The 44644-nt window shown below is 32.2% G+C and carries 27 protein-coding genes; 12 read left to right on the forward strand and 15 right to left on the reverse strand.

The features are described 5' to 3' along the window. Positions 1-634: 634 nt before the first annotated feature. The 12 genes from ELQ16_RS08190 to rpmH all read right to left on the reverse strand — a co-directional run bounded on the left by ELQ16_RS08190 (position 635) and on the right by rpmH (position 32462). The gene (locus ELQ16_RS08190; protein ID WP_134239066.1) at positions 635-21109 is read right to left on the reverse strand and encodes a hypothetical protein; all 20475 of its coding nucleotides are present in this window, start codon (positions 21107-21109) and stop codon (positions 635-637) included. Positions 21110-21892: 783 nt separating this feature from the next. After that, complete coding sequence (locus tag ELQ16_RS08195; RefSeq protein ID WP_134239067.1) at positions 21893-22303, reverse strand: META domain-containing protein; 411 nt, start codon at positions 22301-22303, stop codon at positions 21893-21895. 533 nt (positions 22304-22836) lie between these two features. After that, positions 22837-24369, reverse strand: a complete 1533-nt coding sequence (gene purH, locus ELQ16_RS08200; protein WP_134239068.1) for a bifunctional phosphoribosylaminoimidazolecarboxamide formyltransferase/IMP cyclohydrolase — start codon at positions 24367-24369, stop codon at positions 22837-22839. Positions 24370-24482: 113 nt separating this feature from the next. Continuing rightward, complete coding sequence (locus tag ELQ16_RS08205) at positions 24483-24803, reverse strand: tetratricopeptide repeat protein (RefSeq protein ID WP_134239069.1); 321 nt, start codon at positions 24801-24803, stop codon at positions 24483-24485. Positions 24804-24912: 109 nt separating this feature from the next. After that, positions 24913-25683 carry a DnaJ family molecular chaperone gene (locus ELQ16_RS08210; protein WP_134239070.1) on the reverse strand — a complete coding sequence of 257 codons (771 nt, stop codon included), beginning with the start codon at positions 25681-25683 and terminating at the stop codon, positions 24913-24915. Continuing rightward, positions 25683-27863: a phosphoribosylformylglycinamidine synthase subunit PurL gene (gene purL / locus ELQ16_RS08215; RefSeq protein ID WP_134239071.1), complete on the reverse strand. Its 2181-nt coding sequence runs from the start codon at positions 27861-27863 to the stop codon at positions 25683-25685. Before purL ends, ELQ16_RS08210 begins: the two co-directional genes overlap by 1 nt. Before the next feature lie 11 nt (positions 27864-27874). Further along, entirely contained in the window at positions 27875-29200 is a 1326-nt protein-coding gene (gene mnmE, locus ELQ16_RS08220; RefSeq protein WP_134239072.1) for a tRNA uridine-5-carboxymethylaminomethyl(34) synthesis GTPase MnmE, read from the reverse strand. A gap of 1 nt (position 29201) precedes the next feature. Further along, positions 29202-30071, reverse strand: coding sequence for a Jag N-terminal domain-containing protein (locus ELQ16_RS08225; RefSeq protein ID WP_134239073.1), 870 nt, complete (start codon positions 30069-30071; stop codon positions 29202-29204). Beyond that, positions 30068-31669: a membrane protein insertase YidC gene (gene yidC / locus ELQ16_RS08230; protein ID WP_134239074.1), complete on the reverse strand. Its 1602-nt coding sequence runs from the start codon at positions 31667-31669 to the stop codon at positions 30068-30070. The genes ELQ16_RS08225 and yidC overlap by 4 nt, the downstream gene beginning before the upstream one ends. 12 nt (positions 31670-31681) lie before the next feature. After that, positions 31682-32017, reverse strand: coding sequence for a membrane protein insertion efficiency factor YidD (yidD, locus tag ELQ16_RS08235; RefSeq protein WP_134239075.1), 336 nt, complete (start codon positions 32015-32017; stop codon positions 31682-31684). Beyond that, complete coding sequence (gene rnpA, locus ELQ16_RS08240; protein WP_134239076.1) at positions 31996-32331, reverse strand: ribonuclease P protein component; 336 nt, start codon at positions 32329-32331, stop codon at positions 31996-31998. The genes yidD and rnpA overlap by 22 nt, the downstream gene beginning before the upstream one ends. Further along, positions 32328-32462: a 50S ribosomal protein L34 gene (gene rpmH, locus ELQ16_RS08245; RefSeq protein ID WP_134239091.1), complete on the reverse strand. Its 135-nt coding sequence runs from the start codon at positions 32460-32462 to the stop codon at positions 32328-32330. The genes rnpA and rpmH overlap by 4 nt, the downstream gene beginning before the upstream one ends. 133 nt (positions 32463-32595) lie before the next feature. Here rpmH and ELQ16_RS08250 point away from each other — a divergent pair, with 133 nt between their 5' ends. From ELQ16_RS08250 to ELQ16_RS08265, 4 genes are all read left to right on the forward strand, one after another. Continuing rightward, the gene (locus tag ELQ16_RS08250; protein ID WP_134239077.1) at positions 32596-33072 is read left to right on the forward strand and encodes a GNAT family N-acetyltransferase; all 477 of its coding nucleotides are present in this window, start codon (positions 32596-32598) and stop codon (positions 33070-33072) included. Continuing rightward, entirely contained in the window at positions 33072-33683 is a 612-nt protein-coding gene (locus ELQ16_RS10200) for a uracil-DNA glycosylase family protein (protein WP_134239078.1), read from the forward strand. The genes ELQ16_RS08250 and ELQ16_RS10200 overlap by 1 nt, the downstream gene beginning before the upstream one ends. Next, positions 33680-34882, forward strand: a complete 1203-nt coding sequence (locus tag ELQ16_RS08260) for a hypothetical protein (RefSeq protein WP_134239079.1) — start codon at positions 33680-33682, stop codon at positions 34880-34882. The genes ELQ16_RS10200 and ELQ16_RS08260 overlap by 4 nt, the downstream gene beginning before the upstream one ends. 527 nt (positions 34883-35409) lie before the next feature. Beyond that, entirely contained in the window at positions 35410-36414 is a 1005-nt protein-coding gene (locus ELQ16_RS08265; protein WP_134239080.1) for a DUF5309 family protein, read from the forward strand. 16 nt (positions 36415-36430) lie between these two features. On the opposite strand, the gene ELQ16_RS08270 is transcribed toward ELQ16_RS08265, so the two are convergent. Further along, positions 36431-36808 (reverse strand): YbgC/FadM family acyl-CoA thioesterase, encoded by a 378-nt coding sequence (locus ELQ16_RS08270; protein ID WP_134239081.1) that lies wholly within the window; start codon positions 36806-36808, stop codon positions 36431-36433. A 123-nt stretch (positions 36809-36931) separates the two neighbouring features. Between ELQ16_RS08270 and ELQ16_RS08275 the strand changes: the two genes are divergently transcribed. Genes ELQ16_RS08275 through purU form a run of 8 tightly spaced genes read left to right on the forward strand, consistent with a single transcriptional unit; the run spans position 36932 to position 41265 of the window. Next, complete coding sequence (locus ELQ16_RS08275) at positions 36932-37120, forward strand: hypothetical protein (RefSeq protein WP_134239082.1); 189 nt, start codon at positions 36932-36934, stop codon at positions 37118-37120. Then, a complete protein-coding gene (locus ELQ16_RS08280; protein WP_134239083.1) occupies positions 37107-37784 on the forward strand; it encodes an AzlC family ABC transporter permease in 678 nt (225 codons plus the stop codon). Before ELQ16_RS08275 ends, ELQ16_RS08280 begins: the two co-directional genes overlap by 14 nt. Then, positions 37777-38094 carry a branched-chain amino acid transporter permease gene (locus ELQ16_RS08285; RefSeq protein ID WP_134239084.1) on the forward strand — a complete coding sequence of 106 codons (318 nt, stop codon included), beginning with the start codon at positions 37777-37779 and terminating at the stop codon, positions 38092-38094. Before ELQ16_RS08280 ends, ELQ16_RS08285 begins: the two co-directional genes overlap by 8 nt. A gap of 1 nt (position 38095) precedes the next feature. Next, positions 38096-38677, forward strand: coding sequence for a LysE family translocator (locus tag ELQ16_RS08290; RefSeq protein WP_134239085.1), 582 nt, complete (start codon positions 38096-38098; stop codon positions 38675-38677). 57 nt (positions 38678-38734) lie between these two features. Then, on the forward strand, positions 38735-38980 hold the full coding sequence (locus ELQ16_RS08295; RefSeq protein WP_134239086.1) for a tol-pal system YbgF family protein: 246 nt from the start codon (positions 38735-38737) through the stop codon (positions 38978-38980). Next, the gene (locus ELQ16_RS08300) at positions 38977-39360 is read left to right on the forward strand and encodes a CiaD-like domain-containing protein (protein WP_134239087.1); all 384 of its coding nucleotides are present in this window, start codon (positions 38977-38979) and stop codon (positions 39358-39360) included. Before ELQ16_RS08295 ends, ELQ16_RS08300 begins: the two co-directional genes overlap by 4 nt. After that, positions 39329-40441 carry a CCA tRNA nucleotidyltransferase gene (locus ELQ16_RS08305; RefSeq protein WP_134239088.1) on the forward strand — a complete coding sequence of 371 codons (1113 nt, stop codon included), beginning with the start codon at positions 39329-39331 and terminating at the stop codon, positions 40439-40441. Before ELQ16_RS08300 ends, ELQ16_RS08305 begins: the two co-directional genes overlap by 32 nt. Next, positions 40438-41265 (forward strand): formyltetrahydrofolate deformylase, encoded by an 828-nt coding sequence (purU, locus tag ELQ16_RS08310; protein ID WP_134239089.1) that lies wholly within the window; start codon positions 40438-40440, stop codon positions 41263-41265. The genes ELQ16_RS08305 and purU overlap by 4 nt, the downstream gene beginning before the upstream one ends. 950 nt (positions 41266-42215) lie before the next feature. On the opposite strand, the gene ELQ16_RS08315 is transcribed toward purU, so the two are convergent. Continuing rightward, on the reverse strand, positions 42216-42647 hold the full coding sequence (locus ELQ16_RS08315) for a hypothetical protein (RefSeq protein WP_134239090.1): 432 nt from the start codon (positions 42645-42647) through the stop codon (positions 42216-42218). A gap of 103 nt (positions 42648-42750) precedes the next feature. Further along, positions 42751-42915: a hypothetical protein gene (locus ELQ16_RS10330; RefSeq protein ID WP_243832619.1), complete on the reverse strand. Its 165-nt coding sequence runs from the start codon at positions 42913-42915 to the stop codon at positions 42751-42753. Between the last annotated feature and the right edge of the window lie 1729 nt (positions 42916-44644).

Genomic DNA, 44644 nt, shown 5'->3' on the forward strand with positions numbered 1-44644 from the left:
TTTAGCAAAGCCAAGAGCCTTGCTCTCTTGGCGTGGATTTTGTTTAAGTATAGGTTAAGCAAGGCTTTCTTATAATTCTTTAGGGTTTTTTAGAGTTGGTTAATGAATTTAATCAACTCGTTTGCTATTTCTAACAACTTCAAAATTACATTTAAAATCTTTTCTATCATTAGTAGCACCTTTCCCACCAAAAGAAATTAACCACTTAAACAAAGCAATTCTATCAAAATTTTCTTAAAATTTATTGTGTGAGCAGTTCTAAGACTTGCAACGGCAGGGTTTTACTATCCCAAGTAGAGTGAAGCAAAATGAAGGATCTTTGTGTATTACAGTTATTTTTTAAATAAAGATTCTTCACCTAAAAACTCAAAATGACGCACCACACTAAGGCTTTAGAACGACGGTTTAGATGTTTTTTTGAGAAAAAAAGTGTGTTTTGGGAGGGATTTTTCACTCATTTAGACAGTTTAAGTATTTTTTTGGGAGGGGGAGGTTTTTTCGCATTCGTTTAGATAATTTAAGGTATTTTTTGAAAAAAGGGCGAGATAGAATTCTAAAATAGATAGTTTAAATAGAGATGTTTCGCTACGCTTGGCATGACGGGCGCAACGAAACAAAAAAAGGATGGGGAGGATCAATCTCCCATCGCCAAGCAAGGATTCATCGCTTTAGCATTATCGCTAACGATGCAAAGTCTTGCTTTTTGTTTGCCTGCAGTTTCATCGATATTACCACCATTAGTATCAATAACTTCTTGATTTTCATCTGTTTTATCTTCAGCAAAAAGTCTAGAATTTGGAGAGTCAGGCTCTTCTCTACCTTGCTCTTTTTCATAGCTTGGCACATCTAAACCACTTGTATCTAACACATTGTTTTTATCGATGATTTTAAAATGACTATTTGAGTCTACAAAAACCTTAGCTATTGCATCACTAATGCCTTTTGATGTACTTTCTAATTGTGCTTTAAGACTAAGAGTTTGTGTTCTTAAGCTCTCATATTTCTTATACGCATTTTCGTATCCAGCACTTCCAGCCTCGCCATATTTGCCACTTTGTAAATCTTTGATAAGCGCGTTAAGCTGATTTGAAAGATTTTTAAATTGTTCTAAATTTTTCAAAAACTCATTAAAATCACCCAAAATTCCGCCACTATACTTACCATCATCTCCCTTATTGCCGAAGCTATCATTTTTGATGTTTTGTGCGACATCTTTAAGATTTTTCACATCGCCATCGAATTTTTTCAAATTCTCATCTGCGAAGCCAGCAAGCAAGCTTCCAGCACCATTTTCGCCATAGAAAGCCTTCAAGAAGTCTATACCTTGTGCAAATTCATTTGTTTGCACTTCATTTAGCCCCAAAAGCTTTCCAAGCTCTGCATACGAGCCTGAGTCGATGAGTTTTAAGGCAGTGTCAAGATCTTCAATGCCAAGTTCTAAAAATTTATTTTTCACTTCATCTAAAATTCCATTTAAAACCCAAGAGTCAAAGTCGCCTTCACCTAAGATCACATCGCCTTTTTCATCGACACTATTTGCTTTGAAGGTATACTCACTATCTTCTATCTCGCCTTTATCAGTCCATTCGCCACCGCTATTTACTGTATCATCACCACTGATTGCGATATCGCTATCGTTGTTTCCATTATTGATCTCGTTATAGTCTTTATTGGTATTTTCAGCACCGCCTACATTACCGCCATCTGCAAAACTACCTTCAATATCATTACTTTCATTGCTTCCTGCACCAGTACTTCCACTCATATCGCCTTTATCGCCACCGGTGATTGGTTTATTTCCTATATCCCAGATAGGATCGCTTCCACCTGGAGGTGTAATAGGATCAATAGGTAGTTTATCTTCAGGGATGATAGGATCAACTTTGGTATTTTCGCCATCATCTATAGGCTTATACTCAGGCACATCTACATTGATATTTCCACCGCCATTGTCTCCATGATCAGGATTATTTATGATAGGATCTGTTCCACCTGTGTTTACATCACCACCAGTTCCTATATCTGGAATTTGTATATTGTTATTATCATCCCAGCTTGGTTTGCCACTTTCATCTTTACCTGTACTTGTGTCGCCACCACCTTCTGGTTTATACTCAGGTCTGCTTGTATCTATATCACCAGTAGTTACATCATCGCCTGTGCTTGTGCTAAAGTCACCATCGCCTTTAATCTTATCCACATTATCATCAGTGATTTTATCAATGGTTGTATCTCCAGCATCTGCTACATTGCCTATATCATCTTTTGGAGTAGTGCTTGTATCACCCTTGATGGTATCTTTGATTTCATCATTTAGATCACCAATTGTTTCACCATTATTATCGCCTACCTCGGTATTATTATCTGTGATACTATCGATTACGGTATCTTTTACACTATTATCAAGATCATTAATTGGTCCAACATTAATACTTCCTAAGCCAGAATTTCCTGTACTTGTGCTATCTTCAATATTGCCAGCATTATAGTCGTGGTTGATATCATCTATAGGATTTGCTCCAGTGTATTTGCCACCATCAGTGATAATAATATCGCCTGTATTACCAGCAGTATTATCATTTGTGATTTTATCCGCTTCATTATAGGTAGTATCGTCTAGTTCATTACCAATTGGTGCGTCATTTACATCGTCTTTTGCATTACCAGCTGTGTAGCTATCATTCCAGTTGATACCACTGTTTTCATCACCAATAACCACCATATCACTTGGAGTATCAGGACCTTTGATATCTGGATTGTAAAAACCATTATTCCATGATGGATACTGAGATTTTACCTTATTTAAAAACTGATCTTTGTTAGTATTTCTATATACACTACCTTCAAATTTACTTGCAAGTCCATTATAGTCTAACAACAAATTATCCACACCATTGTTATTATTCATTTGACCGCCATAATTAACATATATGTGAGTATTGTTTAGTTTAATTCTAGGATTATTATAATCCCAATTTCCTCCCATACCTCTAATATCTCCTGCAATAAAAAATGACACACTGCTATCTTTTCCACCTGAGACTGAAAGCATATCATTGCCTCTTATGTTAATGAATACATTATTAAAATTAATGCTATAATCTTTCCATCTAGAATATGTGGAAGGGAAATTTGCAAACATAGAAGCATAATTTGGATTTCCTCCAGTTGAGCCATACCATGGACTCTTTGCACTAACATAACTATCATTGCCAGAATCAATCACAATATCTGAAATTGTTCCTGTGAAAAATTGGCTCTCATCATCAAAACTTCCAATAAGTCCAATAAATCCTGCAGCAAAAGCACGACTATTCTGATCTGTAGATTCTGCAGAAACTTTAAAATTAGAAATATATATATGATTTATATTAGCATTGCCATAAGTTTGCCCTACAATCCCGCCTACATAAGTATATTTATTATTTTTACCTTTTACGGTTATATTATTAGCATCAATATATTCGAAATTTGATCCGCCTAAAGCAGCTCCTACAATGCTTCCTATATAAGCACTGCTGTTATTATTAAGAGTAGCATCTACTATGGAATTGTCCAACTTAATATTTCTAAACATTGAATTAGAATCTGCTTTACCTACCAAAAGCCCCGCATGAGTGATAGTTGAACCACTCAAATACATTTGAGCATTAGTAATTTGAACATTTTCAAAAGTAGAATTTTTAGCTTCTCTAATAAGTCCAACATAAGTACCATATTGATATCTATTATTTGTATCACCTATACGGAAATTATTAAGCGTATGTCCTTGACCGTTAAAGGTTTGATTTTCAAATTTATTAATGATACCAAAAGAATTACTGCTAGTTAAATTAGCTCCACCAAAATCAATATCATTAAGCAAGTTATATTGATCATAAGAGTTAATTCCGCTTGTTCCATCATTAAACCATTTTACAAATTGATACCATTCACTAGCATTACTTGAAGCGTTAGAATTGGTTGCAATGTTAAGATAAGATTTAGCTCCACCTGTCATTTTCGGACCCTGTTTACCACTCCATGCACCACTCATTAATTCTGAGATATTCATAGAAGTCCAACCGGATTTATTGTAAATTTCATTAGCAAATACAGTGCTAGCATTAACATAGCCCGTTGTATCAATAGTAACTTTACTTACATTATTTTTACCATCTTTTGCATGTATGGTTGTGCCTTTGCCTTGCTTATCTTCGGCTAAAATTTGAACTTCTTTACCACCTAAAGTAATAGTATTTGCATTTAAATTTCCACCGCGTAAAAATACCATACCAGTTCCTGCACCCGAAGAAGTTTTAAAGGTATTTGCTGTAATGGTTCCGCCTGTCATTACAATTTTACCTGGGGTAGATAGATCTACAGTTCCTGCTTTAATATCTGCACCATTTGCAATATCAATCCAATTCGCATTAACTTTAAAATTATCTAACTCATTTGTCATTTTAAGTCCTGCAAGATTGACTTTACCGCCTTTGTTATCTTTTGTTTTAGCCATAATATCAAGAAGAGTTGTCGCACCATTTTTTTCTTCAAAAACAGTGTTTACGAAGTTGATATTTAGCGTAGCGTTATTTCTACTTCCGATATAGAAATTTGTTGTGCCACCGTTAGCGTAAAAGTTTGCGTTATTAAAGTTTATATCACCAGTTGAATTAAAGTTGATATTTTGAGTGTTATTATTTGTAGTAAGCTGCGAATTTATAAAATCAATTTTTTGACCTTCAAAAGTTAAAGTGCCACCATTAGTGCCATTTACCCAAAGACCTTTGCCACTATCTTTATTGTTTTCAAATTTTACATATTTAGTTGAAGCATTACCAAAAGCAAATCTGCCACTGTTTAGAGTGAAAATAGAGTTTTTGAAAAGGATTTGCTCTGTGAAAATTCCACCCACATCAGTATCTTTAGTTGCACCACTTACTTTAAGATTTGCATTATCAAATGTTGCTTGTTTACCACTTACTTTGAGATAATTTGCAATGATTTCTGTAGTATTTTTAAATTCAATCAAATTACTTAAAGCTAAATCAATATTGGTAATATTAAGATTTGAATTATCTACTATCATATCTCTTGCATTGGCAACAACTAACTTACCGCCAGCGATATTAGAATCGCCCTTAATATCAATGCGGTTAGCAAGTTTAAAAATCATATCTTTAGCATTAATGGTTGAACCATCAATGACCAAATCATTTGCGCCAGCATTGTCACCAGATGCGTTATAGATATGGAGCTTATCAAGTGCATTACTATCAGATCCAAAACTTGAACCTACAATCTTAATCTTGCCGTTATTTCCACTACCTGCTGCATTTGTGGTTCTTAGCCACATATTAGCCGTATCGCCTGATTTTTCAATATTCGCTTTGTTAAATTCTATCTCTCTACCGCCATCAATGGTTAAGTCACCACTTAGTTTAATAGAGGTTTTAGCGGTGTCATTGCTTGCTAAGAATTTGCTTAGAGCTTTAATATATGAACTTCCACTTAGTACAAGCTGTGAATTTTTAAGATTAATTGCATCAGCATAAATATTTGCAGATTTATTTGAAGTAATACTTGAATTATTCAAGATATCAATAACCGAACCTGCTTTATTATCTGTGCCAAGTGTTAAACTATCACTAGCTGTAATGGTAGCATTATCAATTTTTAGATAAGCACTTGCATAGCCGTCAGAATTTAGTTTAACTGTATTGCCTACAAGTTTAGAACTAGCATTGATAAGAAGATACTTCGCATCAAAATTTATCGTATTTGCATTGATATTTGAGCCTTCAATTTTAAGCTCATTTGAAGCATCTATATCAATGGTGCCAATACCACTTATAAAGCCTTGATTTTCACTGGTACCAGTTTTTATTAAAATACCTTTTGCATCTACATTAATAGCATTTAAATCTTTAAAATTCGTGCCTGTTAAAAACTCGATTTTGCTTTCTGTATTTCCGCCAGTTAAATTTGCGAAGTTAATATTTGCTTTTGAATTTGCATCTTGGCTTGTAAAGCTTGAATTAGTATAGCGTTGGAAATTAGCTTTAAAATTATTTGTTCCACTTAGTTTGAAAGTCGCTGCATTTGCTGTGAGTTCTTTATAGGAATTTAGGCTTAAATCTTTTGCTGTGAGTGTGCCTGCAATGCTTAGAAGATTTTGTGCTGTTAAACTTGCTGCTTTCGCAAAGCTGTTATTACCTTTTAAATCAATATTTTGTGCGTTAGCGGTAAAGTTGCTATTTGCATCAACATTAATATTTTCAAGATTAATCACATCATTTGCATTCTTTCCTTCCTCACTCACGCCAGTAAATCTTACATCAGCAACCGAAGCACCATCACCATTTTTTGCAAAGCTTACTGTGTTTGCATTGATTTTATTAGCTTTGAAGTTGAATTGATTATTTCCTGCACCTGTTGAATTTTGATGTTTAAAAGTAGCATTTTTAAGATCCATTACATTATTTGCTACAAGATTTAAAGTTGATCCACCACCTAAAAGGGCTGAAAGACCATCTTTTGCACCTTCGATAATAATATCTTTAGCATTTGCATTTAAAGTCGAAGTGCCCAAAACGCTAAGCTGTGAATTTAAGGCTTTAAAGGTGGTTTTAGCTACAATGCTTGCTTTTGAGCCGTTGTTTAAAGCGAGTTTTGAGTTATCAAATAAAATGCTAGCACCTGCTTTGATACTGTTGTCATTCTCACCGATTCCACCGTTTATGTTGATAGCTGAATCTTTTACTGCTAAGTCTTGACCTGCATCGATTTTAAGACTACTATCTGTTGTAAGTGTGCTTGAAGCAATACTCATATCATCTTTTGAAGTAAGTTTCAAGTTTTTAGTGTTGATAGTTGTTTCTTTAAGCTCTAAGCCTTTGCTTGAATTTAGACTTACATTTTCAAAACCGTTAATACTTGAACCTTTTGTCTCACTTTTTACAAAGCCTATATATCCATTTTCACCTGTGGTTTGGAAAGTGATAGTGCCTTTGCCAGCTTCTGCGTTAAAGCTTGCACCACTTGCTAAAATACTGTTTGTTGCGTTAAATGCAAGGGCTGTAGTACCTGTAGTGTTTATAGTCGCATCAAGGAATTTTAGATAATTGCTCGCATTAAAGCTTGCACTTGTATTTTCAAAGCTCACTGTGCCACCTGCGAAGTTGATATTTTTCGCATAAGCGTGAATCTGATCTTTAAATGCTCCACCTGTAATGATGAGCTCAGTAAGGCTTGATTTGTTATCCGCTGTTGTGCCTGTGCCTGTGATACCATTAATTTCAGTTTTTATTTCAAATTCACCACCTGAAATTTCGATTAGATTATCAGAGAGAAGTTTTAAAGTGCCATTAACTGGGTTGTCTGCACGGAATATAGCATTGCCACTTATGCCAACTTTTTCGCTTCCTTTTAGAATGATATTATCACCACTGATGACACCACCACTGATGGCTATTTGTTTCGCATCAAAAGTCGTGCCATTTTTTGAGTAAATTCGAGTTTTAGCATCACCTGATACACTGATTTTATCCGCATCGATATTAAGCGTAGCGGTTTTGTCATATTTACCAAGATTTCCACCACTGATTTCTACCACTGTACCTGTTGTACTTGCGTTGGTTTGAGCGCCATCATTGTCTTTAATGTTAATAATATTTGAGTAAATATTACCCGCTGACATTGTAAAGAGTTTAGTTGCAATTAAATCTACTTTTGCACCATCAATTGTACCACCACTCATTGCGATTTTTTGAGCTTTTAGTTTTACATTGTCACTATCAGCACCTATAGTACCGCCTGTGATATCAATAAGATTTTGTGCTAAAAGCTCTAACATGTTTGCACTTAAACTTGCAGTATCTTTAACTTCGATTTGTTTTGCATTTACACTAAGAGTTTCTACATTAATATTTGCATTGCCTTTAAATACCACTTTGCCTTTTTCGCTTGTAGCATTGAAAGTAAAAGTTTTACCTGTGATAGTTCCACCACTTAGGGTGATTTGATTTGCCGCATCAAAAGCAGCTGTGCCGCTTGCAGTGATTTTACCACCACTCATTTCAATCACATTAGCCGCATCAAAGTCTAGATTTTTAGTATTTATAGTACCACCGCTGATTATAATATCATCTGAATTAACTTTAAATAGTTCACTTGCCTTTATAGTACCACCGCTGATTTCTACATCTGGTTTTACATTTTTATCGCTATTTTGCATAAAATTGATGGTTGTTGCGTCTAAAGTTCCACCTGTCATTTTGATGAGATTACTTGCTTGGAGTGCTATTTGCACTGATGCGGTAATATTTGCATTACCTTCGATTAAAATATCTTTAACATATCCTGCATTTTGTATTGTGTTTGAACCATTTGAGCTTTTATGATTCACAAAAAGTCTATTTACATTGATTTGTAAATTTCCACCAAATTGAACTAAACCGTCATAAGTTTTATTAATATTATTTAAATAAAAATCTATAGCATCGATCTTAGTGATTACACCTTCGCCATCTTGTTTTGCTGTAAATTTAGTCCATTCATTTTCACTTTCGCCTTTTTCTTTATCTAAAGTATAGCCAAGTAAAATACTTTGAGCTTTAAAGTCTATATTAGACTTTTCATTTTCGCCCTTGCCTTTTATTACAGAACCACCGCCCACAACTATAGCTTTTCCAGCATCAAAGTCTATATTTGTAGCATTAATTTTTGCATTTGTAAGTTCAATTAAATTATCACTATCAAACATCACGCTATTTGCATTGATAGTTGATCCACCATCTACATAAACCCAGTTTTTACCCCAAACCTTAAAATTGCCCGCGTTAATAACGGCTCCATTTGTGATTTTAACTACACCTTGATTACCATCAATAGTTTGCGTACCTTTTAGATCCTCACTCGGCGCATCAGTCCAATCATACTTATCACCTGCATCAAGGAAGAAATTGTTTGTGATATTAAAAGTTCCACCATTTAATCTGATTTGTTGTGCTCTTAAAGTAAGATTTGCAACGCTAATATCAATACCTAATTCAATGTATTTTTTAGACAAGAAAACAAGGTCGTTAATTTCTGTTCCAAGTTTTGCATCACCTGTAACGCTGACTTTTTCAGTACCTTCAAGTATAAGTTGCCCACTGATATCAAGGCTTCCGCCATTCATCATTACTTGATTGTTTCCTTTTGCATGGAAATTCTCTGCTGTTACACTTCCGCCTGTGATGTTTACTTGCTCTGCGTTAGCTTTGATATCACCTTTGCCTTCGCCTGTGCCTGTTGCTTTGATAACCGCACCACCAAATTTAATAGTTCCTCTTGCAGCTTCGCCAGTCTCGCCGTTGCTTGCTGTGAAAGTGATATCGCCATTATTAGCTGTGATATTTCCGCTTTGCAAATCAATCAAATTCTTGCTTAAGAAAGTTAAAGCGTGTCCTAAAATATTTGAAGTACCTTTTACTAGAATTTGATTATTTCCATTTAAAGCAATATCAGCTGTTCCAGCATTTAAAGTTGTGCCGTCAATGATGAGTTGATTTTGTGCGTTTAGATCAATTTTACCCGTGCTTTCTATATTTGTACTTACAAGCTCGATATCTTTTGCATCAAAATCAATACCCCTATTTTCTTTAATGAAACCGCCGTTTATATTGATACCTTCATTTGCTTGTAGGCTAACAGTTTGATTTTTCGCCCAAAGCTCTACATTATTAAGATCAATTCTACCTATACTGCCTTGTGCTTTAAAGTCAATTCCAGTTCCACCTACCGTAACGCCTGAAATACTAATTTGCTCACCACCATTAAGAGTGATTTTACCAGAGTTTCCTTTTAAATAATCTTCTTTAGTATTTTCACCAGTAATTTTAATCTTATTGCTTGCGTTGATGGTGATGCCATTATTTGCATAAATATCTGAATTTGTGATATTAACTTGCTGTGCTGATGTATCTTTATTATCTTCACCTTTAATGCCACCGATATAAAGTGCGTCATTTCCGCTTACATTTACACTAGTGTTGCTTAGATCAATTAAATTTTTAGCTTGCATTACAAGGCTTTTTGACTTAATGCTACCACCTGTTATAGAGATATTATTATTTTGTGCTAAAAGTTTTACAGCTGCATTCTGTGCAATTATATTTGAGTTACTAAATTTAATGTCATTTCTTGCTTGTATATCTAATAAAGTAGAGATATTGAGTGTCGCATTTGAAAGCTCGACTATACCACCTTTATTTGCTTCACCTGATTGCTTTAAGGCTTTTAGATATAAATTATCTGCGTTAATGGTATTTTCAGTAAGCGTGATTTGCTCGCCTTCCAAAGTTAGATTATCAGTTGTAATATCAATGCCAAGTTTAATGTGTCTTTCGGTTAGGAAAACAAGATCATTAATATCTGTGCCAAGCTCTCCGCCTGTAACTTCGACTCTATTTTTACCATCGAGTGTGAGTTGTCTTGTCACATTTACAATTCCACCTGTCATTTTTGCGATATTTTCAGCATCAACTAGGAAATCTACATTTGCTGTGATAGTTCCGCCTGTGATATTGATTTGCTCGCCATTTGCATAAATGCTTCCTGTATCTTGCTCTTTAGTGCTACCAGCTTTGCCATTTGCAGTGACATTTGCACCGCTAAAATCTATAGTTCCAGTTTTTTGACCATTTTCTTCACCGCTTGCTGTTAGGGTGATATTACCTGCTGTTGCTGTGATATCGCCGCCTTTAAGCTCTATCCAATTTTTACTTGCAAAGCTTAGAGAAATGCCTTTAATCACACTTGTGCCATCTACCTGTAAATGCTTATCCCCACTTAGCGCGATATTGCTTGCGGTGCTTTCTAGCTTGGTATCTTTAATGATAAGTGTTCCGCCTGTGGCTGTGGCTTTGATAGCGCCACTTGCTTTAAGGTCTGAGCCTTGTAAATTAATACTTTGAGCGGCTAAATCTATGCTTTGCATGTTTTCGCTGTTGATTTTTGTATTTTTAAGCTCTGCTAAATTTAAATCATTACCTTCTAAACCAGCGATTTTAAAGCTTGTTCCGCTGATAGTCACTCCATCAAGACTGATCCAATTTCCTGCTAGCATTTGCACGCTTGATTTGCTTGTAATGGTGCTGTTGCCGCTTATGTTGATATCATTTCTTGCACTGAAATTCACAGTGCTACCACTAAAGGTTGTGCCGCCATTAACTGTGATTTTACCGCCTGTATTGCCACTGCCAGCTGTTGCATCGATATTTAGCGCGCCGTTTGCTGTGATGCTACCACCATTAATATCAATTTGATTTGATTTAAGATCAATTGTATTAGCATTTAAGCTCATATTAGCAAGGCTTAATTTGCCTACACTGATTAAATCAAGATCTTTTGCATTTTCAAATTTAAAGCCATTCTCACCACCATTTAATTCAAGTGCATTTTTACCATCAAGGCTGATAGTACCAGCATTAAATTTACCACCCTTTGCGATGATTTTATTTTCCATATCAGCACTTATGCTTTTTGCGCTTACGCTTCCTGCGTTGATATTAAGTTGCTCGCCTTCAAATTTTACTTTTGAATTTTCACCATTTGCACTTATCGTTGTACCATCAAGATTAATTGTCCCTGTTTTTGTATTTGGATCGTCTTTTGAAGTTCCACTTGCTGTGAAAGTAATATCGCCATTAGTTGCTGTGATAGTGCCAGCATTTAAATCGATTAAATTTTGGCTGATGAAAGCTAGAGAGCTAGCATTTAGTGCACCTGAGTACATTACAACCTGACCTTTGCCATCGATTGTCATTGAGCCTTCGGCGCTTAGGCTTGGTTGATTTTCTGCTTTGGTTGCTTCTTCGCCGATTAGAATTTGATTTTCGGCATCAAGTGTTAAATTTGTTTTTGCTTTTAAAACCGCACTATTTTTGATGAATATATCTGCACCAGCTATATTTAAATCACCGCTTGTGCTTTCTAATTTACCGCTGATATCAATAGTCCCGGTTGTTCCGCCATTTACGCTAATGTTTGCGCCAGTGATTTGTCCAGCTAAAACTGCCATATTTGCCGCTGTGAGTGTTATTGCACCGCTAGCACTTAAAGTGGTGCCATTTGCGATATTTAGGTAATTGCTCGCGTTAAGATTTAAAATTTCAGCTGTGATGGCAGCTGAATTTAAGAGTTCAAATCTTGCAGTAAATTTAGTGTCAATTTGTTTTGCATCAATGCTTCCACCTGTAATTTTGGTGCTATCATTTGCAAATTCTATGCTTGGTTTTTTACCTTCACTTTTGCCTGATATAGTTACGCCATCAAGGACTAAAGCACTAGTTTGTCCTGTTGTGTCATAGAATTTAATCATTGCATCTGATTTTAATTTTGTGCCACCTTTAAGCTCGGTATAGCCATTGCTTGCAAACTCCATATCTCCAGTGCTTGAAAGGGTAGAATTATTCACACTTATGCCACCGCTTAAACCTTTAAAAATCATATTTAAGCCGGCATTTGCTGTGATAGTGTCTAAAACAAGTTTTGTGTTGGCTACGAGTTGGACTTTGTTATCTGCATTAAGGGTTGAGTTTTTAACATTGATTTGATCAGCACCGATTTCTATGTGACCATAAGCACCGTTATTTACTTTTTTGATATCAATATCAGAATTTTCTATAGAAATTTTAGTTCCAAGATTATCACCGTTATTGGTATCTGTTGCGGTGATTCTCAAAGTGCCTTTTGTCATATCAATATCAGCATTTGAAATTTCAATCACATTATTTGAGTTAATATCGGCTAAATTTCCATTGAAATTCAAATCCATTTTAGTACTACCACCTTTGATTTGCACCACATTGCTTCCACTAAGTTTAACATCACCACCACTTGTTATGGACTTAATGCCATCAAGGATTAAAGAAGTTGCGATGAAACTTAAAGTTGCACCACTTGTAAATTCGGTTTTATCACCGCTTGCATAAATTTTATTTGCTTTGAAATTTAAAGCCTTAGACGCGTTAATGATAGAATTTGAGATATCAAGAGCTTTCAAACTATCATCACTGGCAATACCTTTTATTGTAATATCGCCATTTGTGGCTTTAAGATTTGAGCCACTTATACTGATGTAATTGTTACTTAAAAGCGTCAAAGAAGTAAGCTCTAATACACTATCAGTAATTTTAAGACTATCAGCTGCTTTTAGAGTGATATTGCCTTTTAGAGCATCTTTGGTTAAATTGCTTAAGGCAAGATTGAAATTCGCATCAATAGAAACACTATTTGCTCCATCAAGTTTAGTTTTATCACCACTAATATTAATAGTATCTGCGCCTATATTTATTTTACCGTTTTCGCCAGAACCTGAGGCTGTTAATGTGCTGTCTTTAATATCTACTTTTGTGCTTGTTTGTTGTCCTTCGCCCTTAGTGGCACTAATGTTGATATTACCTTCATTAGTAGTTAAACTTGCATTAGCTATGGAAATAACATTATTTGAGATGAAATCGATATTTTTAGCACTAAAAATTCCACCTGTGATATCGATATAATTACTTCCCGTAAATTTAAGCGCTTCGCTGATAGTGAAAGTGCCACTTTTTACATTTAATACATAAGCGTTAGCATCAAGGTTTTTAGCTTTTAAGGTTGCGTTTGCAAAGTCGATAAATTTAGCATCTAAGTCTAGGTTGGCATTCTCTGCGTTGATAGTTCCACCGCTTATGTTAATATAAACATTATCCGCACCGTTTGCATTTTTCATTGTTAAGGTATTGCCCACATTGATAGTGCCGCCGCTGATTTCGATGATATTTGAGCCGATTAGATTTGCTGTGCCAGTAGTGATGGTTCCACCGCTGATTTTCAAAAGCTCGCTCGCGCTAAGATCAAGTAAATTTGCGCTGATTTCTGCGCCATTTGCAATAGCAATTTGTCTTGCATATGCATCAAGATCGGCTGTGCTGATAGTACCACCGTTGATTTCGATTTTATCAATTTGATTTGCACCATCGCCAAATTTAATGCTTCCTGCACTGCCATCATTAGCCGCGCCAGTTTTTAGCTCGCCATTGTCTATTTTTACATAAACATTACTTGCGCCATCTGCTTTGCCAAAATTAATGCTATTATCCGCATAAATTTTGCCATTTTCTAAAACAATAGCGCCGCCTTTTAAATTTACATTTTCAGCGTCAAGTAAAGTTTCTGCATCTTTTATGCTAATGCCAGCTTCTTTTGCACTTAAAGTTAAGTCTTTTAGGGCTTTAAGCTGTGAGCCACCGCTTATTACGATTTTTTTGCTTGCGTTTAATAAGACATTGTAAGCTGCGTCTAATACGGATTTATTTTCGACATTGATTTGATCAAAGCCTTGTATGTTGATATTGCCTGTTTTGCCATCGTTTGCATTATTTGAATTTGCGTCTAATTTCGCGTCATTTAAAACGATTTTTGTGCCGAATTGATCTTGTGAATTTTTATCTTCGCCTGTGATGTTGATATTTCCAGCACTAGCTGTTAAATCTACCTTTGTGATTTCAACCAAGTTATTGGCCATGATATTGATATTTAAGCCCTCGATGAGAGTTCTAACTGTGTTGCCTGTGATTTTTAGGTGATTGCTAGCGTTTAGGTTTATATCGCCAGCTGTGGATTTGATTTGCTTGATATTTTCTGCGATGATTTGTTGTGCTGTTAAATCTATAGCATTTTGCGCGTTAAGCTCGGTTGTTGCACCGCTTAAATTGATCGCATCAGCTTTTAAATTTAGTGTGTCACTTGAGCTAAGAATAGAATCTGTGATTTTAATGCTTGCACCAAATTCATCACTTGGATTTGCATCCGTAGCTGTGATTTTAAAGGCTCCGCCTGTTGTTTTTAAATTTGAGCTTGCAATTTCGATTAAATTATTTGAAGCAAGAGTTAGGCTTGTAAAGCTTAGCGTGCTGCCTGTGATGCCAAGGTATTTTTTACCTGTGAGTGAAACTGCGCCGCTGATATTAAAATTCGCATTCGCATCGCCGTTTGTAAGGTTTGCAAGAGTTAAATTATCCGCTGTGGCATCTAGGCTTGTGCCTTTGATTTTAGCGTTGTCTATGCTGATGACTTTTGAGTCAAGATCGATATTATCATGAGAACTTAAAGTCGCATTTTTAATATTTAGATTATTTGTCGCATTTAAAACGATAGCACCAGTATTTGAAGTCAGTGTGCCACCGCTGATATCGATAAGATTGCCAGATAATAAATTTAAATTTCCACCGATTAGTGAGCCTGCTTTGATTTGGATATTATCGCTTGCGTTGATTTTTAGCTCGCCTGTAGCAGTTAAAGTCGCGCTACCATTTAAAAGCATAGCTGCCACTGCAAAATCAATACTTGCACCACTTAAATTTGCATTTGTGATATTAACTGTATTTGCGTCAAGATCGATTACTCCATCACTTGTGATAGAACCACCGATTAAGTTGATAGCTAATTTACTTATGTCACCATTTGTCGCGCCAAATTGCACACTACCTGCATCGATAGCGCCACCTTCGATATTGATCAAATTATCACTTAAGAATTTCAAAGCTCCGCTTGCTGTGATACTTGTAGTGTCACCTTTGATTTCTACACCTTTAATGCCTTTTAGAATTATATTGTTGGCATTAAATTTTCCGCCACTTATACGGATAAGATTAGTCGCGTTAAGGTTAATGTCACCCCCAGCTTTAATAACAGGATCTTTACTTTCTGCCTTAGCACCTTCGTCTGTATTTACTTCATCTTTTGAGATATTGATTTGCTCGGCGTTAAAAGTAATATTGGTTTTTGCATCAAGCTCTGCACCATTTGTGATATCGATAACTTTTGCATTGCCACTCTCTCCATTGCCAAGTAAAATGTCACCGGTTTTAGCTGTGAATTTTCCACCTGCAATATCGATCCAATTTGCTGAACTTAAAACCAAAGAATTTGCATTTAAGATAGAATCAGTGATTCTTAAAAGCATAGAGCCATCAAGCCCTATTTTGCCACCGGCGCTTAAATTTGCATTTTCGATGAAAATTTCTTTTATGCCATCTGTTGTGATATTTCCACCTGCTGTGATGGTTGTATCTTTGCCATTTGCTTCATCTGGACTACCTTCTAAGCCTGTTTGCTTACCTTTGATGATTAAGTAAGTTGCTGCAAAGCTTATATCGCCAGTTGCGTTGATAGTTGAATTTACTATGCTGATTTTTGTATCATGCTGATCATTTGTGGCGCTAAAACTGATATTTCCATTACCTGTGATGGTTGAGTTTTGCATTTCAATGAAATTATTCGAGATGAAATTAACATTTAAACCTTGAATCGTTGAGTTAAAAATACCCAAATAATTTGTTCCGATTAGATTAATATCTTTATTTCCTATATGATTAGATCCATCAAGCTTATTATAAACAAGACTTTCGCTTCCGCCAATATTCAATTGTCCATCGCCATCTATGTCGGTGTGTGGATCATCAATTTTTAAATCTGGCGCTATGATATCAATATCTGTATTCGCCCCTTCATCTCCACCTTTTTTAGTTGTAAAATAATTATTATCTCCACTAATATTAACTTTATTTAAACCCGTGATATTAATGCCACCACCTGTAGCTGTTAATTTCATATTGCTAATATCAATAACATTACTACCCAAAAAGTCTAATGTTTTACCTGTGATGGAACCGCCTGTTAAATTAATATGATTATTCGCACTTATATCCACTGCACCGCTAGCAAGAATTTCACCACCGCTCATATAAAACTGCACGCCATTTGATATAAATGCTCCGCTTGCTGTGAGTGTTCCGTTTTGAATATCGACTTTATCGACTGCAAAACTGATATTGCCATTATCGCCGTTTGTAGTGATATTAGTATTGCCTCTTATGGTTGCCACGACGCCAAGTTTTTGATTTTCTTCTTTGCCATTAATCAAACCTGAATCTGGATCAATCTTTGCAAAAGATACATTGCCAGTTGCACTTAAATTCGCATTATTTAAATCAATCAAATTTGCACTAAGTAGGCTTAAATTTCCTTGCATACTAAGGGTTGCGCCTTCGATATAAAGTTTAGCAATGGCTTTTAAAGTGGCATTTTTAGCACTAATGTTTTTACTGTCTTTGAGTTCAAGAATATTATTTGCACTAAGGCTTAATTGCGTTGCTGTTAGTTTGGTATTTGTGCCTTGTATTTTTACATTATAACCTTGTATGTCAATGTTGTTACCGCTTAGCTCACTAGCATCTGAAATTTCGATGATACCGCCTTCTTTGTATTTTTCACCCTCTTTAAGCTCTGTTGCCTTGAGTTTTAAATCGCCAGTGCCGGCATTAAGAGTTGCTGTTTGAATTTGTATGTTTTTGGATTCAAAACTGATACCATTAGCCGTAAGTGTTGTTCTAGAAGAATCTTTTTGTCCTACAATAATGCCTTTATCAGCCTTAAATGTGATACCGCCTTGTGTGGTTAGAGTTGCGTTTTTAAAAGTGATATTGGTTTTTGCAGTGAATTTCACATTACCTTTTGCATCGATAGTTCCACCTTGGATATCAATTTCGCCACTTGTGATAGTAAAATCATTTATTTTTAGCGTGCCATTTGTTTGATTATAAGTAACTTTGCCACTGCTTTTTACTTCTAAAGTGGTATTATCTTTTGAAGTGGTAAAAGTTGCACCGCTGATTTTAACCTCTTTATCGCCGTTTAAAATAAGCTTTCCATTTTCTACTTTTAGCGTACCGCCTGTGATATTAAGTAAATTTTTGGCTTCAAGATTTAAATCTTTTGCCGCATCTAGGGTACTATTACTTAGGGCAATGTCATTACCTTTGATGCTGAAAATATCATCTTTACCATTGCCAGTTGCTTTAATTGTTCCACCTTTAAGCTCTACAAGGCCGCCTTTTAGGATATCATTTTCTACATTGCCATTTGCTGCGATATCAACGCTTTTTCCACTTAGGATTCCACCCTCTATGGTAATGCGGTTATTTGCTAAGAGTTTAAGCATAGCTGTAGCTGTGATGGTACCTGCGTCGATTTTTATGCCACCATTTGCACCAAGTCCTTCAAGAGTGATATTTGCTGCATCAATAGTCGTGCTGCCACTGATAGAAATATCATTACTTGCTTTAAAACTAATGTTTGCCCCATCAATATCACCCCCACTAATGTGAATACCATCGGCATTTGCACTTAAATCGCCAGTTGCGTTTATCGTGCCACCACTGATTTTAATCTCTTGGATTGTGTCTTTGTCAAAATTATCATTGAATTTAATCGTGCCAGAACTGATTAAACTACCGCCTGAAATGTCAATCAAATTTGCACTATTTAAGATAAGGCTTGAGCCTTCAATTTTTGTGCTATCTCCTGAAATTAAAATTTTATTTTGAGCTTCAAATTTAATGCTTCCAGCCTTTAAATTCGCGTTTTTAAAATCAATAGCCCCAGCATTCACACCAAAATCTTTAGCTTTAAGCGTTCCGCCTATGACATTGAATTGTCCTTGTGTATTTAGAGTAATATTTGAGTTTTCATCGCCTAGATTGCCATTAATTTTGATTTCTTTTTCTGCATTTAAATCAATATTACCTGTGATGCTTCCACTACCACTTACGCTGATTAAATTACTCGCATCTGCGTCGATTTTACCGCTTGCACTTATATTTGCACCGCCAAAATTAATATCTCTACCTATTAAAATTATATCGCTAGTCTTAGCAGTGATAGTGCCACCAAGCAAATCAATAGTTCCGCGGTTTTTACCATCGTTTGGATCGTTATCAACCGCCTTCATAGAAATTTTACTGGCTGTAAGTGCGCCTTTTTTAACTTCTATTAAATTTCCACTTTCTAAATTTAAGTCCGTTGTACTATCAGTTCCAATTTTTACAGTATCACCATCAATGCTGATTAGCTCATCGCCTTTTAAAGTGATAGTCGTGCCTTTTAATTCTCCGCCAGTAATAGCGATTTTCTTACCTTCTAAATTTAAATCTTTCGCACTAAGTGTGCCGCCTTTAACATTGATACGGTCAAGTAAGATTTTAAGTGTACCTTGATCGGCTGTGATAGTTGCGCCATTTTCGATATTGACTTGGGTATTTTTTGTTGTGTTTTCGCTATTTTTAAATTCAATATTTGTTGCGTTTAAATTTGCACCTGATTTTAACTCAATTAAATTTTGAGTCAATAAAGTTAAGGTTTTAGCGTTGATGGTTGAGTTTGTAACGCCTAGATAATTTTTTCCTTCAAGTTTTAGGGTGTCATTTGATTTTAATTTTCCGCCTGTAATGTCTAGATAATCACTGATGAGCTCTAAATTTGAAGCGGCGTTAATATTACCATTTTTGATATTAATGCGATTTGCGTTAAATTTAACACTGTTTATATTTTCATTTATATTTGTATTACCGCCATCCACTTCGATGATGGAATTTGTGTTTGATCCTTTAAATTCAAGTGTTGTTGCATCATTTCCATTAAAAGTGGTATTTTCGATCTTAGTTTGATTTGAAGCAAAAATTGCATTTGTGCCAAGATCAAATTTTGAACCGTTTAAATGAATGTAATTGCCTGCATTCCAATCTAAATTTGAGACATTGAAATTGTAATTTTGTGCAATGATTTTATCTTTAAGATCAAAATCAAGAGTGTTGGCTTTGATAGTGTTTTGAGTTTGATTGCTGTTTTTAAACTCTGCTTGATTAGCATTAAGAGTAAAGCTGTCAAGAGTGAAGTCGCTATCTTGAATGCTTACCGTGCCGTTTTCGCTCTTAAGGCTTAATTCGCCTTTATTTTGAGCTTCGTTTTTATTAATACTTGAGTTTTTGAATAAAATATGATTTGTCGCTTCGATATCTAGCTTTGTAATGTCAAGCTCGCTATCTTCAAAGGCGATTTGATCATTTGCTTTGATGTTTGCTTCGCCTTTGCTTGTCAGTGTCGAACCTTGGCTGAATTTAATCTGATCACCATCTATATCTAAATTTGAATTTGCTGTGAGCTTAGAATTTGTGATATCGATAAGAGATTTATCGCCATTTGCTTGTAGTTTTAAATTTGAAGCTGTGAAGCTGGTGTCATCAAGGTTGATATAATTGCTTTGTAAAAGGGCAAGATTTGTGGCATTGAAATTTGAGTTTGAAAATTCTAGGGCATTAGTGCCTTGTAAAGTCATATCGGTGGCACTTAGGGTTGATCCTAGTGATTTGATTTTATTTGTGGCATTGAAATTTATAGTTTTTGCATTAAGTGTGGCTTCATCAAGATTAATTTGCTCAGCATTTGCATTTAATTCAGCATTTTGTAAATCTAAATTTGCATTATTAAAATAAAGGATTTTAGTGCTTAGATCCATTTTTGTAAGATCGTTGATTTGGATGTTGCCAATTTTAATCTCGCCGGTAACTGCTTGATCCTTTGGTGTGGTGTTAAGATTTATAGTATTTGCACTGATAGTTCCGCCTAAAAGTTCGATGGATTGAGCTTGTGCGTCAAAACTACCTAACTGACCGTTATTATCCTTAAGATTGATGTTAATACCGTCTTTAAGTACGATTTTATTGCCCACAAGTTGAAGGTTACTAACATTTAAAATCGCATCACCTTGTATAGTGATAGTGCCTTTTTGAGCCGGAGAAAAAACCGGAGAGAATTTACCACTTGTTGCAAATTCTTTGATTTGTGCTTCATTCATCGCTCCAGTTGAAATACCAAATTTCCCCGTATTAATCACTGCACCATTGCCAATAATTGTTCCATTTGGATTAACTAAGAAAATATCATGACCATTTCCGTTTAATTGACCATAAATCTGAGATGCGTTTTTGCTATAGTCAAGATTTAAGAATTTGTGGTGTCCTTGTCCACTAAAATTAACGCTTTCATCTTTGCCAATGTTAAAACCACCACCCCAGTTGATGACATGGTTACCATTGTTACCATTGCCGTGGATATTCATATTTCCACCACCACTAGTGATGCTTCCACCACCTTGAACGAAATTTCCCCCTTGAGGTAAAGCAATCGCTTGATTATAAAGCATAGAGCTTGCCACAAAGCTCAAAACCAAGTGCTTTCTTAAACTCATTTTCTTTGCCATATTTCAACCTTTGATAATTTTTATTTACTTTTTAAAATTTGCAGATTTTTATAATTGATTTTAATAAATTTAATATTAAATTATATTTAAACAATAAGTATTAGAGTTTGAACTCTAAAAATCACTATATTATAGTAATTTGATAGTGTTTTTGTATTTTATATTTACTTATTATTCTAATTAATTTTAAAAAATAAATATTATTATTTACTATATTTTATCTTAATTTTTTTGATAAATATTATATAAATTTGATAAAAAAAATTGTAAAAATTTATACTTTATTTATGGAAAAATAGTTGTTTTTGATATAAAATATTTACAATTATAGATAATAATAAATATCATTTTATTTAGAAATTTTTTATTTAAAATACATTCAAATTATATAATTTATATTTATTATAATTTTAATTATTTCGTTACTAAAATACTCACTTTAGTAAAAATTCTTGACAATAAATGAAAAGTGAATTAAGACAAAATTCTAGAAAGTGAATACTAAATAAAGCAAAACCCTATTTGAAAACTTGTCATTCTGAGTAACATGAAAAATCTCTATATCGTAACTATTTTCTTAAATAAAAATCCTTTATTTCACTCAAGATGACAGTATATAGGCAAGTTAAATATGAGAAATTTAAGATAAAAGAATACACCGAAAGTGCTTTAAAGTATAAGTTGCGAGGAGAGAATGATTTGATATATTGAAAAATAATTTAAAAACAAATAAAATAATTATAAATAAAACGCAAAAAACACTCCAAAATGGAGTGTTTAAAATCATTTTAAGCGAATGACGATGTCATCTTTTGTGAGCGTGTAACCATTATCGCCATTTTTACTGATTTTAAAGATGCCTGTAAGGCTTGTTAATATTTTATCTTCAAATTTCATTGATTCAGGCTCACACATCATTTTAGTCGCAGCAGCACCTTTAAATTCAATACCTTCATCACCTAAATTACCCAAACCACCAAAAAAGCGATTGCAACCCGCAAAACCGAAGAATCTATCTCTTTCAAAGGTAATGCTCGGTATTTCACCACCCTCTTTTGGAGTATAAAGTTTACCATTGGTTTCTATGGAAACAAAACTTAAGGTTTTATTTTCAATTTCAATAATACTAAGACTGGCATTTTTAACACAAGCACTCATCAAAAGTCCTAAAGCTAAAATGGAAATTTTTTTCATTCATTCTCCTTGAATTTAAAATATTTAAGATTATGCCACAGTATTTTTAACCTTTTTAGTAAATTAAATAAATATTTATATTTTTTTAGAAATTTTTTATAGAAATGTTTTAAAGATAGTATTTTTTAGGGAAGGATAGAGATATTTCGCTATGCTCAACATGACGAAAAGATTGCTTAGAATGATGAGTGCTTGTCATCCAGAATTTACCTTTCGTTATCTTTAAACCAACATTTTGTTATCCCAAGTGAAACAAAGGTTCTTTATCTGCTCATCCTGAATCCTTGCGATGAAGGATCTCTATTTAAGAAAATAGTTACAATATAGAGATTCCTCATCTAAGGTTCGGAAAACAGGCTTATAGTTTTAGTTGGGTTGTAAGATTCTTCACATTCGTTCAGAATAACAAGATATTTCGCTGTATTCAACATTACAGAGTTGAAGTTAAAATGCACAAAGATGGGATTAAAATGATGAAAAAGGGCTTAGATGGTAATAAATTAGCCCTTTAGATTGTTTAAAAATTTGTAAATTTAATGCAAAAAGTGTCTTACACCTGTAAAATAAAGTGCCACTCCGTATTCATCGGCAGCTTTTATCACTTCATCATCCCTTATGCTTCCACCTGGCTCTACTATGGCTTTAACACCCACTTTACTTGCTTCGTCTATGCTATCTCTAAATGGAAAAAAGGCTTCACTTGCCAAAACACAACCCTCTAAATCAAGTCCCATTTCTTTAGCTTTGGCAATAGCTGCTTTTGCGGCATCAATTCTGCTTGTCATACCCATTCCAATGGCCACCATTGCGCCATTTTTTACATAAACTACATTGTTTGATTTGGTAAATGCAGCAATTTTCATCGCAATTTCAAGATCTTTTAGTTCACCTTCACTTGCCTTTCTTTGACTCATAAGTTTTGCATTTTTAAGCTCATTTTCACTTACTTCATCGCTATTTTGATAAACAAAGCCTCCATCAATGTGCTTAAAATCATATTTGTCAAAACTTCTGATTAAATAAGGGCTAAATTGTGTAAAAATTTTAATGCGTTTTTTGTTTTCAAATACTGCTAAAGCCTCATCTGTAACATTTGCAGCAATGATAACTTCTACATAAATTTCATTGATTTTCTCAGCCAAGGTCTTATCCAGCGTGCCATTGATCGCCACCACACCCCCATAAGCACTCACACTATCACATTTTAACGCGTGTATATAGCTTTGTACCAAATTTTCTTTTATAGCAAAACCGCAAGGATTTCCATGCTTTACTATAGCTACCGCGGGAGCTTTTTCAAAACTACTGGCTAAATTCAGCGCGGAGTTAATATCAGTTAGATTATTAAAGCTTGCTTCGCCTTTTAGGGCTTTAAAATTCACGCTAAAAAAGGCATCAAATTCATACAAAGCTCCTTTTTGATGAGGATTTTCGCCGTATTTTGTATCAAAAACTTTTTGCCCTACGATGAATTTACTTGCTCCAAATCCCCCATTAAACCTTTCATTCATATAATTTGCGATATAGCTATCATAATTTGCTGTATGCTCGTAAGCTTTTATCATCAAATTTAGGCGAAATTTTTCATCATTTTGATTGTTTTTTAAAGCATTGATAGTTTTTTCATAATCAAGCGGATCGCAAAGCACCATAACATCTTTGTAATTTTTCGCCGCACTTCTTATCATCGCAGGTCCACCAATGTCGATGTTTTCGATAATCTCATCAAAATCATTGCTCATTATAGTGGTTTTTTTAAATGGATATAAATTTACACAAACCAAATCAATGCCTAAAATTTCATTCTCTTTTGCTTGTTTAATATGATTTTCATCACTTCTTTTATGTAAAATTCCGCCGTGAATTTTTGGGTGCAAGGTTTTTACACGCCCTTCAAAAAGCTCAGGACTTTTTGTAAATTCGCTAACTTCTACAACCTTTACTCCATTTTCTTTTAAAAGCTTAAAAGTTCCACCCGTTGAAAGTAGCTCAAAGCCTAAATTTTCAAGCTCTTTGCCAAATTCTACTATGCCTTCTTTATCACTCACACTTAATAATGCTCTCATTTTTTTCCTTTCTCTTAAAATTTACCTTCATTTAAATCATAATAATTATCACAAGCTATTTGTTCTCCCAAATCACAAGCTTTAGAAAAATAATTTTTAGCTGTGAGTAAATCTTATTTTACTTCTTGTGCATTGTAATAAAAACAAGCAGTGTTATGACCACCATCGCAAGCTTTTTTGTAAAATTCATTGGTTTTTTGATAATCTTGTTTTATACCTTGTCCATATTTATAAATAATACCTAAATTAAAACAAGCAACATAATCATTGCCTTTACAAGCTTTTTCGTAAAGTTCTTTTGCTTTAAAATAATCTTGCTTTACGCCAAATCCATTTTCATAAGAAATACTTACATTACGACAAGCTTTATAAACATTAGCTTTGCAAAGCTTAGACATTATTTCATTGCCCTTTCGAAATTTATTTTTTTTCATAATACCAAAGCCCTAAATCAAAACATTCTTTATCGCTTTCCATTCTTGCTCTGCTCTTAAAATTCCTAAAAAACAAACAAAAATAAAATTATCTTTTTCATTTTTACTCTTATTTTTCTAAATGCTTTTTGATTTTTTCATAAGCTTCGTTAATTTTTTGAAATTTTTCTACACCTTTTTTTAATTCTTCTTCGCTCACATTATTTGCGTTTAAAATATCAGGATGGTATTTTTTAGCTAAGGCTCTGTATTGTTTTTTTACCGCGTTTAAATCTGCATTACTTGAAAGCTCTAAAACGCTATAGGCTTCATCAAGACTTAACTCTTTTTGTCCGCTTTTTAAATTTGAAAGACTGGCGATAAAATTATCAAGCTCGCTTTTTGCTATATCAAAAGCCTTTGCGATTTGTTCTAAAATCTCTCTTTTTTTGTTATTAAAATCTGCATCGATTAATGCCATAAACACAAGCACACGCAAAACATTAAAACGCTCGTTTTTTGGCAAAGGAACTTCTTTTAAAAAATCCTTTGCCACATAAAAAGCATCGCTTAAATTATCTTTATGCTCATTAAAACTTGCTTTTAAAAATGCCCTTTCTCTTTCATCTTTGGCATTTGCATCTAAAATTTGACTGATCATTTCAGCTTCATCTTCGCTTACTCTACCATCGCTTTTTGCGATTTTTGCTAAAAGTGCGATGACATAGTAATTCATACGCCTTTTAAACTCATCTATTCTTTCTTCCATAACGCCCTTTGCAAAACCCCTTGCAAAGCCTTTAGCTCCACGCGTAGCTGAGTTTAAAAAATCTTGTTTTCCCCAAGTTTTGTAATACCAATAAAACGCTAAAATAGCGATGATTAATAAAATATAAATCATTATTCCATCATTTCTTTAAAAGAATTAAAATACTTAGCTTTTAGCTCTTTGCTTCCTAGTCCAATTTCATCTAAAACAAACTTAGCTTCACTCACACTTTGACCGATTTTTTGTACTTTGACATCAAAATTTTGCGCAAGTTCTAAAAATTTTTCTTCATCTAAAACCCCAACTATGGCACGACTTGGACTTTCATCAAAAATGATATCATTATGTTTTGAACTCATCTTTGCTTCAATTCCCACGCTTGATCTAGCCGCCATTTTAGCCAAAGTTAAAGCAATACCACCTATACCAACACTATTGGCACAATGAAGTAAATTTTGTTTATTAGCTTCTATGAGTAAATTCCATAGCTTAATTTCTGCTTCATAGTCTAACTCACAAAGCATTCCTTCTACTTTGCCATCTTGAATTTTTGCCGCCAAAGAGGCTCCAAATTCCCCTTTGCTTTCACCCAAAACAAAAATACTGATATTTTCTTGACTAAAAGCACTTGGCAAAGTTTTACTTGCATCTTCGTTCAAACCCACGCAAACTATGGTTGGACTTGGATAAATACTTACTCCATCGCTTTCATTATAAAGTGAAACATTTCCGCTTACAACTGGAGTGTTTAACTCTTTGCAAGCTTCTTTTATACCTTCGCAACCCTGTGCAAACTGCCACATGACTTCAGGATTTTGCGGATTGCCATAATTCAAACAATCACTTATTGCTAAAGGTTTTGCACCTGTGCAAGCTACTTTTCTACCTGCACTTGCTACTGCCATGCTAGCACCAATTTTTGGATTGATATAATTTAAACGCGAATTGCATTCTATCGCCATTGCTACGCTTGCACCATTTTCTTTAACGCGTATCACGCTTGCACCCAAAGCTCCATCGGCTTTTATGGTATTAGTTTGCACGCTAGAATCAAACTGATCATAAATAAAATTTTTATCGCTAGCATTTTCATTTTGCAAGATTTTTTCAAAAAGCTCTTGTTGAGACATTTTAAGTTCAAATTTATAATTTTTAATTTCATCTAGGTATTTTGGTTTAGAAGTTGGACGATCTAAAATCGGCGCTTTTTCGCTTAAAGGTTCTATTGGGATAAGCCCTACAAGCTCATCATTCCAAAAAAGCTCCATTTTACCCGTATTGGTAACTTCGCCCATTACCACAGCGTCTAAATCCCATTTTTTAAAGATTTCTATAACTTTATCTTCGCAGCCTTTTTTAGCACAAATTAGCATTCTTTCTTGAGACTCGCTAAGCATTAATTCATAAGGAGTCATTCCTTCTTCTCTCATCGGTGTTTTATCCAAGAAAAGCTTCATTCCACTACCACTTCTTCCTGCCATTTCAAAAGAACTTGAAGTAAGACCAGCTGCACCCATATCTTGAATTCCAACGATATAATCTGTTTTAAAAAGCTCCAAACAAGCTTCCATTAAAAGCTTTTCACTGAAAGGATCGCCAATTTGCACGGTTGGACGCAAAGACTTACTTTCTTCTGTAAAGCTATCGCTCGCCATCACAGCTCCACCAAGTCCATCTCTACCGGTTTTTGAACCCACATAAATCACAGGATTTCCTATACCTTCAGCCTTAGCATAAAAAATATCTTCACTTTTGCAAATTCCTAAAGCAAAGGCATTGACTAGAATATTTCCATTAAAGCATTCATCAAAGGCACATTCTCCTCCAATCGTAGGCACTCCCATACAATTTCCATAATGAGAAATTCCACTCACAACGCCTTTGACAAGGTATTTTTGATGTTTGCCGCATTTTTCATCGTGGATATTACCAAATTTTAAAGAATTCATTCCTGCAACCACTCTTGCACCCATGGTAAAAACATCACGCAAAATTCCACCCACACCTGTAGCAGCACCCGCAAAAGGCTCGATAAAGCTAGGGTGATTGTGACTTTCTACTTTAAAAACTGCTGCCATTCCTTTACCAATATCAATCACACCTGCATTTTCTCCTGGACCTTGTATCACCCAAGAAGCTTTGGTTGGAAAGCCATTAAGGTATTTTTTACTTGATTTATAAGAACAATGCTCGCTCCACATCGCAGAAATCACACCAAGCTCGAGTAAATTTGGCTCTCTACCTAAAATATTTAAAATTTCAGCATATTCATCATCGCTGATTTTATGTGCTTTAATCGTTTCTTTATCCATTTTTCTACCTTTCATTTTCCTAAGCAAAAATTACCAAACATTTCATCTAAAATTTCACTTCGATTGAAATCTTTGGTAAATTTTGCAAGCTCATCAATAGCTAAATTAAATTCAAACGCAAAAAGTTCTAAGGAATTTTCATTTAATAAATCTTTTGCTCTTAAAATTGCCTTGCTAGCATTTTCGCAAGATTGAATAAGGGTAAGATTAGTCGCAATCAAATCGTATGTTTGTTGATGATCTAAATAATTTATCAGGGCATTTTCAAGCAAAGTAATATCATTTTTAGCACTTAAATTTAAAAAATTCAAATTTTCTTCGTTGAATTGACACGGCAAATCCATTTTATTTAAAATCCAAAAGATTTTTTTGTCACAATTTTGCAAAAGCTTTAAAATCTCTTCATCTTCCAAATCTTTAGGTCTTGAAGCATCAAAAATCGCTAAAATAATATCAGCATCTTCAATGGCCTTAAAGCTTAATTGCACGCCTATTTGTTCTATGCTATCTTCACTTTGTCTTATGCCCGCAGTATCAATGATTTTAACTAAATGCGTACCGATTTTTAAATTTTCTTCGATACGATCTCTTGTTGTGCCCGCAATATCTGAAACAATAGCCCTATCATAATTTAATAAGGCATTTAAAATAGAACTTTTTCCGGCATTTGGCTTGCCTAAAATTACTATTTTAAAACCATCTATCAATCCTTTTTTGGATCTTGAAATGGCAACTATATCCTCTAAAAGTTTAGAATTTTTTAAGCACATATTTTGAATTTGTTCTAATAAATTTGGCGGCAAATCATCATCAGCATAATCAATACTCGTTTCAACATAAGCTAAAGTTTTAACCAAATCCATACGAATTTGATCTAAAAATACTCCTAATTTTCCTTCTAAATTTCTAGCAATGATTTTTGCGCCTTGACTTGATTTTGCAAGAATTAAATCTTGAATATTTAAAGCTTTTAAAACATTCATTTTGCCATTTAAGCAAGCCCTTTTACTAAATTCTCCACCTTTTGCGAGCCTTAAACCTAAGTTTAAAAATTCTTCAAGCACCACCTGAGCTAATGCAGTACCTCCGTGAATTTGAAATTCCACAACATCTTCGCCTGTAAAACTAAAAGGAGCTTTAAAATAAATCACAATTGCTTCATCAATAAATTCATCATTTCTATCATAAAGCTTGCAAAAATGTGCATATCGTGGTTTTAATATGGGTTGTTTAAGGAATTTTAAAGCACTCTCATAAGCTTGTGTTCCACTGATTCTAATAATAGAAATCGCACCAAGCCCATGAGCTGTTGCTAACGCGACGATGGTATCATTCATTTTATTTTATAAAATCATTTACTATGATAATTTTTTGATCGCCTTCACACTGTCTGATTCCAACATACTTGTGCGGAAAGCGCTCCCTTAAAAGCTCTAAAGCAATTTTCACTAAAACGCCATCTAAAGGCTTTGTTTGTGCCCTACCCGTGCTTTCGATTTTTTCTATCACGCCTTGTAAATATTGCTGTACTACTTGAGTTTGATTTTCTAAAAAATGAGAAATTTCAAGTCTAATAAATAAATTATATTTTGAATTAATCCAACTATGCAAAAGATAAGATAAAGCCTTATATCTACACGCTCCCTTGCCGATTAACAACGCAGAATCCTTGCCATCAAGCTTAATTAAAATATTATTATCATCATACATACGGAATTCAACAAGTTCAATATCAAAACCTAAAGAATCAATTAAAGTTTTTACTTGTATTTTTATTTCATCCAAACGATCAGTGTTTTTTTCTTCGCTCTCTTTATGAAAGGAATCAAAAATTGCATCGCTTTTGACTACATATTTTTCCTTTTTGATTTTTAATGACTCTTGCTCTTTGTGTTCTTCTTGAGCTAGAAAATCTTTTTTTACCTCTTCATGGCTGTTTTTTTCCTGTGTAAAATTTCTTAACTTTTCTACACTATCTTTTTTCTTACTTATTTTTTCCTCGGTTTTAATTTTATAATCTTTTTTTTCTACTTTTGGTTTTACCTTTTTAACACTGCGTGCTTCTATAATGGCATTTTTTCGAAAAAAACCTAAAAAACCTTGCTTTGGATATTGAATAACAGTGTATTCTATATCCATTACTGAGCATTGAAGTTGAATGGATGCCTGAGTTATCGCACTTTGTAAATCTTTAGCCTCTATAGTCATTTTGCTTGCTCCGTATGTTTTTTATGATGCTCTTTGGCAAACATTTTATTGATCACCCATTGTTGAATAAGAGAACAAATATTATTAACACACCAATAAAGCGTGAGACCTGCTGGGAAAGTGATAAAGAAGAAAGTAAAAATTACCGGTAAAAATTTCATAATCTTAGCCTGCATAGGATCTTGAATAGTCATTGGCGTGATAAGCTGTTGCATAAACATTGTTGCACCCATAAAAATAGGTAAGATAAAATAAGGATCCATTACCGATAAATCATGTATCCAAAACGCCCAAGGCGCAGCTTTAAGCTCAATAGCATTAAGTAAAACGCGATAAATTGCAAAGAAAATTGGAATTTGTAAAAGTATAGGCAGACATCCGCTCATAGGATTTGCACCATGCTTTTTATAAAGCTCCATCATATGCATATTCATTTTTTGAGGATCGCCTTTGTAACGCTCTCTAATTTCTTTCATTTTCGGTGCTAAATCTTTAAGCTTATTCATAGAAATCATTGATTTATAAGTAAGTGGGAATAAAATCAAACGCACAATCAAAGTCATTATTACAATAGCCCAACCCCAATTTCCAATATAATTATGCAAAAAATTTAAAAATTCAAACATAGGTTTAGCAATAAAAGTAAACCAGCCATACTCCACAACCGCTTCAAGACGCTCATCAATCATCCTTAAAATGGTGTGCTCTTTGGCACCTATATATCCACCTGCCTTAAATTCGTTATTTGAAAAGGCAAAAACGATAGGATTATCATTTTGATCTTTAGAAATCGTAACTTGCAAAGGCTGGTTAAAATTATAAAAAAAGGTTGCATAATATCTATCAAAAGCCGAAGTCATTAAAACCTTATTGAAAACCTCATCTTTTTCCACATCGCCATCTTCAAGAGTATGCAAAGTTTCTTCACTATCAAGTACCAAGGCTCCATGTACAGTATAGCTATCTACAGCTATATTTGGTCTATAGCCTGGACTTATAAAATAATTAGCATTTTTACTTAATTTTACTTCAATGTCGTAATTCCCTTGTGGGTAAAAAGTGATTTTTTTATACACGATTAAATCATTTAATTTTTGAGTTAAATTTAATACTGCTCCTTTTGAAGAATTCACATCAAGCATAGCAGTATCAGCCTTATAACTGTTTTCAAAAGCTTGTTTATTTAAAATTTGATCCGAAAAACGAAGTTCTAAAGGCAAAGGGGAAAACTGAGTTGAGATTAAATTTAACGATTGATTATTTTCATCTTTATACTTTTCATCTTTAAGATAAAAAGCCACAATACGACCTATGCGATCAATGTGTGCTTCAAAATGACTGCTTTTAACGGTTGTAATAATATCGTTTTTATTTACATTTTGAGTATTTGAAGGCTTTAAATCACTTTGAGTAACTTGAGTTTGCGGCGCTGCTTGCGTGGTAGTACTTGCATTTTGCACAGTGGTAATATTTTGTTCTGTGATATGATTTTTAGGAATAAAAAAATAATCATAGACGATAAAAAACAAAAAAGACAAAATAACAGCAAGTAAAATGCGTTTTTGTTGAGTAGGATTGTTATTGTTGTTGTTATTCATAATAATTTTTCCTTAAAATATAATCTTAATAAGATAAAAATGTTTATAATCACAAGGAATATAAATAAATTTAAGTCTTGTTTGAGCTAAAAATAAAGGTTGAAAGCAAGCATTGGCTATAGTAAAATCTTTATGAATGCGAGGATAATCAAATCCGCCTTTAAAAAAAGGGTTGCATTTTAAAATTCTCACAATAATCAAACATAATGCTTGAATGAGACTATTTTTATTAAGTTGCCACAAAGCATACTCAGAACAAGTTGGATAATATCTACAACTTCGTGGTTTTAGTGGACTTAAAAAATTCTGATAAAATAAAACCATATTCATGCAAATACTTTTAAACATCCTAATTTTTTAAAACCCCATTTTAAATTTTTTTCAAGTTGAAAAAAAGAGAGCTGTGTAATCTCATTTTTGGCTACGATAATATATTTTCCCTTTTCTAAATTCTGCGACAAATTTAAAAAAGCCATCCTTAACCATCTTTTAGATTTATTTCTAACAACCGCTTTTCCAACCTTTTTACTTGCGACAACTGCCATTTTATTTTCTATATCTTGAAAATAAAAAATAATAGCACCCTCGCAATGCCATCTTTTTCCTTCTTTGTAGATGGAAGAAAATTCTCTTTCAGTGTTGATTTTTAAAAATTTACTCACACTGCCAGTCTTTTTCTTCCTTTTGCTCTTCTTGCATTAATCACTTTACGACCGTTTTTACTTTTCATGCGAACACGAAATCCATGAGTGCGTTTTCTTGGAGTGTTATGTGGTTGATATGTTCTTTTCATCACTATTTCCTTAAAATTGTAAAAATAAAGTCTGAATTTTATCTCAATATTACTTAAAATTGCTTTTAATTAAGAGTAATTTTTAGATTATTTTGCTAAATTTATAAACTTAAAACCTTTTAAGGATCAACATATGAACTCTTTTAGAATCAGAGAAGCACAAAAAGAAGATTTAAAAAATATTCTCATTTTGCTTAAGGAACTTGCCATACATGAAAATATGTTAGATGAAGTAAAATGCAGTGAAAAAGAACTTGAAGAATCCTTTTTTACAAACAACTATGCCAAAGCTTTAGTTTTGGAATTTCAAGGGCAAATGATAGGTTATGCAATGTATTATTTTACCTTTTCATCTTTTTTGGGGCTTGGTGGAATGTATCTTGAAGATATTTACATTAAACCGGATTTTAGGGGTAAAGGTTTTGGAAAGGCTGTTTTTAAATATTTAGCACAAATTTGCAAAGAAAAGAACTTAAAAAGACTAGAATGGGTGTGTTTAAATGACAATCAAATTGGTATTGATTTTTATACTTCTCTCAAAGCAAAACATATGCACGAGTGGAGAACTTATAGACTTGATGGAGAAATTTTAAATAATTTAAGCAAATAATGAATAAAATTAAAGATTTATACTATTTAAGAGCTTTTGGTTATGAATTTATTGAACAAGATATTTACAATCAAACCTTAACAAATGATCAAAAAACCTTGTATCATCAAGTATTACAATGCAAACTTTGTCATTTGTCTAAACAAAAAAAACACGCAATGATAGAAAAACACATTCAACATAAAGCTTTAATGATAGTGAGTGATTTTGCAGACAAAAACGAAAATGAAAGCGGGGAGCTTTTAGACTCAAAATGGGGAGAAAAACTGAAATATTTGCTGAAAAAATACTTAAATTTAGATCGTAAAGATTTTTATATGTCTTATATTTTTAAATGTTTTAATACCTATAAAGATACAAGTTCGCTCCAAACTTGCATACCGTATTGGTTTAATGAATTTGCGCTTGTTGCACCAAAAATTGTATTGTGTTTAGGCAAAGACACATTTTGCCATTTTGGTTTTGAAAATTTTACGAAATTAAGAGGAGAAATTTTTGCTTTTAATAATAGCTTATTTATGCCAAATTTTGATATGGACTATCTTGTTAAAAATCCTAGTTCTGAAGCTGTATTTATCCAAGATTTACACAAATTGAAAGGAATATTATGAAAAAAATAATTTTATTATTATTAAGTTTAAATTTGCTTTTTGCGCAAAATCAAAAACTCTCTCCAATAGAACCCGCAAAAGACTTTTATCCTAAACTTTCCACTCAAAATTGCGACAGTGGTTGTTTATTTGATCTCTTAGAATCAAAACTTTATCTTAGCTTTTTAAGTGAATTCAATCAACAAAATGCAGATAATTTACTTAATAATATTTATATAAAACTTTTAAATTCTATTACTGATTTTGATAAAATTTTACAAAAACAAGCCTTAATCAAGCTTGCTATTATTGTGCCTGAAAAAACCATTAAAAGCTATTCAAACACTATTATTAATGCAAGTATTTCTTATCTTTTAAAACAAAGAGCACAAATTAAAGTCAAAGTTTTTCGCATAGGAACCGAAGAGGAAGCAAATATCCAAAATGCACTCGATGAAATCGAAAGTCAAAATTACCAATACGCCATTGCTGGATTCACTTTAAAAGGTGCAAATTATTTAAATTCTCATCTTAAAAATATCAAGGTTTTCATTCCAACCGTCCATAAAAACAATACCCAAATTTCTCATCCAAATATTTATTTTGGTAGTATTGACTATGATGCGCAAATTGCGGCTTTATTAAAATTAAGCAATGATAATATTGCAGTTTTTTCTGATAATTCAGCACTTTCAAATCACTTAAATGAAAAAATCAGCACCCAAATTCAAAATCCTATTCGTTTTTATAAAATTGATGGCGCTAAATTAGATTTTAAACAATTATTCCAATCCAATGGAGATTTAAACAACGCTTCAATTTTTCTTAATACGCCTTTAGTCAAAACCGCGCTTATAAGTTCGCAATTGCGTGTCAATGAAATTTCTCCATATATTCTTTTATCAACACAAATTAACTACAATCCTACTTTCTTAAGCATCACCCAAACCAACGATAGAAAAAACTTCATTATTGCCAATTCAATTTTTAATGAAGATCAAGGTTTAGCTTATATTAATTCTATTTTTGGACAAGATATTAATTATAACTGGGTTGCTTATGCTACAAGCGTAGGACTTGACTATTTTTATACTTCATTTATAAGTCAAGATTCTGAGAGAATTTTTGATGAAAAAATGCAAGATTCTCAATTAATCTATGATATTAAATTTATGAGAGGACTGGGATATTCGTTTGAAGAATTTAAAGAATTTAAATAGATTTAAATTTTGTAACAAAATTAAATATTAAAAATGACTTAAGCTTTTAATAAATAATACAAAGAAATTATCAATATTAAAGGCTTGTCATACAATAAATTCGCAAACCAATATAATATTAGCAAAATAGGCGGTATGCTACAATTAAGCCAAAGGGAAATCTTAATCCCCTTATTGCTAAGGAGACTTTGCTTTAACTTATCACCTTAATAGGCATTGACAGTTAAAATACAAAGTAGTATAATAACTATTAAGATTTGTGACATCTTTCATCACCTCCTTTTTGGGTGTGATTAAATGCCAAAGGTAGCTGCCTTTGGCACTCTACCCACTGAAATTATATCTAACTTAATTTAAAATCCAATTTTTAAAATTACAGTCTATTAAATAAAAATTCTTCGCTTTGCTCAGAATGACGATGAAAAACTCATAATAAAAAACTCAATTTTTTCAAATTTGGACAAATTCCCTAGTTTTGTCCAAAAAATTCTCGTAAAATCCTTAAAAATTAATTTTAAGGAGAAAAAATGGCATTAACTTCAAGTGGCTTTACCGCACCTATGACTAAAAATGTAAAGCTTAGATCTAGTGTTTATGAAACGATTATTCAAGTAGGACCTGATGAGACGCCTATTCTTTCCAAGATTGGCACTTCGAGCGTAACTAACCCGCTTTTACATTCTTGGCTTACTGATACTTTGGCAAAACCAAAACAAAATAAAAACCTTGAAATCACAGGTTTAACTGAAGTAACTAAAAATACCGTGCAAAAAACTTCCAATGCAACGCAAATTTTTAAAACAGAAGCTATGGTGTCTGATTCATTACTTAAGGCTAGACAATACGGTGGTAATGAAATGGCTTATCAAATGGGTAAAAAAGCTAAAGAACATAAGCTTGATATCGAGTATGCTTTATTTGGTTTGGGAAGAGATAGCGACACTAAGGTTTCAGTCTTTAAAGAATATGTGCAAGCCAATGAAAGCGTTGAGGGTGAAATGGCTGGAATGTTTTACTATATCGCAAAAGATGCAAAAAGCTTTAGTGATAGAAGAAGGGGTAATGTTTTAGCCTTTGATGAAAACGGTGACTGGACTGGTAATGCGACCGAACTCACAGAAGATAAGCTTAATCAAATTTTACAAAGCATTTGGGATAAGGGCGTAACAGCTAAAGATGTATTTGTAGGGGCTGATTTAAAAGCAGCAATTAATAGAATCGCTACAAGAATTCTAGGCAATGAAAAAACAAGCATTGAGACAGATTTTGGAGTGGTAAATTTTCATTTACATAGAATGCTAAGCAAAGAAAATAACTTAGCAGATTACTTAATCGCTGGGGATTTTTCATTTATGAAACACGGACTTTATATCCCAACAAAAATATCAGAAGTGCCAACCGATAAAACAGCACTTGCAAAGAGAATTTTTACTCAAGGCACGCTAGAAGTTAGAAATGCGGACGCCTTTGCTATCGCAGTGGGTTTAAGTTCTGTGGCAAGTAAAAAGATGGTTAGTGTGTATCAAAATTAATTTTTTTCAAAAGAATTTAAGCAAGTAAAAGCTTAAATTCTTCCTTTAATTTTTCATCCATTGCGACAGGTTTTGAATTTTTAATGAAAGCCAAAACAAAATCTGCACTAAATAATTTTTCCTCTTTTCTAAAAATCTCTTGACTTATCACAAGCGAAGCCTTTTTAAGCTCTAAAAGTTTTGTTTTTATTTCTAAAATATCACCTAATTTTGCAGGTTTTAAAAAATTACAATTTGCTTTAACAAGTAAAAAATGACCCTTTGATGCGTCAAATATATCCACATTTTTGGAAAAAAATATTTCACTTCTAGCTCTCTCGCAAAATTTCAAATAATTACTATGATAAACCACTCCACCCGCATCAGTATCTTCGTAATACACGCGTATTTGCATTTTTACTCCTAAATTTTTCATTTAAATAAAAAATATAATACAACAATCTAGCTTTTATGTAACTTTTTTGGTTAAAAAGCTATGAAATTTGATATAATTTTGGACTTATTTTAAGGACTTGTTATGGTTTTTTTAATCTTTTTTCTTATTGTTATCATTTTACTTTTTGGAATTGATTATTTATACTTTAACGATGAAAATGTCAAAATCAAAACTCATCAACAACAAAACCAACACCAAGAACGACGCATCGATATAAACCAAACGCCTTATTTAAATCAAATTTTAAAAAATAATAATGCACAAAAATAATATTTTTACCCTTACCCTGCCCGTTTTGATGGGTTACATACCCTTAGGAGCTACTTTTGGAATTTTAGCTGCTAGTAATAATTTTACTTTTTTAGAAACCCTGCTTAGTTCTGTGATAGTTTATGCAGGAGCTGGACAATTTGTTTTAGTGGGACTTGTAAGTGCAGGAGCTGGATTTTTAGAAGTATTTTTTGTCTCCTTTTTACTCAATTTCCGTCATTTTTTCTATACTCTATCCTTGCTTGATGATTTTAAAAAGCTAAATTTTTTAAAACACTACATTATGTTTGCATTAACAGATGAAAGTTTTGCACTCATTAGTGGCTTTAAAAAAAATCTCGAAAATTTAAATACAAGAGAAAAATCTTTTAAAATTTTTAACATTTGCGCTTTAAATCATTTTTATTGGATTTTGGGTTCTGTGCTTGGGTTTTATTTTCAAAAAAGCATTAAAATAGACTATTCTGGGGTTGAATTTAGCCTTAATGCGCTTTTTATAGTTTTAAGCTATGAGCTTTTTAAACAAAATCCAAATATTAAAATTTTATTGTTTTCAACTTTCATATCTTTATTTGCCTTATTTTTTATAGATAAGTCTTATATGTTAATCTTTTGTATAGCCTGCGCTTTAAGCTTGCTTTATTTTGGGAAAAAATATGTTTAGCGCGACTTTATTATTGATTTTTGCAGCGTTTTTGGGGACTTATTTGACAAGGGTTTTGGCGTATTTGATTTTCAAAAATCAAAACTCAAACCATAGGCTTGATTTCATCCAAAAAAATATGCCTTTAATTATCATCATTGTTTTATTTTTCTATACTTTTTATGAGGTTGATTTTACCCAAAGTCCTTATGGAATGAATATGATTTTGGCTTGCATTTTTGTATTTTTACTTCATTTTAAATTTAAAAATGCGCTTATTAGCATAGTTTTAGGCACGATTTTTTATATATTCATCTTAAGGATATTATAAAATGGATTATTTTTTATTTATTCTAACCTTTGCTTCAGTCTCTCTTTTGCCAGGATTATGTATGAGTTTAGCCTTTTCTTTGGGAGTTAGTCTTGGTTATAAAAAAACCTTATGGATGATGTTGGGAGAACTTGTAGGTCTTGGTATTGTGGTGTTAATTTGTGGCTTTGGGGCACATTTTGTTTTACAATACGATTTTGCTTTTAAAATATTTAAGATTTTAGCAGCCCTTTATCTTTTTTATATTGCCTTCATTTTGCTACGGACAAATTTAAGTCTTAAAGAAATTACAATCACGCAAAAAGAAAAATTTACTCTTATCTCACAAGGCTTCTTCACTGCAGTTTCTAATCCAAAAGCATGGATCTTTATGCTTTCTTTGCTTCCTCCATTTTTAAAATCTTATTCCGATTTATTCCTTTTAACTCTTATTATTTTAATGATAGAATTCATCGTTTTAAGTCTTTATGCTGCAGGTGGAAGTTTTTTAAGAAAAATTCTAAACGAACATATCAAAAAATTAAATAAATTTAGTGCTTTATGTGTTGCGATTTTAGGACTTAGCTTGTTATTTGAACTATAATAAAGATAAACTTAAATTGCTTTTTGTTAAAATTATAAAAAATTTTTAGGAAAAAAAATGAAAAATACCATTACTGAAGCATCAATTTATGAAGCACAAGGGCTTAAAGATGAAGCTTTAGAAATTTATAAAAACATACTCAAAAACGATCCTAATAACCAAAACGCCATAAATGCAGTAAGAAGACTTAGTGGTATTAAATCTTATCATGAAGAGCTTAACTCTCAAATGCTTGACTTTTTTATCCATATGAAAAGTGAAAAAGAAATCAATGAATTTAAAAGGTGGTTAATAAGAATATGAATTTAGAAGATTTAGCAAAAAAAACAATTGATGAAGTTAATATTCAATTAGAAGAACAATTTAAACAAGCTCAGCTAGAACAAGCGCAAAATATCGAAATTTCAAAAGAAGAAATAAATATTGAAAGAAATGATGAAATTTTAACACAAGAAGAAGTGGAAAAAGAAAGCTTTAGCGTCCATGAGCATTTTGAAGATACTTCTTTGAAGGAAGTTTTAAGCACAGATGAATTGTTTTTAAAAAATATTAGAGAAAGAATTTTAGTCTTATTTGAAGGACTAAATAATACTCAAAAACAAGATTTAGAATCCAGACTTAATTTAACCATTCATTTTTTAGAGTTTTTGCTTGCAAATATCGAAGATAGACTTAAAAAATAATATAGAATTAGCCTTTATCGCTGATTTTTTAAAGCCCTATACAAAAAGAGCTTATTTGGTGGGTGGAAGTGTAAGAGACTTACTCTTAGGGCTTGATATTCATGATTATGATATAGAAATTTATGATATCGAGCCTTTAAAATTTGAAAAAATTATGCAAAAACTTTGCGCTCAAGGATTTGGCAAAAGCTTTTTTGTGTATAAATATAAAAATTATGATTTAGCACTCGCACGCACAGAATCTAAAACAACACTAGGACATAGGGGATTTGAAGTAAAACTTTGCCATGATGAAAAAATTGCTGCAAAAAGAAGAGATTTTACCATCAATGCTTGTATGATTAATTTATTTAATAATGAATTTTTAGACTTTTATGATGGAATTTATGATTTAAATCATAAAATCATACGCCATATTGATGATGAAAGCTTTCAAGAAGATAGTTTAAGAATTTTGCGCGCAATCGTTTTTGCTTCAAGATTTAATTTTCGCATCGCAGATGAAAGCCTCAAACTGATGCAAAAAATGGATATAAGTGATTTAAGTCTTGATAGAATCAATACAGAGCTTTATAAATTTTTCAAAACAAAACATTTAAATTTGGGGTATGAATATTTGCAAAAATTAAATTTAGATGAAAAAATTTTTGGTTTTCATTTTATAAATGATGAATTTCAAAATTTACTTAAAAAAGCACAAGAAAAAATCAACGATGAGGCTTTATTTTTATATCTTTATCTGAATTTTTTTCAAATAGATCAAAGGGAATTTTTTCTAAAAACAAAACTCAAAAAAACCCTACTAAGAAGCTCAATGCAAGCTTATTTTCAAGATGAAATTGATGATTTTGAAATGATGGAAATTGCACTTGAAATGCCTTTGAAGAATTGGCTTGGTTTATGGAGCAATTTAAGAATAGAACAAGCAAAAAGACTTAAAATTTATGATCAAAAATTCAAAATCCAAATCAATTCCGATTTATTGACAAAACAAAGTTTAAAAGGAAATGATTTGGCAATTAAAATTAAAGAGCTAAAAAAAGAACAAATTCAAAACTATTTAAATAAGGAAGAAAAATGAAAAATTATATATTAAAAATTTCCTGCAATGATGAAAAAGGCTTGATTTACCGAATTTCTGATGTTATTTTCAAATATCATATCAATATCATCAAAAACGATGAATTTGTAGGCGAAGATCGTTTTTTCTTCCGTTCTGTTTTGGAAGGAGAATTTGACGAAAAAGCATTTATTGGTACTCTTGAAGCAATGCTACCAAAAGGTGCTTTTGTGGAATTAAACACGAAAAGAAAAAAAGATATTGTGATTTTTGCAACAAAAGAAGCGCATTGTTTGGGAGACTTACTCATTAGAGATTATAGCGGCGAATTAAATGCCAATGTAAAAGCCGTCATTGCAAACTACGATACTTTAAAAAGTTTGGTTGATAAATTTAATATTGCCTATCATAGCATTGAAGCAAGTAATCTTGAACGCAAGGAACATGAAAATTTAATCTTGCAATGTTTGCAAAATTACGATTTTGATTATGTTGTGCTAGCAAAATATATGAGAATTTTATCGCCCGATTTTGTTAAACATTTTGAAGGAAGAATCATTAATATTCATCATTCCTTCTTGCCTGCATTTATAGGTGCAAATCCCTACAAGCAAGCTTATGAGAGAGGAGTTAAAATCATAGGCGCCACAGCTCATTTTGTAAATAATAATCTGGACGAAGGTCCTATCATTACCCAAGCGGTTATCCCTGTAAATCACGAAGACACTTGGCAGAGTATGCAACAAGCGGGTAGGAATGTAGAAAAAAATGTGCTTTCTAAAGCTTTAGATCTGGTGTTTGATGATAGAATTTTCATTTATAAAAATAAAACCATTATTTTTTAATAAATATTTACTTATACCAAAAGATTTGCAAACTAAGGTCTTTTGGTATATATCTTTGCTTTGATAAGTTCTCTTAAATTTATCAAATCCAAAAAACCATATCATGCAAATTTTATTTGTGTTTTTATTGTTTTGTTTAATTTTAAAATTTGATGATTAAATTATATATTAATAATTTATTTTGAATAAATTTCATAGCTTATATGTAATTAATAACTCTTTTGTTTCTAATCTATAGCTTAAATTTTTATAATAAAAAATCATTTTATCTCATATGGCTAAAAAAATAATATACAAACGCAACATAACAAACCATAAATATTAAACTCAAACTTATCCTATGTATTTTATAAAAAATATTAATTATAAATACTATAATAATGATTAACAAACAAAAAACAACAATAAATTCTGATATATCATTAATAGTATGAATATCAACATTAAAAAACCACTGCATTGGAGCTAAAAGCCACCTAAATTCTTCACCTTTTATTAAAATAGAATATACAAATGGAGAGATTATCACAATACCAAAACATATAAAACAATCTAATATAAATTTAACAAAATAAATTTATTATTCATAGATATTCCCTTGCTATATATTGATTATTTTTTAATATCTTATTGGTTGCAACATTAATAGAATTTATTCCAGATCCAAAACCCCAAAAACCATCATTGAATTCATTGGTTGTCGTTGTGTCATACTATTTATGTTCTTCTTTTCTAAAAGTTACCAATTTACCAAGATTGTAATCCCAATATTTTACATCTCTTTCAAATTTCATCGTATCTAACTCATCAGGACTTTTGCCTTTGGTAAGTCCTAAAAAGGCGTGGGTGAAATCAAAATAAGTACTCAGTTGTTTATATTAAAATTTCTTGTTATTTTTCCAAATAATTTATTAATATAAATCGTTACATAATGCTTCATTTATAAAATCCTAATGATAAGTTCCAATTGCATGAAGCAAGAGATATGAACAAATATAACTCATTATGAATAATAAAATACTAAACATAAGCTTTCTTTTAAAAATAGCCAACAAAAACAATATGCCTACCCCAGAATACATAACTATTAAAAACATAATTACACTAGACAAAACCAAAGGAATAGCATTGTAAATATATAATAGATTAAAAGGAATGCAAAAGTATATGATGAGAATAAGGACATTTGGGTGAATCAAATTAAATATTATCAAAAATAAATTATCACCATCTTCAATAATTGCTTTAAAATAGAAAATAAGAAAAATTGTAAAAGTAAGAATCAAACTACATACAAACCAAGCAATTTGCCCACTTGATATATTGTCTATTCCTTTACTTTCTAGCTTTGTTTTTAATTTAGAATAAATAGGAATTTGCAAATTTACTCCTTTATGAAAGAATTAAATTCTCATCAATTAAATGTGCTAACATTGGATATATCAGTATAGTCTTTGATTTGAGTGATAAGTTCTTTAGAATTCATTAATGCCTTTCCCCTTTATACTCTTCATCACTTTTTACAAATTTGCCATTAATAAAACAATGAAAAGATCCGTCAGCAGCAGAACTATAACTTGTATTTGTAAAGCTAAATTCTCTTCCTTCATCTCTAAACAATCCATAATTTTTTACTTTATAATCTATCATGATATAAAAACTATAGGATATTTTTACCTTTACATACATAATAAGTTGTCATACCTAAATAAGGTCTTAATTTTTTATAAGTTTCTTCACTCATATATGCTTTAAATTAATCTTCGTAATATGTAAATTCAGGTTTATCTTTGAAATTAAAATTAACTTCTCACCTATTTTATAGCTATTGATGTAATCATCACGATAATATTTACAACCATTGGAAAGGACTTGAGGGAATTTGTTTTTTAAGTAGGTAAAATCCACAAAATGAGTTTCATTTCCTACTTTGATTTCGCTACGCAAATATTTACTATGAAATTCTTCTCTTTTCTTTTTTCAATATCTCTTCTCTTATTGCCTTATTAAAGAATAAATTCTACCATAATTACTGCAAGGTTTTCTAACTCACTGGTTTCTTTTCCTTTAAAAAACAAGCACTTAAAAAGATGAAAGTAAATAAAGTAAAAGATAATGACTTTGGTGATTTTTATTAATCATTTTTATTTTAATAATGTAGCATTTTGCAATATAATTTATTAAAAACTCACTTCATATCTTCCAAACACTTTAAACGTCATAAAAAATATTTAATCTTTCTAAAATTTTTTACACCCAATAAACCTAAAAACAAACAACACTAAAAACCAAGAAATATTGTTTTGTAATTGATTGATAAAAAAATAAACGAGTATAAGTAATAAGTGATTTTAAAGCTACTATTAAATCCGAAAAATAACACTTCTATTTGTGACATGAAATTAACACATTAATTTAATACACCTTATTTTAAATTATAATGCATTTCATCATAGTTTCTCCCTAAATTAAATTTTAGCAGAATCATTTTTCTTGAACCATTTTTATATGTAAAAATACAATAAAATATCGCATTTATGTACTTGTGAATGTTGAAATTTAAACATATACTTACAAGTATTGATCTTTATAAATTTTTAAAATCTTTATTATAAGAGTTTACTAATTTTAATAGATAAAAAAACCTTGATTTAATTTTATATCTTTTATATCTTTTATTTTTATAGATTTATTGTTTGGATTATTTTTATTTATTAGAATGGTTATTGTTTTTAGGGATGGTGGTTAAATGGGTGAATGGAGGGGAGTTGTAAGCATATAAAAGTCTTAGTTTAAGATTTTGTGTGGGAGAAATTTACAAAGATTAAAATCCATCAAAAGAAATAGAAAGATTTTATGAACAATTAAATAATTAAAAACCCAAACAAACAAATAAGAATTATTCATTAAGGATAATAAAATAAAAACACCCATGCTAAAATTTAACCCCATTTGTTTAATTTTAAAATCCAAACAATTGCATCATACTAAAATAACTCTTTCTAATCCAAAGGTATGCCAACACCTATTGCATCTCATAACCAATAATAAAAAACCATTAATTAAACAATAATCAGCATAAATAATAAACTATAAAATAAAAGCAGCTAAAAACAAATTTAAAAAAATAAGCTCAAGAATAATAAAATAAAAATAAGTTTTGAAAAATATTATTAGAAGTTTAAAATATTACAAGTCATAAAGAAATATACTGGTTAAAAACTAAATAAAACTATAATAAGTATAAAGATATAACATAAATCAGATAAAAAAGAAGCTTTGAAGTATAAAATAAATTATACAAGAATTAACAAGTCCGCAATGAGCTACTTTCCCCCTGCCAGTAAGGCGTAGTATCATCACCCACGATGTGCTTAGC

The organism is Campylobacter sp. US33a (assembly GCF_004378855.1).
GTDB lineage: Bacteria > Campylobacterota > Campylobacteria > Campylobacterales > Campylobacteraceae > Campylobacter_D.

What these genes read in the sequence shown, in the direction of transcription:
- ELQ16_RS08190 (WP_134239066.1), bottom strand. Translation starts at nt 21,109, where the DNA reads ATGGCAAAGAAAATGAGTTTAAGAAAGCACTTGGTTTTGAGCTTTGTG.
- ELQ16_RS08195 (WP_134239067.1), bottom strand. Translation starts at nt 22,303, where the DNA reads ATGAAAAAAATTTCCATTTTAGCTTTAGGACTTTTGATGAGTGCTTGT.
- purH (WP_134239068.1), bottom strand. Translation starts at nt 24,369, where the DNA reads ATGAGAGCATTATTAAGTGTGAGTGATAAAGAAGGCATAGTAGAATTT.
- ELQ16_RS08205 (WP_134239069.1), bottom strand. Translation starts at nt 24,803, where the DNA reads ATGAAAAAAAATAAATTTCGAAAGGGCAATGAAATAATGTCTAAGCTT.
- ELQ16_RS08210 (WP_134239070.1), bottom strand. Translation starts at nt 25,683, where the DNA reads ATGATTTATATTTTATTAATCATCGCTATTTTAGCGTTTTATTGGTAT.
- purL (WP_134239071.1), bottom strand. Translation starts at nt 27,863, where the DNA reads ATGGATAAAGAAACGATTAAAGCACATAAAATCAGCGATGATGAATAT.
- mnmE (WP_134239072.1), bottom strand. Translation starts at nt 29,200, where the DNA reads ATGAATGATACCATCGTCGCGTTAGCAACAGCTCATGGGCTTGGTGCG.
- ELQ16_RS08225 (WP_134239073.1), bottom strand. Translation starts at nt 30,071, where the DNA reads ATGACTATAGAGGCTAAAGATTTACAAAGTGCGATAACTCAGGCATCC.
- yidC (WP_134239074.1), bottom strand. Translation starts at nt 31,669, where the DNA reads ATGAATAACAACAACAATAACAATCCTACTCAACAAAAACGCATTTTA.
- yidD (WP_134239075.1), bottom strand. Translation starts at nt 32,017, where the DNA reads ATGTTTAAAAGTATTTGCATGAATATGGTTTTATTTTATCAGAATTTT.
- rpmH (WP_134239091.1), bottom strand. Translation starts at nt 32,462, where the DNA reads ATGAAAAGAACATATCAACCACATAACACTCCAAGAAAACGCACTCAT.
- ELQ16_RS08250 (WP_134239077.1), top strand. Translation starts at nt 32,596, where the DNA reads ATGAACTCTTTTAGAATCAGAGAAGCACAAAAAGAAGATTTAAAAAAT.
- ELQ16_RS10200 (WP_134239078.1), top strand. Translation starts at nt 33,072, where the DNA reads ATGAATAAAATTAAAGATTTATACTATTTAAGAGCTTTTGGTTATGAA.
- ELQ16_RS08260 (WP_134239079.1), top strand. Translation starts at nt 33,680, where the DNA reads ATGAAAAAAATAATTTTATTATTATTAAGTTTAAATTTGCTTTTTGCG.
- ELQ16_RS08265 (WP_134239080.1), top strand. Translation starts at nt 35,410, where the DNA reads ATGGCATTAACTTCAAGTGGCTTTACCGCACCTATGACTAAAAATGTA.
- ELQ16_RS08270 (WP_134239081.1), bottom strand. Translation starts at nt 36,808, where the DNA reads ATGCAAATACGCGTGTATTACGAAGATACTGATGCGGGTGGAGTGGTT.
- ELQ16_RS08275 (WP_134239082.1), top strand. Translation starts at nt 36,932, where the DNA reads ATGGTTTTTTTAATCTTTTTTCTTATTGTTATCATTTTACTTTTTGGA.
- ELQ16_RS08280 (WP_134239083.1), top strand. Translation starts at nt 37,107, where the DNA reads ATGCACAAAAATAATATTTTTACCCTTACCCTGCCCGTTTTGATGGGT.
- ELQ16_RS08285 (WP_134239084.1), top strand. Translation starts at nt 37,777, where the DNA reads ATGTTTAGCGCGACTTTATTATTGATTTTTGCAGCGTTTTTGGGGACT.
- ELQ16_RS08290 (WP_134239085.1), top strand. Translation starts at nt 38,096, where the DNA reads ATGGATTATTTTTTATTTATTCTAACCTTTGCTTCAGTCTCTCTTTTG.
- ELQ16_RS08295 (WP_134239086.1), top strand. Translation starts at nt 38,735, where the DNA reads ATGAAAAATACCATTACTGAAGCATCAATTTATGAAGCACAAGGGCTT.
- ELQ16_RS08300 (WP_134239087.1), top strand. Translation starts at nt 38,977, where the DNA reads ATGAATTTAGAAGATTTAGCAAAAAAAACAATTGATGAAGTTAATATT.
- purU (WP_134239089.1), top strand. Translation starts at nt 40,438, where the DNA reads ATGAAAAATTATATATTAAAAATTTCCTGCAATGATGAAAAAGGCTTG.
- ELQ16_RS10330 (WP_243832619.1), bottom strand. Translation starts at nt 42,915, where the DNA reads ATGATAGATTATAAAGTAAAAAATTATGGATTGTTTAGAGATGAAGGA.